This window comes from Halalkalibacter oceani, assembly GCF_040544555.1.
GTDB lineage: Bacteria > Bacillota > Bacilli > Bacillales > Bacillaceae_D > Halalkalibacter > Halalkalibacter oceani.
Window position 1 is genome coordinate 57,672 of sequence record NZ_JBEPKD010000011.1, and the last position, 53,424, is coordinate 111,095.

Annotated in this window: 56 protein-coding genes (1 of these 56 cut by a window edge); 32 read left to right on the plus strand and 24 right to left on the minus strand. The window is 45.4% G+C overall.

All coding sequences use genetic code 11. From position 1 onward, the window contains the following. Both desA and ABMB67_RS13320 read left to right on the plus strand, forming a co-directional pair. Positions 1–337, plus strand: the 3' end of a protein-coding gene (desA, locus tag ABMB67_RS13315; protein WP_251224098.1) for a Delta(5) desaturase DesA. It extends 686 nt beyond the left edge of the window; the window shows 337 of its 1,023 coding nt (coding positions 687–1,023); its start codon lies off the left edge, out of view; its stop codon occupies positions 335–337. Positions 338–450: 113 nt separating this feature from the next. Beyond that, positions 451–858: a hypothetical protein gene (locus tag ABMB67_RS13320; protein ID WP_251224099.1), complete on the plus strand. Its 408-nt coding sequence runs from the start codon at positions 451–453 to the stop codon at positions 856–858. A gap of 208 nt (positions 859–1,066) precedes the next feature. On the opposite strand, the gene ABMB67_RS13325 is transcribed toward ABMB67_RS13320, so the two are convergent. The 8 genes from ABMB67_RS13325 to ureA form a co-directional block, all read right to left on the minus strand. Beyond that, positions 1,067–1,870, minus strand: a complete 804-nt coding sequence (locus tag ABMB67_RS13325; protein WP_251224100.1) for an alpha/beta hydrolase family protein — start codon at positions 1,868–1,870, stop codon at positions 1,067–1,069. A 96-nt stretch (positions 1,871–1,966) separates the two neighbouring features. Next, a complete protein-coding gene (locus ABMB67_RS13330) occupies positions 1,967–2,767 on the minus strand; it encodes an urease accessory protein UreD (protein ID WP_354572376.1) in 801 nt (266 codons plus the stop codon). Further along, positions 2,764–3,393 (minus strand): urease accessory protein UreG, encoded by a 630-nt coding sequence (gene ureG / locus ABMB67_RS13335; protein ID WP_251224102.1) that lies wholly within the window; start codon positions 3,391–3,393, stop codon positions 2,764–2,766. Before ureG ends, ABMB67_RS13330 begins: the two co-directional genes overlap by 4 nt. A gap of 305 nt (positions 3,394–3,698) precedes the next feature. Next, positions 3,699–4,451, minus strand: coding sequence for an urease accessory protein UreF (locus tag ABMB67_RS13340; RefSeq protein ID WP_251224103.1), 753 nt, complete (start codon positions 4,449–4,451; stop codon positions 3,699–3,701). Next, positions 4,351–4,833, minus strand: coding sequence for an urease accessory protein UreE (locus ABMB67_RS13345; RefSeq protein WP_354572377.1), 483 nt, complete (start codon positions 4,831–4,833; stop codon positions 4,351–4,353). The genes ABMB67_RS13340 and ABMB67_RS13345 overlap by 101 nt, the downstream gene beginning before the upstream one ends. Positions 4,834–4,856: 23 nt before the next feature. Beyond that, positions 4,857–6,572: an urease subunit alpha gene (ureC, locus tag ABMB67_RS13350; protein ID WP_354572378.1), complete on the minus strand. Its 1,716-nt coding sequence runs from the start codon at positions 6,570–6,572 to the stop codon at positions 4,857–4,859. Then, positions 6,569–6,940 carry an urease subunit beta gene (locus ABMB67_RS13355; protein WP_251224106.1) on the minus strand — a complete coding sequence of 124 codons (372 nt, stop codon included), beginning with the start codon at positions 6,938–6,940 and terminating at the stop codon, positions 6,569–6,571. The genes ureC and ABMB67_RS13355 overlap by 4 nt, the downstream gene beginning before the upstream one ends. Positions 6,941–7,029: 89 nt before the next feature. After that, the gene (gene ureA / locus ABMB67_RS13360) at positions 7,030–7,332 is read right to left on the minus strand and encodes an urease subunit gamma (protein ID WP_251192649.1); all 303 of its coding nucleotides are present in this window, start codon (positions 7,330–7,332) and stop codon (positions 7,030–7,032) included. A gap of 272 nt (positions 7,333–7,604) precedes the next feature. Here ureA and urtA point away from each other — a divergent pair, with 272 nt between their 5' ends. The 5 genes from urtA (at position 7,605) to urtE (ending at position 12,494) form a co-directional block, all read left to right on the plus strand. Further along, on the plus strand, positions 7,605–8,888 hold the full coding sequence (gene urtA, locus ABMB67_RS13365; protein WP_251224107.1) for an urea ABC transporter substrate-binding protein: 1,284 nt from the start codon (positions 7,605–7,607) through the stop codon (positions 8,886–8,888). 105 nt (positions 8,889–8,993) lie between these two features. Next, the gene (urtB, locus tag ABMB67_RS13370; protein ID WP_354572379.1) at positions 8,994–9,896 is read left to right on the plus strand and encodes an urea ABC transporter permease subunit UrtB; all 903 of its coding nucleotides are present in this window, start codon (positions 8,994–8,996) and stop codon (positions 9,894–9,896) included. 85 nt (positions 9,897–9,981) lie between these two features. Continuing rightward, positions 9,982–11,073, plus strand: a complete 1,092-nt coding sequence (urtC, locus tag ABMB67_RS13375) for an urea ABC transporter permease subunit UrtC (RefSeq protein WP_251224109.1) — start codon at positions 9,982–9,984, stop codon at positions 11,071–11,073. After that, positions 11,018–11,824 carry an urea ABC transporter ATP-binding protein UrtD gene (urtD, locus tag ABMB67_RS13380; RefSeq protein WP_390188865.1) on the plus strand — a complete coding sequence of 269 codons (807 nt, stop codon included), beginning with the start codon at positions 11,018–11,020 and terminating at the stop codon, positions 11,822–11,824. The genes urtC and urtD overlap by 56 nt, the downstream gene beginning before the upstream one ends. Further along, complete coding sequence (gene urtE, locus ABMB67_RS13385) at positions 11,802–12,494, plus strand: urea ABC transporter ATP-binding subunit UrtE (protein WP_354572381.1); 693 nt, start codon at positions 11,802–11,804, stop codon at positions 12,492–12,494. The genes urtD and urtE overlap by 23 nt, the downstream gene beginning before the upstream one ends. A gap of 231 nt (positions 12,495–12,725) precedes the next feature. Here the strand turns inward: urtE and ABMB67_RS13390 are convergent, their stop codons facing one another. Both ABMB67_RS13390 and ABMB67_RS13395 read right to left on the minus strand, forming a co-directional pair. Further along, positions 12,726–13,745, minus strand: coding sequence for an LLM class flavin-dependent oxidoreductase (locus ABMB67_RS13390; protein WP_251224112.1), 1,020 nt, complete (start codon positions 13,743–13,745; stop codon positions 12,726–12,728). 336 nt (positions 13,746–14,081) lie between these two features. Beyond that, the gene (locus ABMB67_RS13395; protein ID WP_251224113.1) at positions 14,082–15,086 is read right to left on the minus strand and encodes a LacI family DNA-binding transcriptional regulator; all 1,005 of its coding nucleotides are present in this window, start codon (positions 15,084–15,086) and stop codon (positions 14,082–14,084) included. A gap of 374 nt (positions 15,087–15,460) precedes the next feature. On the opposite strand from ABMB67_RS13395, the gene ABMB67_RS13400 reads away from it, so the two are divergent. The 7 genes from ABMB67_RS13400 to ABMB67_RS13430 all read left to right on the plus strand — a co-directional run bounded on the left by ABMB67_RS13400 (position 15,461) and on the right by ABMB67_RS13430 (position 21,620). After that, positions 15,461–16,507, plus strand: a complete 1,047-nt coding sequence (locus ABMB67_RS13400; protein ID WP_251224114.1) for a TRAP transporter substrate-binding protein — start codon at positions 15,461–15,463, stop codon at positions 16,505–16,507. An 87-nt stretch (positions 16,508–16,594) separates the two neighbouring features. Further along, positions 16,595–17,128: a TRAP transporter small permease gene (locus ABMB67_RS13405; protein WP_251224115.1), complete on the plus strand. Its 534-nt coding sequence runs from the start codon at positions 16,595–16,597 to the stop codon at positions 17,126–17,128. Then, positions 17,125–18,399, plus strand: coding sequence for a TRAP transporter large permease (locus tag ABMB67_RS13410; RefSeq protein WP_354572382.1), 1,275 nt, complete (start codon positions 17,125–17,127; stop codon positions 18,397–18,399). Before ABMB67_RS13405 ends, ABMB67_RS13410 begins: the two co-directional genes overlap by 4 nt. Positions 18,400–18,493: 94 nt before the next feature. After that, the gene (locus ABMB67_RS13415; RefSeq protein ID WP_354572383.1) at positions 18,494–19,285 is read left to right on the plus strand and encodes a cyclase family protein; all 792 of its coding nucleotides are present in this window, start codon (positions 18,494–18,496) and stop codon (positions 19,283–19,285) included. Between the two features lie 24 nt (positions 19,286–19,309). Next, positions 19,310–19,978 (plus strand): cyclase family protein, encoded by a 669-nt coding sequence (locus tag ABMB67_RS13420; protein ID WP_251224118.1) that lies wholly within the window; start codon positions 19,310–19,312, stop codon positions 19,976–19,978. 33 nt (positions 19,979–20,011) lie between these two features. Further along, positions 20,012–20,800 carry an SDR family NAD(P)-dependent oxidoreductase gene (locus ABMB67_RS13425; protein WP_251224119.1) on the plus strand — a complete coding sequence of 263 codons (789 nt, stop codon included), beginning with the start codon at positions 20,012–20,014 and terminating at the stop codon, positions 20,798–20,800. A gap of 31 nt (positions 20,801–20,831) precedes the next feature. After that, positions 20,832–21,620 carry a cyclase family protein gene (locus ABMB67_RS13430; RefSeq protein ID WP_251224120.1) on the plus strand — a complete coding sequence of 263 codons (789 nt, stop codon included), beginning with the start codon at positions 20,832–20,834 and terminating at the stop codon, positions 21,618–21,620. A 174-nt stretch (positions 21,621–21,794) separates the two neighbouring features. Here ABMB67_RS13430 and ABMB67_RS13435 read toward each other — a convergent pair whose 3' ends face one another. The 9 genes from ABMB67_RS13435 to ABMB67_RS13475 all read right to left on the minus strand — a co-directional run bounded on the left by ABMB67_RS13435 (position 21,795) and on the right by ABMB67_RS13475 (position 29,836). After that, the gene (locus ABMB67_RS13435; RefSeq protein WP_354572384.1) at positions 21,795–22,571 is read right to left on the minus strand and encodes an isochorismatase family protein; all 777 of its coding nucleotides are present in this window, start codon (positions 22,569–22,571) and stop codon (positions 21,795–21,797) included. A gap of 115 nt (positions 22,572–22,686) precedes the next feature. Then, entirely contained in the window at positions 22,687–23,964 is a 1,278-nt protein-coding gene (locus ABMB67_RS13440; protein ID WP_251224122.1) for a TRAP transporter large permease, read from the minus strand. Between the two features lie 18 nt (positions 23,965–23,982). Further along, on the minus strand, positions 23,983–24,441 hold the full coding sequence (locus ABMB67_RS13445; protein ID WP_251224123.1) for a TRAP transporter small permease: 459 nt from the start codon (positions 24,439–24,441) through the stop codon (positions 23,983–23,985). A 72-nt stretch (positions 24,442–24,513) separates the two neighbouring features. Further along, positions 24,514–25,575 carry a TRAP transporter substrate-binding protein gene (locus ABMB67_RS13450; RefSeq protein ID WP_354572385.1) on the minus strand — a complete coding sequence of 354 codons (1,062 nt, stop codon included), beginning with the start codon at positions 25,573–25,575 and terminating at the stop codon, positions 24,514–24,516. Positions 25,576–25,598: 23 nt separating this feature from the next. Further along, entirely contained in the window at positions 25,599–26,789 is a 1,191-nt protein-coding gene (locus ABMB67_RS13455; protein WP_251224125.1) for an FAD-dependent oxidoreductase, read from the minus strand. Between the two features lie 383 nt (positions 26,790–27,172). Next, the gene (locus ABMB67_RS13460) at positions 27,173–27,988 is read right to left on the minus strand and encodes a DUF3891 family protein (RefSeq protein ID WP_251224126.1); all 816 of its coding nucleotides are present in this window, start codon (positions 27,986–27,988) and stop codon (positions 27,173–27,175) included. Positions 27,989–28,017: 29 nt separating this feature from the next. Next, on the minus strand, positions 28,018–28,380 hold the full coding sequence (locus ABMB67_RS13465) for a DsrE family protein (protein ID WP_251224127.1): 363 nt from the start codon (positions 28,378–28,380) through the stop codon (positions 28,018–28,020). Positions 28,381–28,390: 10 nt separating this feature from the next. Beyond that, positions 28,391–29,044 (minus strand): isochorismatase family protein, encoded by a 654-nt coding sequence (locus tag ABMB67_RS13470; RefSeq protein ID WP_251224128.1) that lies wholly within the window; start codon positions 29,042–29,044, stop codon positions 28,391–28,393. Between the two features lie 36 nt (positions 29,045–29,080). Then, positions 29,081–29,836, minus strand: a complete 756-nt coding sequence (locus tag ABMB67_RS13475) for a maleate cis-trans isomerase family protein (RefSeq protein ID WP_285890521.1) — start codon at positions 29,834–29,836, stop codon at positions 29,081–29,083. A 328-nt stretch (positions 29,837–30,164) separates the two neighbouring features. Between ABMB67_RS13475 and ABMB67_RS13480 the strand changes: the two genes are divergently transcribed. The 6 genes from ABMB67_RS13480 (at position 30,165) to ABMB67_RS13505 (ending at position 35,412) form a co-directional block, all read left to right on the plus strand. Beyond that, positions 30,165–30,722 carry an RNA polymerase sigma factor gene (locus ABMB67_RS13480; protein WP_354572386.1) on the plus strand — a complete coding sequence of 186 codons (558 nt, stop codon included), beginning with the start codon at positions 30,165–30,167 and terminating at the stop codon, positions 30,720–30,722. Continuing rightward, on the plus strand, positions 30,712–31,467 hold the full coding sequence (locus tag ABMB67_RS13485; RefSeq protein ID WP_354572387.1) for a hypothetical protein: 756 nt from the start codon (positions 30,712–30,714) through the stop codon (positions 31,465–31,467). The genes ABMB67_RS13480 and ABMB67_RS13485 overlap by 11 nt, the downstream gene beginning before the upstream one ends. 1 nt (position 31,468) lies before the next feature. Further along, positions 31,469–32,338, plus strand: coding sequence for an ABC transporter ATP-binding protein (locus tag ABMB67_RS13490; protein WP_354572388.1), 870 nt, complete (start codon positions 31,469–31,471; stop codon positions 32,336–32,338). Beyond that, on the plus strand, positions 32,335–33,546 hold the full coding sequence (locus ABMB67_RS13495; protein ID WP_354572389.1) for a hypothetical protein: 1,212 nt from the start codon (positions 32,335–32,337) through the stop codon (positions 33,544–33,546). The genes ABMB67_RS13490 and ABMB67_RS13495 overlap by 4 nt, the downstream gene beginning before the upstream one ends. 12 nt (positions 33,547–33,558) lie before the next feature. Then, positions 33,559–34,689 carry a hypothetical protein gene (locus ABMB67_RS13500; RefSeq protein WP_354572390.1) on the plus strand — a complete coding sequence of 377 codons (1,131 nt, stop codon included), beginning with the start codon at positions 33,559–33,561 and terminating at the stop codon, positions 34,687–34,689. Between the two features lie 99 nt (positions 34,690–34,788). Further along, the gene (locus ABMB67_RS13505; RefSeq protein WP_354572391.1) at positions 34,789–35,412 is read left to right on the plus strand and encodes a hypothetical protein; all 624 of its coding nucleotides are present in this window, start codon (positions 34,789–34,791) and stop codon (positions 35,410–35,412) included. Here ABMB67_RS13505 and ABMB67_RS13510 read toward each other — a convergent pair. Further along, positions 35,409–36,461 (minus strand): helix-turn-helix domain-containing protein, encoded by a 1,053-nt coding sequence (locus tag ABMB67_RS13510; RefSeq protein WP_354572392.1) that lies wholly within the window; start codon positions 36,459–36,461, stop codon positions 35,409–35,411. The two genes, ABMB67_RS13505 and ABMB67_RS13510, sit on opposite strands and share 4 nt — an antisense overlap. Before the next feature lie 166 nt (positions 36,462–36,627). Between ABMB67_RS13510 and ABMB67_RS13515 the strand changes: the two genes are divergently transcribed. The 9 genes from ABMB67_RS13515 (at position 36,628) to ABMB67_RS13555 (ending at position 44,549) form a co-directional block, all read left to right on the plus strand. Then, positions 36,628–37,329 carry a GntR family transcriptional regulator gene (locus tag ABMB67_RS13515; protein WP_251224136.1) on the plus strand — a complete coding sequence of 234 codons (702 nt, stop codon included), beginning with the start codon at positions 36,628–36,630 and terminating at the stop codon, positions 37,327–37,329. Positions 37,330–37,416: 87 nt separating this feature from the next. Next, positions 37,417–38,454: a C4-dicarboxylate TRAP transporter substrate-binding protein gene (locus ABMB67_RS13520; protein WP_251224137.1), complete on the plus strand. Its 1,038-nt coding sequence runs from the start codon at positions 37,417–37,419 to the stop codon at positions 38,452–38,454. A 56-nt stretch (positions 38,455–38,510) separates the two neighbouring features. Beyond that, entirely contained in the window at positions 38,511–39,002 is a 492-nt protein-coding gene (locus tag ABMB67_RS13525) for a TRAP transporter small permease (protein ID WP_251224138.1), read from the plus strand. Between the two features lie 3 nt (positions 39,003–39,005). Continuing rightward, a complete protein-coding gene (locus tag ABMB67_RS13530; protein ID WP_251224139.1) occupies positions 39,006–40,328 on the plus strand; it encodes a TRAP transporter large permease in 1,323 nt (440 codons plus the stop codon). An 18-nt stretch (positions 40,329–40,346) separates the two neighbouring features. Next, complete coding sequence (gene uxaC, locus ABMB67_RS13535; RefSeq protein WP_251224140.1) at positions 40,347–41,750, plus strand: glucuronate isomerase; 1,404 nt, start codon at positions 40,347–40,349, stop codon at positions 41,748–41,750. A gap of 18 nt (positions 41,751–41,768) precedes the next feature. After that, on the plus strand, positions 41,769–42,848 hold the full coding sequence (gene uxuA, locus ABMB67_RS13540) for a mannonate dehydratase (protein ID WP_251224141.1): 1,080 nt from the start codon (positions 41,769–41,771) through the stop codon (positions 42,846–42,848). Then, on the plus strand, positions 42,839–43,687 hold the full coding sequence (locus ABMB67_RS13545; RefSeq protein WP_251224142.1) for an SDR family oxidoreductase: 849 nt from the start codon (positions 42,839–42,841) through the stop codon (positions 43,685–43,687). The genes uxuA and ABMB67_RS13545 overlap by 10 nt, the downstream gene beginning before the upstream one ends. Before the next feature lie 140 nt (positions 43,688–43,827). Next, positions 43,828–44,355, plus strand: coding sequence for a DUF6773 family protein (locus tag ABMB67_RS13550; protein ID WP_354572394.1), 528 nt, complete (start codon positions 43,828–43,830; stop codon positions 44,353–44,355). Beyond that, positions 44,352–44,549, plus strand: a complete 198-nt coding sequence (locus ABMB67_RS13555; RefSeq protein WP_354572395.1) for a helix-turn-helix transcriptional regulator — start codon at positions 44,352–44,354, stop codon at positions 44,547–44,549. The genes ABMB67_RS13550 and ABMB67_RS13555 overlap by 4 nt, the downstream gene beginning before the upstream one ends. Before the next feature lie 140 nt (positions 44,550–44,689). Here ABMB67_RS13555 and ABMB67_RS13560 read toward each other — a convergent pair whose 3' ends face one another. The 3 genes from ABMB67_RS13560 to ABMB67_RS13570 form a co-directional block, all read right to left on the minus strand. Beyond that, positions 44,690–46,198, minus strand: a complete 1,509-nt coding sequence (locus tag ABMB67_RS13560; protein WP_354572397.1) for a tripartite tricarboxylate transporter permease — start codon at positions 46,196–46,198, stop codon at positions 44,690–44,692. 227 nt (positions 46,199–46,425) lie between these two features. After that, complete coding sequence (locus tag ABMB67_RS13565) at positions 46,426–46,866, minus strand: tripartite tricarboxylate transporter TctB family protein (RefSeq protein ID WP_354572398.1); 441 nt, start codon at positions 46,864–46,866, stop codon at positions 46,426–46,428. 106 nt (positions 46,867–46,972) lie between these two features. Continuing rightward, the gene (locus tag ABMB67_RS13570; protein WP_354572400.1) at positions 46,973–48,022 is read right to left on the minus strand and encodes a tripartite tricarboxylate transporter substrate binding protein; all 1,050 of its coding nucleotides are present in this window, start codon (positions 48,020–48,022) and stop codon (positions 46,973–46,975) included. Between the two features lie 488 nt (positions 48,023–48,510). Between ABMB67_RS13570 and ABMB67_RS13575 the strand changes: the two genes are divergently transcribed. Further along, positions 48,511–49,203 carry a response regulator transcription factor gene (locus tag ABMB67_RS13575; protein ID WP_251224148.1) on the plus strand — a complete coding sequence of 231 codons (693 nt, stop codon included), beginning with the start codon at positions 48,511–48,513 and terminating at the stop codon, positions 49,201–49,203. Continuing rightward, positions 49,181–51,406: a HAMP domain-containing sensor histidine kinase gene (locus ABMB67_RS13580; protein WP_354572401.1), complete on the plus strand. Its 2,226-nt coding sequence runs from the start codon at positions 49,181–49,183 to the stop codon at positions 51,404–51,406. The genes ABMB67_RS13575 and ABMB67_RS13580 overlap by 23 nt, the downstream gene beginning before the upstream one ends. Positions 51,407–51,613: 207 nt before the next feature. Here the strand turns inward: ABMB67_RS13580 and ABMB67_RS13585 are convergent, their stop codons facing one another. Further along, entirely contained in the window at positions 51,614–52,573 is a 960-nt protein-coding gene (locus tag ABMB67_RS13585) for a D-2-hydroxyacid dehydrogenase (protein WP_354572402.1), read from the minus strand. 129 nt (positions 52,574–52,702) lie between these two features. On the opposite strand from ABMB67_RS13585, the gene ABMB67_RS13590 reads away from it, so the two are divergent. After that, positions 52,703–53,290: a DNA-3-methyladenine glycosylase gene (locus tag ABMB67_RS13590; protein ID WP_354572404.1), complete on the plus strand. Its 588-nt coding sequence runs from the start codon at positions 52,703–52,705 to the stop codon at positions 53,288–53,290. The last annotated feature ends 134 nt before the right edge of the window (positions 53,291–53,424 follow it).

Consider the following 53,424-nt stretch of genomic DNA (forward strand, 5'->3'; position numbering starts at 1 on the left):
GCATCAGTTCGAGGACTCCTATTTTGAACGTAATGACAAATGGGATTATATTAGAGCGGCTGTACACGGGAGTTCGTTTTACGAACTGCCGCACGTCCTCCGCTGGATGACGGGCAATATTGGCTACCACCATGTGCATCATCTCAGCCCGAAGCTGCCGAACTATCATTTGCAAAAAGTGCATACGAACAATCCTGATTTGCAGAAGGTGACGACGATTAATTTGCTGACGAGTCTCAGATCGTTGCGGCACCGTTTGTGGGATGAAGAGAACCGAACATTTGTCAGCTTCGGCGAATTAAAAAGACGAGAACGGGCAAAGAAAAAAGCGAGCTGATTTGATTTTGTAAAGATGGAAGTCAAGGAGCCTGAGACAAAGGTTGGTGCCTTCGTTCTCAGGCTTTGTTTTCGCTTTTCGAGGGAAGCAATCTTGCCGGAGGAGGATGCCTTATGGAAGGGAAGCGATTATTTTTTGATTCTGTGCTCACATCCTTTGTCGTAAGTGTTATTGTTTCGATTTCGGTTAAGATCATTGTGGCTTATGAATTGAAGCGCAACCCAATAGGATTTGATTTTGAATGGCTGATGGTCTTTACCGCATTTGCGGTATGCTTTTTTGGCCTCTCAGTGTTTGCCGCACCTCTTTACTACTTTATTAGAAAATTACCGCTCCACCCTTTTTTAAAGATCGCCGTTTTTAATAGTGTTGGCATTCTGTTTGTTTCGGTCAGCTTTTTTAACGCCAAGATGACCGGGGACGTCATTTTCCTGCCTTTTTTAGCTGCGATCCCTTTGTTTACGCTGATGTCCGAATGGGTGGGGCGTTTTGCCGGAGTAAGCTGTTCCGGTCAGGCTTAATAAGGAGCATGAGAACAATTTCTTTGCTCCTTTTTTAAAAGACTTGGCTTCGCGCGTTACACGTCAGTTTGAAAGAACCCCACTTTTAGACTGACTCAAAAGGTTGTCAAAAAAGATGGCAGTAGCTTCGTTCTGCGCAAAGTTCATACCGAAGAAACCTGCTTCGAGCTTAAGAAAAAAGATAAAAGCAAACCTTTTTTCTCAAGCTCTATAAAACCCGTTTGAAGAATGCTTTTACCGGATCGAGCAGCTTGAATGGCTCGTGCCCTGCTCCGGGGACTTCGACATATTCGACTTCGATCGAGTGGGCTTCGTAGTTGTCACGCAGAGATTGCAGGCGTTCGATGCGGGTGTGGCCGATTTGGCTTGTATCAAGCGTCGCTGTCGGATCGGAGAGCGGTTTGGCGCTGCCGTGGTCTTCGCTGCCGATCACGAGCTGGACCGGTACTTGTTTTAATTGAGCGAAATTAATTGCCTGACCGAAGCGCGCTTCGAAATCCTGGATGCCGGCATACCACACTTTTGACTCGTCCAAGTACGTCAGGCGGCCGGGGGCGCCGATTGAGAGGCCGAGCAGCCTATCGGGATGGAGATAATAGAAACGGTGAACGAACTGACCGCCGCCTGAGAAGCCGTGGAGGAGAAATTTGTCCTTGGCGATCGAATATTTGGAAGCGATTTCATCGATCATCGCCAATAGGACGTGATCGAAGCGGATGTCATGAAAGGCGATGAATTTATAATTGTCGGTATCATCTGGTTCAATAATGCCAGATGGGAAGAGGGGTGCCAAAATAATGGTATCGGTTTCTTCGGCGAAGTCTTTAAAAGAGCCTCTGAATTTTTGCGCGGCGCGCTCATCGCCGTGAACGATAACAGCTAATGAATAGGTTGTGCCTTCCTCGCGTTTTGGGATATAGGCATAGTAGGAAAAACGCTGGTCGTATTGACAGGCAAAAAGACTAACAGAGCCATACTTGTTACTGTAGACAGGTGTCGTTTGTTTACTCATTGAAAAGTCCCCTTCACATTAGTGATTTTGAAAAGAATAAGTGCTTCACCACTTATTTTATCACTATACGCAAAGGGGATGGATGTCTTTTGTCGATTATGATGTGCTAATGTGCTGAAAAAAGCTTTTCATATGTGCTTTTAGTAAGCAAAGATCGCGGCTTAGCCAGCGGGCATGAAAGCCGACCGGATCAAGCGATGTCACCGCAAAGCGGCAATCTTGATCAATCGGACAGGCTTCCTGCAGCTCGGCTGCGGATTCACCAAAGTCCGGGGAAAAGAACCAGGCGCTCCCGTAATAATAGTCATCGAGCATGCCGAGCTGCGGCGTAGCGTCCGGTTGGAAGCGGAGCCGGTCGTAGGCGATTTGCCGGCCTTCGTACGCAACCGACAGCTTTAAATCGAGTGACTCATACTGGAAGCTTTCGGCATGCTCCAGCCGACCAGGTGATAAAATTTCGGCAAAATAGCAGGTAGAGCTGGAATCAAGCGCGATCTCGATCGTTTGCACGAAACGCGAGCCGGCAAACGGGATCGTCGTTTCTGGATGCCAGTAAAGGCTGCTCTCTTCGCTAATATCAAAGCTCAGACTTTGCTTGCTTACTTCTCCATCCAGCCGGGCCGGGTAAATCTTTGTGGATGACTGCTGGATCAGATGAACCTTGGCGGCGGCAGAGGCCGAGATCGTCATCCGGTTCTTGTCGCCGCTCGCGATCCCGCCCGATGTATCGACCAAATAAACAGTCGCAGCTCCATCATCATCCGGGTAAAGAGCGCGGCTCGCTTTCAGCGGCGGCAGCTGATAGCAGCTCATCATTCTCGTTTTGCCGCGATGATGGGCGAAGCTGAGGTCAAGCCGGCCTTGCAGTGTCTGGAAGGCGGCAGCGGCGTGGCTCATGTATTAGCCGGCTCCTCGGCAAAGTCCTCCAGCAGCAGTTGCGATTGTATCCATTTGATGATCTCATCAATGCCAATATCCTTTTTTTGATTGGCAAATACGAAAGGACGCTCGCCTCTTGCCCGGCTCGTATCTGATTTCATTAAGTCGAGGTCGACATCGACGTAAGGTGCCAGGTCGATTTTGTTAATGACAAGCAAGTCGGAACGAGTGACGCCAGGCCCGCCTTTGCGGGGAATATCCTGCCCTTCGGCGACGTCGATCACGTAAATAAAGCCGTCGACGAGCTCGGGACTGAATGTCGCTGAGAGATTATCGCCACCGCTCTCGACAAAAATGATATCGAGGCTGGAAAAGCGTTGCTTTAATTCATGGATCGCCTCAAAATTCATCGAAGCATCTTCTCTAATAGCGGTATGCGGGCAGCCACCGGTTTCAACACCGATAATGCGGTCGGCTTCAAGTACTCCATGTGTCGTTAAAAACTGGGCATCCTCTTTCGTATAAATATCATTTGTAATGACGGCCAGCTCGTATGTCTCATGCAGCTTGCGCGTCAATCGTTCGACCAACGATGTTTTCCCTGAGCCGACCGGACCGCCGATTCCAATTCGTACGGGCTTCATCCTATCATCTCCTTTTAATTTTTCAAGTTAAATTGGTGAAGGCACTGGCTCCGTCCGTTACGTTCTTCATGAAAAGAACCCCGCTTTCATGAAGAACAAAGACCGTTGTAAAAGCTCCGCACAGTGCTTCTATGAAAAGCCGCCTGTGGCGCTTTTTATGATCAAAATTTTCGGGTTACTCGTGGAAGGGCGTCGGCTTCGCTCGTTACACGTCTATCTGAAAGAACCCCACTTTCAGATAGACTTATAGAAATGGTAACGGCGCCGCCCGACGCTTCTAAGAAAAGTCGCCTGTGGCGCTTTTCTTAGGAAATAAATAAGCGTGAGAATAAAAATTCATGCTCCATTGAGGCGAGTTCAATTCCGATTGCCTGGTTGGAGACATCGTCAAGCGTGCGGGCCAATACTTGGGTCGTGACCTGTTCACAGTCGGGCAAAATTGCGTGGATCGCCTGAACGCCGGTTGTTTGCCCAAGTGGGACGGCACGGACAGCATTATGGATCAGGTTGGCGACCGAGGAATAAAGAAAGCTGCAAATCGTTACCGCTAACGGCATTCCTTCGGTATATGCATAGAGCGTATAAGAGAGCGCATGGTGCCCATGGGTTCGTTTTTCTTTGATGTCCTCTCTCCATTGTGGAAGCAGTGGAGAAGAGGAGAGGGGGCAGACCGTTTCAAGAAACTGACGCCCCATTTTGGTGCTGCCGATCCGTGATTCCTTTGCCAGCTTTTGTGCGTGACAGAACGAATCTAGCTCGTAAAGAGTCGTCAGACCTGGGACTGCGGCAAGGCTTTGCCAAGCTTCCTTCACAAAGATCGCGTCGCCTGTGCCGAGATTGCCGTGAAGGTAGCTGCGGCAATACGTGAGCAGCGTCTCTTTGTCGTGGATCTTTCCTTGCTGAATATAGGTTTCCATCCCAAAGGAATGGGTGTATGAACCGATCGGAAAAGCGGAATCATGAATGTGCATGAGCTGCAGAAGCTGATTCATCTGGATCGTGATGGTGGTGTCCTTTGTATTTGAAAGGCTCGTTAAATCGTTTCTCTGCTTCGACATAGGCAACCCCCGTTTCGCGAAAGATCACTTCAAGTGTCTGGTCGTAGCGGACGATAATCTCATCGTCTTCGATAATACAAGGGGTGTGGCGGTTGCCAAGCTCAAAGGCGACCTTTCCCATCTCGGCAATCGTGGCAGGCTTAATGACGTAAGCCGGCTCAAGCTTCGTCCGGATGGCGATCGTTGAAGTATCGTTATGGAAAAGCACGTCGCCATAGCGCAAGCCCTGCTCATCGAGGACGATCGCCACCTCGCGGCCAGTTGTTGTCGTTTTGCGCAGGATTCGCTTGTTCAGTTCCTCCCAATCGAGCTCAATCCATTCGACCTTCTCTTTGTCATGCTGCATATCTTCAAGGTTGCCAATCACTTTTGTCATTCGCATCGTTGCTCGCCTCCTCGATAAAATTAAAATAAGAAATAACGCTGAGCCATCGCCACTGTTTCAAACGGCTCGCATGTGACTAGTTTGCCATCAACCTTAACCTCATACGTTTCCGGATTGACCTCAATATCCGGCGTCGCGTCGTTCAGCTTCATGTCCGCTTTTGCCAGGTTACGGCAGCCATGGGCGACGGCAATCTTCTTTTGCAGCCCAAGCTGTTTATGGACACCTTGGTCGTAGGCCTCCTGTGAGAGGAATGTCAGGCTTGTGGCCTGGACGGCTTTGCCGAAGCTGGCGAACATCGGCCGCTGCATCACTGGCTGCGGCGTCGGAATCGAAGCGTTCGGATCTCCCATCTGGGCGTGGGCAATCATTCCGCCTTTAAGCGTCAGTTCAGGTTTGACCCCAAAGAAGCGCGGGTCCCACAGGACAAGGTCGGCGAGCTTTCCGACTTCAATAGAGCCAACCTCATGGGCAATGCCATGCGTAATCGCCGGATTGATCGTGTATTTCGCGATATAGCGCTTAATGCGGAAATTATCATGGTCATAAGGGGCATCCTCTTCAAGCGGCCCGAACTGTTTTTTCATCTTATCGGCCGTCTGCCATGTTCTCAGAACAACTTCGCCGACTCGGCCCATCGCCTGGGAGTCGGAGGAAATCATGCTAATAATCCCAAGATCGTGAAACACATCCTCGGCTGCGATCGTTTCCGGCCGAATCCGCGAATCGGCAAAAGCGACATCTTCTGGCACACGAGGATCAAGATGATGACAGACCATCAGCATATCGAGATGTTCATCGATCGTGTTGATCGTAAATGGCCGCGTTGGATTCGTTGAGGACGGCAGAATATTGGCCAGGCCGGCAATTTTAATAATATCGGGGGCATGTCCGCCACCGGCTCCTTCGGTATGATACGTATGAATTACCCGATCGCCGATTGCCGCCACGGTTTCCTCCAAGAAGCCGGCTTCATTTAATGTATCGGTATGGATGGCGACCTGTACGTCCATCTCATCAGCAACATCGAGACAGGTGCGGATCGTCGCCGGGGTCGTCCCCCAATCCTCATGAAGCTTCAGGCCGATTGCTCCGGCTGCAATCTGTTCGCGCAACGGAGCGTGGCTAGCGCTGTTGCCCTTGCCGAGAAAGCCGATGTTAACCGGGAAGGCTTCGGCAGCTTCTAGCATCCGGTGAATATTCCAGCTTCCGGGTGTGCAGGTCGTTGCCTTCGTGCCGGTAGCTGGACCTGTGCCGCCGCCGAGCATCGTTGTTACCCCGGAGGAAATCGCCGTCTCGATTTGCTGCGGGCTGATGAAATGGATATGAGCGTCAATTCCGCCAGCTGTGACGATCAAGCCTTCCGCGGCAATCGCTTCGGTGCTGGCGCCGACGATCATATTGTCAGCGACGCCATCCATCACAGTCGGGTTTCCGCCTTTGCCGATGCCGACGATCCGTCCATCTTTAATTCCGATATCCGCTTTAATAATTCCGGTATAGTCGACGATGGTCGCGTTTGTAATAATCAGATCAAGCACGCCGTCATCGCGAGAATGGATGCCGCTTTGCCCCATCCCATCGCGCAGCACTTTGCCGCCGCCGAATTTGCATTCATCGCCATAAACGGTAAAGTCCTGCTCGATTTCAAGCCAAAGCTCCGTATCGGCGAGCCTGACTTTGTCACCGGTCGTCGGGCCGTACAGGCTTGCATATTGTGGACGTGTCAGTTTCAAGTTGTTTCGCCTCCTTGCCGGGCAAATGCGTCAATCTTTTTCAAAAAAGCCGTTTCTTCTGTTGCGAGACTTCCTTCTGTTAATTGGTTTAAGCCATAAATTTCCTTTAAACCGCCGAACTCAACGAGCTCAATGATTTTTTCCTCGCCCGGCTCAAAGCGAACGGCCGTACCCGCGGCAATGTCAAGACGCATGCCATAAGCGGCTTTGCGATCAAAGACGAGCTCGCGATTAACCTCGGCAAAGTGATAGTGGGAGCCGATTTGAACGGGTCGGTCTCCACTATTGGCGACGCGTATCGAGATTGTTTTTCTTCCTTCATTTAATTCAATCGAACCTTTCGCAGTCCGAATTTCTCCTGGTATCAAGGCAATCCCTCCCATTGTATGAGCTTTAGACAAAAGGGTAGGCTTTTTCCCTTTGCTCTTCCTCTTAACGTCAACTTCTGTCCCAGCCGCTATTGTATAGGGTCATGAATCGTTACAAGCTTTGTTCCATCCGGGAAGGTAGCCTCGACCTGGATGTGATCCAGCATTTCCGGAATTCCTTCCATAACATCATCGGCGGTCAGCACATGCTTTCCTTCTTTCATTAACGTAGCAACCGATTTCCCTTCTCTTGCTCCTTCAAGAATAAAGCAGCTAAGGATAGCGGCAGCTTCGGGGTAGTTTAGCTTCAGTCCTTTTTCCTTGCGCTGTTTTGCCAGCTCACCTGCCATAAATAGAAACAGTTTTTCTTTTTCGATTGGGTTAAGAATCATGTATGTTTCACCTCACATCTCATGTAAGCTTTTGCTGCTGAATATTCCAAAAGTCATATATGAACTGTAACTTGTAAAAAAAGCGGCTGCAATAATGTTGTTAAATAATCTGACATGGAAGTTGGATAGTAAAAATGACATACAGTTGTTAGATATTCAGCCATTTTGTGAGAAAATGTTCTGTCAGCTTTCCTGACATAAATGCTGTACTTGAGTTAGAAACTTGGTATTATCGGAATTGTTCGAAAAAGATAATAACTGGGAGGTCAAACATGTTACGGAAAAAGAAGTGGTTAGCTGGAGTGGTAGGACTGACAATGCTTGCCTTAACGGCTTGTGGCGGAGGAAGTGATGAGCCGACGACAGGAACTGAGGGCGGCACGGCTTCGGAGGCAGAACCCGGAGAAGAGGTTGAAATTGATGAAAGTGAACAAATTGCTGTAGGAATCCTTCATTCTTTAAGCGGAACAATGGCGATGAGTGAAACGTCCGTAAGGGATGCCGAGCTGTTGGCCATCGAGGAAATTAACGAAGCTGGCGGCGTATTGGGAAAAGAAATCGTCCCGATCATTGAAGATGGTGCCTCAGAGCCTAATATTTTCTCTGAACGCGCGACGAAGCTGTTGCAGCAGGACGGGGTCGATGTCATCTTTGGCGGATGGACGTCAGCGAGCCGAAAAGCGATGCTGCCGGTAGTCGAGGACAACAACGGACTGCTTTTCTATCCGGTTCAATATGAAGGTATGGAAGCTTCTCCGAATATTTTTTATGCAGGAGCAGCACCGAATCAGCAAATTGTGCCGGCGGTTGACTGGCTGCTTGAGAATGAAGGGACAGAGTTCTTCCTATTAGGCTCTGACTATGTGTTCCCGCGTCTGGCGAACCAGATCATTAAAGCGCAGCTTGAAGAAAATGGTGCAACATTAGTTGACGAGCAGTACACGCCGCTCGGTCATACTGATTATAATACAATTATTTCCAGGATCCGTGAGTCTCAGCCGCAAGTTATCTTCAACACATTAAATGGCGACAGTAATGTAGCTTTCTTTAAACAGCTGTCAGATGCCGGAATTACAGCCGATGATGTGACGATTCTTTCTGTCAGTGTAGCCGAAGAAGAAATTCGCGGTATTGGAGCTGACGTTCTGGAAGGTCATTATGCAAGCTGGAATTATTATCAAACTACGGACACACCGGAAAATGAAACATTTGTTGCGAAGTATAAGGAAGCATACGGTGAGGATCGAGTGACGGGCGATCCGATCGAAGCAGGATATTTCATGGTTCATTTATGGGCCCAGGCTGTAGAAGCAGCAGGAACGACTGACGTTGACGCAGTTCGGGAAGCGGCAGCCGGCATTGAGTTTAATGCGCCTGGCGGACCTGTTGTTGTCGATGGCGATAATCAGCATGTTTATAAAACGGTGCGGATTGGTCAAATCGGAGCAGATGGTCAATTTACGGAAGTATGGAATTCCGGAGAGCCGGTTAAACCAGATCCTTATTTAGAAGGGTATGACTGGGCGAGTGAAATCAGCAGCACATTAGCTCAATAGCAAATACATCATGGAGGCAATGCGGCAGCTGCTGCCAGTTCAAAGGAGGCAGCAGCTGCCTGCATATGCTGATTCTGATTGAGGAAAAAAAGGATGTGATTCACGGTGGAAGCACTACTTATCCAGGCGTTTAATGGGATCAGTTTAGGATCGATTTTGTTGCTGATCGCCCTCGGTTTGGCAATAACATTTGGATTAATGAAAGTAATCAATATGGCACATGGGGAACTGATTATGATTGGCGCTTATACGACCTATGTGGTCCAGTCGATCTTTACGCAATACGTCCCTGCGCATTTATTCGATCTTTATTTAGTGTTGGCTATTCCCATCGCTTTTATTGTTGCAGCATTAATCGGAATGTTATTAGAATATACGATCATTCGTCATCTCTATGGCCGACCGCTTGACAGTTTACTGGCGACATTTGGTGTTGGTCTCATTCTTCAGCAAACAGCCCGTTCTATTTTTGGAGCGCCGAACGTCGGTGTCGAGGCGCCGTCGTTTCTTAGAGGCGGAGTGGAGATCATGTCTGTGACATTGCCAGTTTCACGACTTTTTATTATTGCGCTCGTTCTCGTCTGTTTTGCGATTCTATCGTTTTATCTTTATAAAATGAACAATGGTCGAAAGATACGGGCGGTCATGCAAAACCGGCAAATGGCGATGTGTGTCGGGATTTCGACGCGGCGCGTGGATGCGACGACCTTTGCGATCGGCGCCGGTATCGCCGGGATTGCCGGTGCGGCTTTAACGTTAATTGGGCCGATCGGGCCGACGATCGGTACGTACTATATTGTCGATGCCTTTATGGTCGTTGTCGTCGGCGGTGTCGGGATGCTGCTCGGAACGGTCGCCGGTGCAATGGGGATCGGCGTCTTCAATACAGTATTTGAATACTGGACCAATGCTTCAATGGGAAAGGTGCTTATTTTCGCCTTAATTGTCCTGTTCCTGCAATGGCGTCCATCGGGAATGTTTTCATTGCGCACCCGTTCCCTCGATTAAACAGGAGGATACGGGCCGGTGCCTGCTGAGGATATGGAGGCTTACGACCTATCAGCAGGATTGATAGAAGGGAGAACAACATATTATGAAGCTATCAATTGCCAATTATTTGATCAGCCGAAAGTGGCTGTTTCTGATCTTGACGATTATTTTAATCATACTGCCATTTTTTCTGTCAGACTTTCGTGTCAACCTGTTAGGCCGCTATTTGGCATTTGCGATTCTTGTCATTGGACTTGATTTATTATGGGGCTATATGGGGGTACTCAGTCTCGGACACGGGATTTTCTTCGGACTCGGAGCCTATATTATGGCGATCTATTTGACGATGGAATCATCAAACGGTGTACCTGACTTTATGATGTGGAACGGCATTACCGAGCTTCCCTGGTTCTGGGCAGTGCTGCAAAATCCGGCTGTCGCGATTCTCGCCGCTATTTTTGTTCCAATGATACTGGCGACAATCCTTGGATTCTTTACATTCCGCAATCGGATTCAGGACGTCTATTTTACCATTTTGACACAGGCTCTTGTGATGGTTACCGTGACGCTGATTATTAGTCAGCAGGATGTAACAGGCGGAACAAACGGGTTAACAGGTTTCTCGACGATATTTGGCTATTCACTGTCCAACCCGGCGACGCAAAAAGCGCTCTATTATATAACGCTTGCCTGCCTGGTTATCGTTTTTCTCATCTGCACCCGTCTCGTAAACAGCCGCTTTGGGAAGGCGTTAATCGCTATTCGCGACGGGGAGAATCGCCTGCGTTTCTCCGGTTATGATACGTCGATGTTCAAAGTGCTTGTGTTCTCCATCTCGGCTGGAATTGCCGGTTTGGCCGGCATGCTGTTTGTTACGCAAGTCGGCATCATTTCGCCGACGATGATCGGCATTATCCCGTCGATTGAAATGATTTTATGGGTGGCGATCGGTGGACGGGGCACGCTTGTCGGCCCGGTTATTGGAGCGGTTTTAACAAACAGTGCCAAGACGTTTTTCAGTGAGTCGTATCCCGATATTTGGCTTTATTTTCTTGGTGCCGTGTTTGTGATTGTCGTCATTTTCTTACCTGGAGGCCTGATGAGCCTGCTGGACAAATTAAAAAGGAGAGGAAATGCAAATGAAAAACGAACAGTCAACAAAGAAAGCAAAGAAGCGGACTATCCTGCAAGCTGAACATACATCGGTTGCCTTTGGTGGATTTTATGCGATTAACGATTTTTCGATTGAAATCATGGAAGGGGAGCTTCACTTCCTAATCGGGCCGAATGGCGCCGGTAAAACAACCTTTCTTGACGTCGTCTGTGGAAAAACAAAGCAAAGTCAGGGGACGCTGATGTTTAAAGAAAAGCATGACCTGACAAAGTTGAAGGAATTTGAAATTGTCCGCGAAGGGATCGGCCGCAAATTTCAAGCTCCCTCCGTGTTTCCGAATTTAACTGTCTGGGAAAATCTTGAGCTTTCGATGAAGCAGGATAAGCGGCTATTTAGCATTTTAAAGGCGAAGTCAACAAAGGAAGAGAGGGCGCAAATTACGGAAATGCTCGAGCTGATTGGGTTGCTTCCTCATAAAGACGAAATGGCGAGGCTGCTTTCCCACGGCCAGAAGCAATGGCTGGAAATCGGGATGGTGATGATGCAGAAGCCCGATCTTCTGATGCTCGATGAACCGATTGCCGGCATGACGGAGGAGGAGGAAGAGAAGACAGGCGAATTGCTGCTGAAATTAAAGGAGCAGTGCGCGATCATCGTCGTCGAGCATGATATGGAGTTTGTCCGCAAGTATTCAGAAAAGGTGACGGTGATGCATGAAGGGCAGCTGCTTTGCGACGGGCCGATGGAAATCGTCCAGGCAAATGAGCGCGTAATGGAAGTATATCTTGGACGTAAGGGTGAGGCGAAGGATGTTGCAACTACAACAGCTTGAAGTAGCTTATGATGATAGTATCGTCATTCGTGATGTATCGCTTGAAATCAAACAGGGCCAGGTCGTTTGTCTGATGGGACGAAACGGCGTTGGCAAAACGACGATTATCAAAACGATTATGGGCGTTTTGGCGAATCGAAAAGGAACGATCACGTATAAAGGGGAGGATGTTACGAGTAAAAATCCGACCTATCGGGCGAAAAAAGGCTTCGGCTTTGTTCCGCAGGGCAGAGAAATTTTCTCCAATCTGACGGTTTATGAAAACATGCTATTAGGGCTTGAGGCGAGAAGCGACAAGAAGCGGACGATTGATGAAACGATCTATCAGTATTTTCCTGTATTAAAGGAAATGAAGGACCGCCCCGGCGGTGACCTGAGCGGCGGGCAGCAGCAGCAGCTTGCGTTTGCCAGAGCGCTTGTGTCCGAGCCTGAACTGCTGTTGCTTGATGAGCCGACCGAAGGAATCCAGCCGAATATCGTCGAGGATATTCAAAACGTTATCAAGGACATTAAGGAAAACCAAAAGGAAACATCAATCTTGCTCGTTGAGCAAAGCTTCGATTTCGCCAAAAGTGTCGCCGATTACTTCTATATCGTCGACAAAGGAAGAATCGTCTATGAAGGCGAGGAGCTAATTGAAGAAGAGGTCAGCCGGCTGCTCAGTGTATAAGAAAAAAAGCAGGGAGAGCCTGACAGGGGATTGTTCATCACCTGTCGGGTTCACCTGCTTTTTCTTATATAAAAAATCGGAAAATCGTTTACAGGGTGATTCGAAGTGTAGAGCTCGAGACGGACCTATTGGCAATGGATTCACACGCCACAAGCCTGTTTTGAGACCCCCCTCACAACGAAACCTCTGAAAAAGCTGCTGAAAAAGTGAAAATCGTACTTTTTCAGCCCCTTATACTTCAAGCAGCTCTGCGACAATTTCATAGGAGCGCAAACGGTCCTGCTGATCATAGATTTGTGAATTAATGATCATCTCATCAGCTTCGGTTTCAGCAAGGAATTGCTCAAGCTTCTTCTTGACGGTTTCCTTCGTACCGACAAGGGTCGTACGGGAATCGAGCGATTGCGATAAGCTGGCAAGCTCATAGCTGCTGACGACTTCCTCCAAGTTCTCGACCGGAGGCTTCAATGGTGTCGGAGCACCGCGACGCAGGCTCAGGAACTGCTGTTGCTGAGAGGTGGCAAGAAACTGGGCCTTCTCCTCTGTATCGGCGGCAATTACATTAACGCCGACCATCGCATAAGGCTTCTTTAAAATTTCCGAAGGCTTAAAGTTATCGCGATAAAGCCGGAGTGCCGGCAACGTATACTCCGCAGCAAAATGGCTGGCAAAGGCGAACGGCAAGCCTTTATGAGCGGCGAGCTGAGCGCTGAAGCCACTGGAGCCCAGCAGCCAAATCGGAATATCAGCTCCCTCGCCTGGAAACGCGCGCACGCGGGCCGACTCGCCACCGGCAAAATAGCCTTCCAACTCCTCGACAAGCTCAGGAAAATCTTCTCCCCGGCTCTGCAAAGTGCGACGAAGCGCATAAGCTGTCGCCTGATCACTTCCCGGCGCCCGTCCGAGCCCGAGATCAATCCGACCCGGATACATCGCTTCAAGCGTGCCGAACTGCTCGGCGATCATTAGCGGCGCGTGGTTTGGCAGCATAATACCGCCTGAGCCGACGCGAATATGCTTCGTTGCTCCGGCAATATGGCCAATCACGACCGAAGTAGCTGAACTGGCAATACCGGGCATATTATGATGCTCCGCCAGCCAATAGCGGTGAAAGCCCCATTCCTCTGTATGCTGGGCCAGTTCAACGCTGTTTTTAAACGACTGACTCGCGTCGCTGCCTTCCGTAATTGGAGCAAGATCCAAAACGGATAATGGTATATTATGAAAATGTTTAGGGGTAAATGAGGTCAAGGTCTTTTCCTCCTTAGAAATACATCCTTCCTAAAAATGATACGGCTTTTTTTCTGCATCGTCCAATTAAACGGCTTGAGGCAGATGATTCTTTTGTAGCTTGCCCTGTATAAGGAGAATTTAGCGGATATCGGCGAAGAGTGATTTTAGTTTTTGTCATAGGAGGGGGGAATTGGGAGGAACTCGCATGAATGAGATGGGAAAAGCTACCGTTAAGAAAAAGAAAGGGGGTATGATTGGTTTCCCCCGAAAAGATTAGAAAGAAAATAAATGCTTTATGGATCTATTTCTAATATGGGGCGGGATCCTCGGTTATTAATAAAGTGTTCGAATATATTAATGAGAACCGCAGGATTTCCGCACAATTAATGAGGTCGGAAGTTGAATGTGGCGGTTGTACTGAGGATTGCTCATTTTATTTAGTAAGGCATCAAAGGCGGTTTTTCCAATCGTGTCCGGTGGCAAATTGACATTTGTAATCGGCGGCTCAATAATTTCGGAAGCCTCAAAGTCACCAAATCCAATTAATGAAATGTCATCAGGCCATTTCAATGATAAATTCTTTAAGGCGGAAATCGCCCCAATTGTCATCAGGTCACTCTGGATGAATAAAGCAGTTACCTCGGGCTTGCTCTTTAATAGTCGTTCAGTTGCTCTCATTCCACCTTCAACAGTTCCGAAGCCTTGGGCAAAGTAATCCTCCCTATATGGGATACCGGCTAACTGCAGAGCTTCTTTGTAACCGTTGAGGCGGTCAATTGTCGTGGTAACATTCGGAAAGTTATAAACGACCCCTATATGCTTATGTCCGTGAGAGAGCAGATGATTAGTTGCATCAAAGCCGGCCTGGTAGTCATCGGCTGTAACACGGGGGATAGTCTCCAATTTAGGGTCGTAACGGTTGACTAAAACAATCGGAAACTGTTTGTCAATTAATGGTTGGAGGTAATCAATATTATTTGACGTTGGTGATAAAATTAATCCGTCCACCATTTGTGAAGAAGTTAGAAGCTGAATAGACTCCTGCTCATAATCAGCCTGCTCGTTTGTATCGATAAAAAGTAATCTATATCCATACTCTCGTGCTCGCTGACCAACAGCCTTCGTGATGTTCGTGATATAAGAATCTGGAAAACTTGAAACGATTAAAGCGGCTGTTTTTGTATTTTTCTGGCGCAGATTTTGAGCAGAAGAATTAGGCACGTAATTATATTTTTTAATCACATCCATGATTTTTTTGTAAGTTTCCTCTGAGGTAGGTTTTGTTCCATTAATGACTCGAGAGACTGTAGCTACTGAAACATTTGCTTCCTTTGCAATATCTTTCATTGTGACCTTCATTTTTTTGACTCCTTATGGGTAATCGTTTTCATAAAATGCTGGAAGATATCCTAATTAGTGCAATAAACTAATTCTAGTATATATGTATATTCTAACATAACTTTTAATAAAAGTGGTAAATTCAGTGCGAAATCAAGCGAATTTTGAAAAAAATAATTATCTAAAAATTCTTGACTTTATGAAAATAGCAGATTATGATTGTTCCTGAGGAAAACGATTTCCTGAAAAGTGTGTTCTTATAACATCTGCGATTGGGAATGAATTAATTTGATTAAGGAGGCTTGGTTTATTGATCAGCTATTTTTATTTCACTTAATTTAAGCGCTTTCATCATCTGGTTCTTAAAAACAAAATCAAAGAAGGAGTGAATAAGGGTGAAGAAAATTTTTTTCCTGTTGTTGCTTAGCCTTAGTATGATGCTCGTAGGTTGCGGTTCTTCCGAAACAAGTGATGACGCAGAAAGCGCTGCGGAGCAATCTGGTCGAGAAGGAGACTCAAAGGATGTGGGAGGTGAAAGTATTGAATTTGGATTTGGTCATGCGATGGCTCCTGATCACCCAGAGCATTTAGCTGCCATTCGGATGGGAGAAATACTGGATGAGGAAACTGATGGACGGATCAAAGTAAATGTATATCCATCTGCTCAACTGGGTGGATCGCGTGAATTAATGACTGGAGTGCAAAATGGCAGTGTAGAAATGGTAGCAACGTCGACCTTTGGGACGGTAGATCAGCAACAGTTAGTTGTAAATCTTCCTTATTTGTTTGAAGATTTCGATCATATTAACCGCTTTGTTAATAGTGATATTTCCAAGGATTTGCTTGCGAGATTGCAGGATCATAATGTTTATGGTTTAGGTTTTTGGACAGTCGGATTTCGTAATATCGGGAATCGACATCAACCGCTTGAAACTCCAGCAGATTTAGATGGCTTGCTCATTCGTGCGTTTGAGGATGAAATGCTGAAGGACACACTTGAAGCTCTCGGTGCTGATGTAACTGTAATGCCGATTACAGAAGTCTATACTGCTTTGCAAACGGGCGCGATTGATGGAGAAGAAAATCCATACGTTATTACGGCCACTCAGAAGTTTCAAGAGGGTTACGACTACAAAACAGAAACAAGACACTTGAACAACTTTGAAATTGTGGCTGCCAATCTCGATTGGTGGAATGGTTTAGCAGAAGAAGATCAGGAAGTGATTCTCACTGCTTACAGCCAGGCGACGGAGTATTACAATCAGTTGCAACAAGAGGCAGATGAAACGTATAAGCAAGAGCTGATTGATGAAGGATTACAAATAAATGAAATTGAAGATTACCAGCCATGGATTGATGCGGTGCAGCCTGTGTATGAAAAGTGGGAAGGTACTTTTGGTCCTGATTTGATCAACTCTATTAGAGAACTGGGATGGGAGTAAAAATCGTTATACGCGCTGGGACCAGTTGTTCCAAAGGTTAGCAACTTTCTTGGAACATTCCCAGTCAGATTTTAGGGAGGTTTCCAAATGTGGATTAGGTATCTGAGCGGTAAGCTTGATAGCCTTACAAGGATTATCACAATGATTCTACTAGTGATTATGTTTATAAATGTATTTAGTACGGCTGCCTTGCGGTATGTGCTTGGAATTAGCTTTGTCGGTTCCTATGATTTTGCTCGTATCTTTTTTCTGTGGTGCACCTTTTTTGGAGCCTGCATTGTTTTTAAACAAAAGGAGCATTCACGTTTTGAGTTTTTTTACATTAAGACAAACAGAATGATCAGAAGAGCAATCGATCTGCTCTCTAATTTATTGTATGTAGGCTTTTTTTGCATGATTCTAGTTGTCGGGACACGACTGACGGTGTCCATATCCACCCAAGTGCTTCCAGCTTCAGGGGTTTCGGCTATTTGGCTTTATTTGCCGATTGTACTCTCAGCTTTTGTTATGCTAGTTCACGTTTTGAATTTTCTATATGACGATTTTTTCGGACCGAGAAATGAAGAAGAGGACGAAGATGAAGAGGACATGAATCGTCTAAGTAAGGGGATGAAGGCATGACACTCATTTTGGTGATTGTTTTATTTGCTGGTCTATCATTCGTTGGTATGCCACTGGCGTTTTCGCTTGGTATTGCCACTACGATCTCTGTGTTTTTTACAATGGATGTGCCGCTTCATATCATTGTTGAAAGAATGCTGCTTGGGGTGGACTCCTTCCTCTTTCTGGCTGTCCCTTTGTTTATTATGGCCGCAGGCATTATGAATCGGGCAGGAATTACGACAAGAATCTTTTCATTTGCAAGAGCGTTAGTTGGTCAGGTGCCTGGGGCTTTAGGTCATTCAAATGTTTTAGCGAGTATTATTTTTGCTGGGATTTCCGGCTCGGCTGTGGCTGACAGTGCATCATTAGGTAAGGTAGAAATTAAAGCAATGGAGGAACAAGGTTATCCTAAACCGTTTTCTGCAGCTGTAACTTGTGCCTCTTCTACAATTGGGCCTATTTTCCCACCAAGTATTCCGATGGTTATTTTCGGTGGAATTGCCGGTGTCTCTGTTGGTGAGCTTTTCTTGGGTGGTGTTATCCCTGGACTATTGATTGCAGTCTGTCTAATGGTGCTTATATACGTTATATCGGTGAGGGAAAACTATCCGCGCGATGAAAAATTTTCATTTGGACGTGCTGGAAGAACATTTATGTCGGCCTTTTTTCCATTAATGACGCCGGTGCTCATTGTTGGCGGAATTGTAACAGGAGTATTTACTCCTACTGAAGCGGCTGCTTTTACAGTGGTCTATGCGTTTATTTTAGGCTTCTTTATTTATCGTGAGCTGAAGCTATCAATGCTGCCTGAAATTTTTATGGAAACAATTATTACTTCAGCTGTTGTAATGCTCATTATTTCGGTTGCTTCTGCATTCTCTTGGGTACTTACAATGGAACAGCTCGGAAACCTCCTAGCGCAATGGGCTTCTGCTGTTGATAATCCATTACTATTTCTAGTTATTATCAATATTTTCTTGTTGCTGCTTGGAATGGTTATGGAAACGACCGCTGTTTTAATTATCATGACACCATTTTTTGTTCCATTAGCTCAGACGCTAGGTATCGATATGGTTCACTTTGGAGTGATGATGGTCCTCAATTTGATGATTGGCTTGTCAACTCCGCCGTTCGGGTTGGGACTTTTTACAACAAGTAAGATAGCTGATCTTTCCTTAGAGGCAGTAATCAAGTCGATATTACCTTTTATCCCGATTTTGTTAGTGGCATTGATTTTAGTCATCCTATTTCCGACACTTACAACCTGGCTGCCGTCTCTGTTGATGTAAGTGTTCAGAAATAGTCGAAGGGGGTGAGCGAGGAAAGGATTAGATAGCGTATTGAAAAACAAATCAACGATATGGAAGAAAGGAGATAGAAAGAATGTCAAAAACAATTAACCTTACTTTACCGCTTTATCCAGGGATGCCTGTCGGAAATGTTTGGGCTTGGGATGCTCCGTTTCGTCAAGAACCAATTGTAACTTTGGAGAACAATGGCGTCCGGATTGATGCTTTGTCCTTTCACTCCGAAACAGGTACAAGATTAATGATGGCAGCAACGATTGATGATGATGCACCGACAATTGGTGAGATTGAGCTTGATAAATTTGTCAATCGGGAAGCCGTGGTAATCGATATTCCGAAAGGTGCTGAGGAAGAAATCGTGCCGGAGGATATTGACAGGCATGTTGCCAATAACCCTAATTATCGTGTGGGTGATATTGTTCTTATTCGAACGGGTTGGGGAAATAATAAACGGTATGAGAAGTTAGGCGATGATTATGCCATTCAAACGCCTCATTTCAGTGAGGCCGGGTCCATTCGGCTTGCTGAGGTAATGAAGGAGAAGGAAAGTGATACGGTCGCCATTGATGTTGCTTATGTTGGGTCATGTGGTTGGAAGCATATGAAAAAGGAGTGGGTCGACCTCCCCCAATGGCTTCGGCCGCCGTTCCCATCAGAAACAGCAAAGATCTATCTGAGAAATTATACGAAGGATAAGGCCTGGCCTGACTGGGCCGCTTCATGGCCACTTCACGCCCATGGCTATATCATCGCTGCTTTATGCAATCTGGATCAAATTACAAGCAAACGAATTAAACTGACAGCGCTGCCATTAATGGCAAGAGATTGTATAGGGGCACCTGTGACGGTTGTGGCCATTGAGGATTAAAGCTGGATAAAGGAGGGCTTTATCATGATGAAGATGGTTGACTTATCAATGACAGTAACAGACCATTGGCGCTGGAACATTAACCATGAGGTAATAGGTGATTTTAAGGATGGAGATGACTTTAGATCCTCTCGCTTACAAACAAGTGCGCATGCTTTTACTCATGTCGATACACCGTTGCACTGTAAAGAAAATGAGGCAACGATTGAGGAGCTTAGTGTAGATGCTTACAGTGGTGAAGCTGTAATTATCGATTTATCAGCGAAACAAGCGGATGAAGCAATTACTGTGGCTGACTTAGAAAATAGTAGTAGCTTTCAGGATAATGAAAAAATTATTCTATTAAAAACATGCTGGGATGAAAAATATAGTCCTTACAGTCGAGAATATTGGTCAAAAGCGCCATATGTCACAGAGGAAGCAGCCGAGTGGCTAAAAGAGCGTAGCCCAAAGGTAGTTGGCTTCGATTTTCCTCAAGATTACCCAATGAAGTTGATTGATGGTACTGGAAAATTTGGATTAAAGGACATGCCGACTCATCAGCTTCTATTGAACGAGGGAATTCTACTTGTTGAGTATTTATGCGGGCTTTCCCAAATCACAAGTTCCCGCGTGCAGTTTATTTGTTTACCAATCAAACTAAAGGGTTTTGAAGGAGCTCCAGCAAGGGCTATTGTGATCGAGAATAACTAAGAAACTAGGAAAGAAGTGGCTAGGAGGTAGTTTATGAGTTTTGCTGGGAAGACAGCAATTGTAACTGGTGGTGCAAGCGGGATTGGGCTTGAGACAGTGCAACTGTTTGCTGAACAGGGAGCATCTGTCGCGTTAATCGATAGTAACGAAGAAGCGATTAATGAAGCGGTGGAAGCAACGGTTGCTAAGACAGGTAACAAGAATATTATTGCGGTGCAAACGGACGTAGCTAATAGTATGCAAGTTGCGGTGATGGCAGAGCAAGTTCACGCAGCATTTGGACGAATTGATTGCTTAGTAAACTCGGCGGCAATAAGAGCTTCAGGGAATGCGATGACGTTAGAGGAACATATTTGGGATCAAGTGATCAATGTCAATTTGAAGGGCATGTTTTTAACAGCAAAATACTGCTTACCTAAAATGATTGAGGGTGGAGGTGGGGCAATTGTTCATATTTCATCCGTTCAAGCCTTTGCCTCGCAAAAAAATGTCGTTGCTTATACGACCTCAAAAGGGGGCATCAATGCCCTAACAAGAGCGATGGCCATCGATCATGCCGAGGCAGGTGTACGGGTCAACGCGGTATGTCCAGGAACAATTTATACTCCTGCGCTAGTGAAGTCAGCAAGTCGTTTCGACGGAGATGAAACGTTAAAAGCCTGGGGAGAGGATCATCCGATTGGAAGGCTTGGAGAAAGCAGGGAAATTGCTGAATTCGCTGTCTTTCTATGTAGTGAAAAGGCGAGCTTTGCTACAGGAGGCGTTCATACCGTAGATGGCGGTCTGCTTGCTAAGCTGCCTTGCGAATTACCTGAAAAATAAAAGAAAGTCAACATTTAAGGAGGAAGAAAAAATGGGAAAATGGATTGATTTAACTTTACCTTTGTATGATTATATGCCGGTAGGAAACGTGTGGGCGTGGGATGTGCCATTCCAGTCTACTCCGATTACGTCTGATTCATTTAACGGTTATGAACTAACGATGATTACAATGTTTTCTGAGACGGGAACGAGGCTGATGATCCGGGCAATGCAGGATCCAAATGCCCCAAAAGTCCATGAACTGCCTTTGGAAACTCTCATGATGAAAGATGCGGTTGTCGTGGAATTGCCATGTCAAGCCGATGATGAGCTTTTTGCGGCAGATGTTGAGGAAGCGTTCGCCAATGTTACCTTGGAAAAAGGCGATGCGATTATCTTACGTACTGGATGGGGAGATAATGAAAACTGGGTCAAGCTAGGTGATGATTATGCCCGGACAGCGCCACATTTTTCGAAGGAGGCTGCAGAAAAATTGGTAGAGATTATGAAGACAAATGAATCGGAGCTTGTCGGCACGGATATTCCATATTGGGGAGGAGGTAGAAAGTATCAGTTGCCGCAGTGGGCTTCAAAGCCGGCTTGGGAACGCAATCCGTTCCCGTCAGTCGAAGCAAAACGCTTTCTTGCCAATTATTCTCTTGAAAAAGCATATGAGGACTTTCCATCTCCACATATTCTAAATTCAGCCGATGTGATGTATATTGGAGCGATGTGTAATCTCGGGGAAATCAAGCAAACTCGAGTAAAGCTGTCAGTGCTCCCGTTGAAGGTGCAGGGAGCTCGTGGAGCAACATGCAATGTCGTAGCATTTGAAGAATAAGAAGAGAAAACGCAAAAATAAAGAGGATCAAAAAATGAAGAGTCTATCTCATTTAAGATCCTCTTTTTGCTTATACTAATGGTTGAGTATTGTTTTTCAATGGTGAATATATAGAAGTGAGACGACCTAGGACTTCTTCTTTTAGATTAAAAAAACAGGTAAGAAGCTAAACGGCTACTTATCTGTTTCTTTTAGATAGTGAAATACTTTGTCTACACTTACTACGTCTGCATATCGAGCATTTAAATCCATTAAAGTCACGTTTTGGATAGCATTTGAACGATCTGCGACAGCTTCTCTCGGGATAACCACGTTATAACCGTACTGGAGAGCATCTACTGCTGTTGCACGAATACTTCCACTTGTCGTTGTACCAGCTATGATAAGGGTATCTATTTCTTGAGCCTTCAGGAAATCACGAAACAATTCTGAATGGAAATCGCTAATATAGACTAACTTGTTTACAAAGTCATATTTTTTTTGGCTCAAGTCTTGATGAATTTGCACCCAATTACTGTTGGAGTCTAGCAATTGGATATTTGGAAACTTTTTACCCCACAATTCTGAGGCTTTTATTTGCGGATCGTACACGGTAATGCTGAAAATGACAGGGACTCTGAGTTGAGTTGCCAGGTCAATTAGCTTAGAGACAACTTCAATTTGATTATCGAGCTGACACACCAATTGTGAATAGGGCATTGTAAAAGCATTTGTAAGATCACGTATTAAAAGGGCTGGCTTGCTCCCGACCCCCAATTCCCCTGAAAACCCATTATTCGTATAAAGCTTTTGTACTTCATCAAGAGCGTATCGTCTTTGTCCCCCAGGTGTGTAAATGACTCTTAATCCATAACCTTCAACATAACCGTCTTTTTCAAGTCTTCTTAAAGTACTTGGAGAAAGCCCGAGCATTTTTGCTGCTTCAGAAATATTTAATAAATCATCGTACATATGCATCCTCCCATAATGAAGCAGGCTAGCCTCATCATCATTAGAACAGCTTAGTTTAATCATAACACTAGAATTTTAAGATGTATAACTCATTACATTATAGTAGATAAATCGGCTAATTAAAAATCATGTTTGGCAGAAACAGAGATAAGGTTGGTAAATAAGTTATAAGGAGCAACCCTGCAAGAGCCACGATTAAAAACCTCATTATACCAGGTATCATCTCATGTACTTCCAGCCCCATTACACTCTTTCCTACAAATATGTTCAATCCAAAGGGAGGAGTAAAGGTTCCGATTGCTAAATTTAAAACCATGACAATTCCAAGGTGAATCGGATCTATCCCTAACGAAATGGCAGTTGGTAGTACGAGAGGGGCGATAACGATTAAGGCTATTGAAGCATCCAGGAACATTCCAAGTATCAACAAAACAATATTCAAAAATAACAGGAACATTAAGGATGAATTAAAATTGGAATTTAAAAACTCAGCTAATAATTGAGGCCCTTGTCCAACTGTCAACAGCCAACCAAACGCGGAAGCGGCTCCGATTAAAATCATGATTTGCGCTGACATAATTGCTGAGGATTTACAGATTAAGAATAATTTTTTGAGAGTAATTTCGCGATAAACAGCCATTCCGATAAAGATAGCATAGAGAGCTGATACGCCAGCTGCTTCAGTCGGAGTAAAGATACCCATTGAAATACCGACTATAATAATGATAGGGATCCCTAAGGACCATGCTGCATTTTTTGTACTCTGCCACAATACAGGAATATTAAATGGTTCACCTTTAGGAATTTTTTTGATTTTGGATACTGCGTAAATATAGATTAAAATGATTAAACCGAAAATAATTCCTGCTGATAACCCGGCCATAAATAATGAACCGACGGAAGTATTTGTAGCACTAGCATACAAAATAAGCGTGATACTAGGTGGAATAATCAAAGATATAGAGCCTGATTCTAATATTAGTCCGGTCGAAAAGGATTTCGGATATTTCTGCTTTAGCATTTCCGGATACATGATTTTCCCAATGGCAGCTACAGTAGCCGGACTTGAACCGGATAAAGCACCAAAAAACATTGCCGCTGTTTGTACCGTCATGGCCAAGCCGCCATGTAAATAACCTACTAAAGCCTGGGCCCAACGTAAAATCCTTTTTGATAATCCACCTACATCCATTGCATTAGCTGCAAGGATATAAAAAGGTAACGACATTAATACAAACTTATCAATCCCGCCAAATGTCCGTTGAATTAGCACCATTGGGTCTGTGCTGGTGAATAATAACATTGTGATCATCGAAGATAATAATAATGAAATATAAATAGGCGCTCCAACAATTAACAATATAAAAGTAAGTGCGATCAGTAAAGTAATCATTCCAAGCTCCTCCTCAGTTTAGTTTCTTACGACGTCTAAAAATAGCTGTTGACTATAGCGGAAAAACATCAGTAAGCCGGAAAGAGGCAATACAATAAAGATGTAGCTAATTGGAATATTAAGAGAAGGTGATCTCTGGTTGCTTTGAAACGAATGAAGGAAGAACTTAAAGGCAAAGTACGTAAAAAGCAGAGAAAATAAAATTGCAATAAGGGAGAGACAAATTGTTAAAGTCTTTTTAACCCAGCTATTAGTGAGGATATGCATAATGAAATCTACGCTAATGTGCATACCTTGTCTAATGCATACACTGGATCCGACAAACGTGAGCCAGACTATTAAATAGCGCACAAGTTCCTCTGTCCAAGAGATGCCGTATCCAAACATACGTAGAACGACATTGCATAAAATCAAAATAGCGGCTACCAGCATACAAATAGAAATTAAGCCATCTTCAACCCAATTAAGCCATTTCATACATAACCCCTCCTTTTAAATGGATAATAGAAAGCCTTAAGGGCGGGAGTAATAGCCCTTAAGGCTGTTTGTTTATTCCAGTTCTGCGAGTGCCTCCTGAATACTTGTTAGAATGGTTTCTTTTTGTTCAGTATCAATAGCACGTTCATATAATGGTAAAGACTTAGTCTGGAATTCTTGAATACCCTCATCATCTAATGTATTGACTTCCATGCCGCTATCAATTAATTCTTGTAAATTTGATTCATTTAGATCCTGATTCATTTGAGTTGAAAATTCTCGTGCTTCTTTTTCAGCTTCCAATATAAGCTCCTGGATATCGCTATCAAGATTCGTAAACCACTGGTCATTGGCCATCATGACATGAAATTGATAGGCGTGATTGGTAAGTGTTAAATAGTTCTGAACCTCATAATATTTCTGTTTTAAAATGGTGATTAAAGGGTTTTCCTGTGCATCAACAACCCCTTGTTGGAGTGATGTATAAAGCTCTGCAAAATCAATCGGAGTCGGATTGGCTTCCCATGCCTCGTATTGAGCAATCAAGGAGTCTGATGGTATAACACGTATATTTAAATTTTTCAAATTCTCAGGTGATTTGATTGGTTCAATATTACTTGTCATTTGTTTAAATCCACCTGCCCAAAGCCCGAGTCCTTTTAAGTCTGCTGAGGCCATAGTATCCAAAAGTTGCTGACCAGGTTCATTATTCAATACATCCCACATCGTGTCTTCCTCGGTAAATAAGAAAGGTAATTCAAGGATTTGCAGCTCCTCGACAAAACTACCGACTGTTGAAACAGGAGCAATGGACATTTGAATGGACCCCATTTGTGTCATTTCCGTTTGTTCTCTCATTGAACCCAGTTGCTGATTGGGGAAGACCTCAACTGTAATAGTACCCTCGGACTTTTCTTCTAGGAGTTCTTTGAATTTATATGCTCCTTCGGTAACGGTGTGGCCGTCAGGCTCAACGGTAGCTAGTTGAATAACCATTTCCCCGGAGGAATCCTGACTGGGGGGAGTTTCCCCCTCTGTGGTGACTTCTTCGTTATTAGTACCGCAGGCAGAAAGAATCAAAAATAGAAGAGTGAATAGAGAGATATATCTAAATTTTCTATATTTTTTGGACATAATTGTGCCTCCTAATATTTTAATTATCTATTGAAGTTCATATCTTCAAACATCATATTAAAACCTTCAATCATTGAAGTCCTGAGCAAGTGCTTTTTAGCCAGTGCCTCATTATCAGCAAGTTGGCGAAGTTGTTTTTCATGTGTGTCTATATCTTTAATCAACTGCGTGTTCTTGATCGTGTCTCGTTGTACGACCTCTTTGTTAATTTTCATTCGCCTTTCAGCAAATTGTTTAAAATGTTGCTCTGCGTCGCCACCTTGTTTTATTCTTTCAAACTTATCAACAAGTAAATAAGCGTCGTGTATTCCACTATTCATCCCCATTCCACCAAATTCGATATTGACATGGGCAGCATCACCGATTAAAACAACCCGTCCGTCATTCATTCTGTCCGCGACTAATTGATGTGTTTTATAAATTGTTTTGTAATAAATATCAAATCCATCCTTGACGATCCCAATTTCAGTCATTTTATTTCGGATAAACTCATTCGTTATTTCTTCCGTACGGTCATGGGAAATCGGAATAATAACTTTCAGCATATCGGGGTTTGTAATCATGTCGACCCACTCGTCATTATCTAAAAACATAGCTACACCGGCCAAATTGGGGAATCTATTGCTAATTTCATATTCTTTTAACCCCATTAACAAGTGGTAGGCAGGATTAGTATGACCTGTAAAGGATATACCCAGCTTTTCGCGAACAGAGCTCGAAATGCCGTCTGCGGCAACGAGGTAATCAAAGGATTGTTGAGTGATTTTCCCGTCAGTTTCCTTTGTGGTCAGCGTAACGGAATGTGAATCATGGTGAACATCGACTACTTCTGTTTCAAACTTTACCGTAGCCAAAGGAGACTTTTGCAAAGCCTCTAAAAATATTTGGGACAGGAATTGCTGATCAAAATGAAGACGATATGGAAACTTAGTGTAATCTCTAAGAAGATTTAACTGTAACTCTACAATTAGTTCCTCCGTTTTTCGGTTCCAATATTGAATTCGATCAACAACTCTTCCAATTTTTTTAGCTTTTTCAAATAAACCCCATTCATCCAAAATTTCTAAAGTTGGGGGATGGATGGTCGAGGCTTTAGGAAAAGTCGAAATAGAGGATCTTTTTTCTAGTAGTTCTACCTTCAGCCCCTTTCTTACTAATCCAACGCCAAGTGCTAATCCTATAGGGCCTCCCCCTACAATTGCTATTGTGTTCATGAAATTTCCTCCTAAAGGTAATTGTTTTCATAAATATCAGGATGAGAAAGCTGATATTTACGTTGGTTCAAATGATTTGATTAAATCTTATAAATCATTTATAAAGATTACATAAGTTTATAAAAGCTTCCAAACTTAACTATTTCTATTTAGGATTATAGTTTACGATATTTTATTAGTCAATATAATTTGTCAGATAACTTCACATCACTTTCCTTTCAACCGTTCTTTAATCTTCACTAATAGTCATAATGAACAACGATATTTTCAGGAAGAAGAGAAACTAGATAAAAAGGCTTTAGCCCGAAGGCAGTATCAGGCTAAGGCCATTTATAGGATTAATTGTGCCTTATAATCTTAAAATTCTAACAATTTAATTGATTTTAATTACGCTTTCTGACTAACTTAGCTTTAAGGATTTCTATTGGTGTACTGATGAACGATTCTCTGTAATGTTTCTCAGAAGAATAATTGACATCTGGAATTCGACGCAAAGGAACGGAAACTTCAAATTCCCGGTCGAATGGAAAGGGATCGACACTTATCTCACCATTGCCATTGGATTCTACAGATAAAAAGTGGTAATCCCCGTCTTTTGTAAACCGGACAGGACCAAGCTCTACTTTGCTTTTTGCATTTAGATCATTCAAGCAAATAAACAAAGACAACCGATCCATAATTTGAAACAGTTCATAATGTAACCAAATGTTATCTTCGAATTCGCGTCTTGACTGGTTAAAATTCCAAATTTCCTGTTTTATATCAACCCATTTTTTTTCTTGCTCTGAAATGGTTTGATGCATAAAGGGCTTTAATTCGGCCGGTGCTTTGTAAGTAAAAGTAGGATCGTAACCAAAACGACTAGTGTATAATCCAATCCAATGCATTCCTAACAATAAACCAGCATACTTATTCTGTTCTACGATTTGCTGATATCCTTTTCCATAGAAATCCACATGTTGTTTCAGGTCGACATCAAGAAAGTTAACCGGCCGGCTTTTCTCATGATCAAATGGGAGCAGGTCGTCAATTTCTGTCCATCCAACGTCATGATTTCCAATGGCCATCACTACAGCGTCATTCGGATCTGGTTTAGCGACGAAGTCATTTCCCCATCTTTGTGTTATTTCCCCAGCATGAATCATATGCTCATCCTGCCGGACTAAAACTAACTTACCGTTTTGCTTTGAAATTATCATGATCTTTCAACTCCTTCTTTTAAATATGTTTATCCATAAGTAATCATGGAGTCACTTTCGATAGAGAGTTGCACAAGTTTGTTCGGAGGCGACAACTCCACTTCTTTTCCGTCCAAATCGGCCGATGTAATACCACGCGAGTCACAAGAGATTTGAGATAAATAAATTTTGCCGCCACCAGATATAATAGCGTTATAGTAGCTTCGTAATTCCGGACCGAAGCCAAGTATGGTATCTAAGTGCTCATCCTTCAACAAATTAACAGCGGCACCGGCTAAAAACATAGACACTTGATGCCCTTCTTCGATAGCCGTTCTGGCAATCAAGAAGGCACGGTCTGCTTGAGTTGGCGCCTCAATTCCATGGGTTAAATGAATGCATACTTTGCTCATATTCTCCTCCTTACGAATTTTTTGCCGGGGAATTTACTGAATCGATTAATGTCCCAATAATTTCACTTGTTGTCATGACATCTGCATATTTTTGCTCAATATCAAACAGGCTCTGGGTATGGGAAGCTTTTGAACGATCCCCAACAGCATCTTTAACAACTATCGGGCAAAAGCCATGCTGAACAGCATCAACTACTGTCGATTTCACACAACCACTTGTCGTGCAGCCGGTGATCAGAAGTGTATCAACCTTTGCGTTATTAAGTAAGGAGACTAAATCTGTTCCAAAAAAGGATGAGGCGTACTTTTTAACTAATAAATCGTCCTGGGGCTGATAATCCAGCCTTTCATCGACTAAGACAGCTCTTGTGCCTTCTTGGAGTGTATTTAATCCTTCCATTTTGTTTCTCCAGATGTTTCTACTGTCTAAATAACTATTCGAATAAGAAATTGTCGTAAAAATAACAGGTATACTCTGTAATCTGGCAACCTTTATCAGCTCATTAGTATTCTTGATTTCTTTATCTAAATTTGAGCCCATAGGCATGTTTTCATCGGTAAATCCATTAATAAAATCAACAACAATAAGACATAAGCATGTCCCAAATCCTAACTTCTTTCCAAATCCTCTGTTCTCGAAAAATTCCAAATCCTTCTCTGACAATTGATTTCCCTCCCTGTATGCACCCCGCTGTGCTCTTTATTTAATAGTACCGGAAAGTAAGGAACCGGCATTTGGAACAATAGGCGCTACATTTAAATTTGATAATATCTCATAAACAGTCGCGGTTGCTGCTGATAAGACCGGTATTCCTAAAAGATCTTCAGCTTTTTGAACAGAGGGTAAGGATGGCATTTGTACGCAAGCTGAAAGAACGACAGCACCTGCCCCCTTACAATTTAACCGGGCAGCATGATCAATTAAATGAACGGGATCAAGCCTCCCTACTTCCAGATTGTCAGCGACTTCGAGACTAATGGAATCAATAACTTCAATTTCACTTGCTTCTAAATAATCAATAACTTGATTTGTCAAAGGTTTCATGTAGGGGGTAATGATGGATACCTTTTTTGCTTTTAATCTTTTAATTCCAGTAATTAATGCACCCGCACTGCTAACAATCGGAGCTCTCTCAGCATTTTCTTCTACTACCTTTGCCAATCGCTTTTCAGAGATTTGGTGATATCCGGGACCTTGACACATTATGGCGACAAGGCAGGCATAAGCAAGCACATCGCACCGGGCATCGGATAATTCTAGGGCACAACGATCACTATCTATGTCCATTTTTTTTAATTCTTCGGCGTTAACATGTTTCATTCTCATTCGTGCAGAATGAAAGGTAAAAGTCTCTGGGTGCTCCTTCATTCGGTTATGAAGCATGGCAGGTATTTCTGTTTCCATTGTCGTGTTAGAACTGGGCACAATTAAACCGACTCTGAAATTATTACTCATAAATAACATTCCTCCTTAATTAATTAAACTTACCAAACTTATTCAAAGATAAATTTAATTACATTTTATTATCAAAATTTATTATTGTCAATTAATTCTGTCAAAAATGAATATTATCTCTCAAACAATTTTGTTTTTGATAAGGTCAAACGGTTTTCTATAGTGGAAAATGAGGAGATAACTTGTGTCAAAAGATCAATAAAGGTATGCTTAGCAGAACTTTTGAGAGAAGTATTCAGGGAATTTATTTAGAAAGTCAAAACTATTTATTATTCCTTTACGAATATATCCATGAGGAGCAAAAACGAAGCAGAAGCGAGTGGACAGGATGAAGAAAGAAGCAGCTTTAATTAAAAAAATTAAGCGGAAACAGGATAAAGAGGCGGCGAATGAATTAATTTCTTCCTATTATAAAGAAATGTACCGCTTCCTTTATAAGCAGACGTTGCAGAAAGAGCTGGCGATGGATTTGACGCAGGAGGTTTTTATTAGTGTCCTTCAATCGATTCAAACCTTCGATCAACGCAAAGCTTCCTTTCGCACGTGGCTGTACAGGCTGGCCACGAATCGCATTATTGATTACTACCGCTCCAAATATTATAAATACCATCAGCTGATCGTCCCAATTGAGGAGGAGAGCCTCAATGATGAAGAGGATTTCACGATAAGGCTCGAGCAGAAGCAGGATCTGGAAAAGGTGGTGGCGGTCGTTAATCAGCTTGATGCTGGTTCGCAGGAAATCTTTCGGCTGAAGCTGTTTGCCGAGTATACGTTTCGCAATATAGCGGAGATGCTTGATTTGCCTGAATCAACGGTGAAGACGAAATTTTACACGGCGCAAAAGTATGTCAAACAGGCTTGGAAGGAGGGAGCGCATGAAGGATAACAAATTTGAAATTGATTATCCGGCTGAGCAGGAGATAAAGGAAGAGATTCAAGCAATTGTTGCGACGGGACTAGAGGAAAAGGATTCCTTTTACCGGCATTTGATTAAGCTTTATCAGCAGGTTGGCTTCAGCCATTTGTTTTATAATCGAACAGAGCTGTTTTTCTTATTTTTCACCGCGATCACCTTGCTTGTCTTTATTGGAATCAGCGGGCAAAGCTCGATTTTGCGGACAGATGCTCATCTTTATTCATTTCTCTTTATTACCTCGCCGCTTTTGTATATTTTGAGCTGTCTTCTTTCCTTTTTAAAGGTGTACGAGCATCAGACGTATGAGGTAGAAATGGTATGCAAGTGGAGCTTCTACGATTTGACCGCGTTTAAAATGCTGATGTTCAGCTTTGTTTCTTTATTTGGAAATGCCGTTATTATTGCCATCGTGGCGCCATTTTCGGGAATTAATCCACTCTTTGCGCTGCTTATTTCGACGGTTGCTTTGTTCCTGTTTTCAAGCTTTTCGCTTTATGTTGTTTATTTTTTACGTTCGCGTTTGACGAAATACGGGTTCGCTGCCGGCTGGGTGGTCATGAATCTGTTGCTGGCGGGGTACAGTGCTGAGTTTTATCAGTTGTTTCTCAGCCGGATTCCCGTTGTTATTTATTTGCTTCTTTTTGTTGCGAGCGCGGGAATGTATGTTGCTTCATTAAAGAAAATGATTGGACGAAAACGAGAGGGCGTGATGTAACATGTTGGCTGTTCGCCAGGTTGAGAAAAGCTTCAGTGACATGAAAGTGCTGGAAAATATTAATCTTGAATTCACCAACGGGGTGTACGGACTGCTTGCCCCAAACGGAGCCGGCAAGACGACATTGATCAAAATGCTCGTCACGCTGCTGTTTCCGGATCGTGGCGAAATCCGCTATAAAGGCGAAAATATAAGGAAGCTTGATGAAAAATATCGCGCGGTGCTCGGTTATTTGCCGCAGCAGTTCGGCTATTACAAAAACTATACGCCAAAGCAGTATTTACGCTATTTGGCAGCCTTGAAAGGAGTAGAGGCGAGACAGGCCGATGAGCGAATTGCGGAGCTTCTGGAGCTGGTCGCGCTTAAAGACGTCGCCAATAAAAGGCTGAAAAAATTTTCAGGCGGGATGCTGCAACGCGTCGGGATCGCCCAGGCGATGCTCAATGACCCGGAAATCCTGATTCTCGATGAGCCGACCGCCGGGCTTGATCCGAAAGAGCGGGCGCGCTTCCGTAACCTGATGTCGGAGCTTGCCCGTGACCGGATTGTGATCCTGTCGACTCATATTGTTTCCGATGTTGAATCGATCGCCAATGAAATTATTATGATCAAGGACAAGCGGGTGCTCTATAAAGCGCCGATCGCTGAGATTTGTCACGTTGTCGCCGGAAAAGTATATGAAACCACGATTGAATTTGCCCAGGCACCGGCCTTCCGCCAGCAGTATATTTCACTCGCTGAAAAGCAGGAGGAAGGGCAGATGAAGGTTCGCTTTATTTGCGAGGATCAGCCGCGCCCTGAATGGAAGGCAGCTGCGCCGACGCTGGAGGACGTCTTTCTTTACATTTACCGCGATGAGGTCGAACAATGAGGATTTGGCTGCTGGAATGGAAGAAGATTGTCAGCGCCCCGGTCGTTCTTGTACTTATGCTGCTCTTTATCGCCTTCAATTTATATTTGATTTTGACGATGCCCCAGGATCGGGATGAACTGGCTTTGCTAAATACGCTCGTTGATCAATACGGCTATCAAATTGATGAGACGATGCTCGCTCAGTGGAAAGCAGATCTTGATGAAGAACAGCTCCTGTTGGAGGAGGAAACGGGTCATTCGTTGGCCGAGCTGGAGCTGGCGGGGGAAGCGGTGCGAGAGCGCTGGTTTGAGTGGATCGTCCAAGACGCGTATTACCAGGCGGCGGTTGAGCTTGAGCAAGGCGCTGAATCCATTGCGATGGACGAAATTGCCGAAGGGGAGATTATGAAGTACGGTCTTAGCGGTACAGCGGCGGAGACGATCAGGCAGCAGTACGGGGCATTGGCGGAACGGGAAAGAGAGGCGGGCGAGGCCGGGGAACAGAATACGCTGTTTTTTTACGGAGAAGTGTATGAAATGCACGCCGCTTTATTTCAAACCATTTTCCGCTCTCTGCTTAATGAATCGCTGATTCTCATTGTCCTGATGACGGGCTTTTTGCTCACGTATGAATTTGAAAACCGCACCGCCTTTGTGACCTATACGACGAAAAGGGGCAGACGGCTGCAGCTGGACAAGCTGCTCGTGTCGCTCGGAGCAAGTCTCCTTGTCACCACCATCCTCATCGGCTCGACCTTGGCGGCGTATTTTCTCAGGTTTGATTACAGCGGGCTTTGGCATGTGCCGATCAGCAGCCAGTTCAACAGTGAATCAGGAATGACCTATCTTTCATGGTGGAGCCTGTCATTTGCGGAATATTTATTGGCTTCCATAGTGCTTGTTTATCTTTGCCAGCTGCTGTTTACTGCTTTTACGGCTGTGCTCGCTCTTTTTATTCGCAACAGCTATCTCGTCTTTATTACATTTGCGATTATCTTTGGCGCGGCGGTGCTTTTGCCCGGCATTGTCCCGACATCGTCAAATCTGTTGTTTGTCACGATGTTTACTCCCTTTACGCTCATTCTTAATCCGCATATTTGGTGGACGGGCATTGGAACATTAACGATCTTTTCCTATTATGAACAGGCAACGATTCTCAGCTGGACGATTATAGTAGCTCTTGCTTCAATCTTTGCACTGAAACGCTTTGGCAAATCCAATCTATAAAAGGAGAAACTGATGAGGATTTTTTTACATGAACTTAAGAAGTTGTTTACCTGGAAAATCATGCTGCTCCTTTTCATTGTCGCCTCCTTGTTTTATCAGCTGTTTATCAGCTTTTATTTCGACCACTTTCCAAATGGCCGACCGAACGGCGACAGTCATCTTGTTTTAATCGAGATGAGGGAGGATTATGGCCGGTTTTTCGATGAAGAGGAGTTCGTTCATTTCCAGGAAAAATATGAAGAACGGGTCGCTGAGGCCGACCAATTTTTGCAGGCGCGCCCCGAATACGTTGAAGCCGGAATGGGGACCTATGCCGATTTTAGAAACCGTTCCGGTGAGGGGGAATATGAGCTTAGCAGCCGGCTTTTGTTTGACGAGGGGGTGGATCTTTTCTGGGAGCTGCAGGCACGTGAATATATGATCGAACGCTATAGCAGGATTGGTACGCTGTCAAATGATTACAATGAAGCCCATCAGGCGCGGGAGCAGCAATTAATTGACAGCGGGCAGATAACGGCGATTTTCTCGGGTGAAATTTTTTCTAATTACAATTCGTTGATCACTTATACGGCGGTGTTGATCCTGCTTAGTTTAATGGTGTTGCTGACGCCGGTCTATTTGCGGGATCGCCGCACTCGTCTCGTCGAGCTGCAATATACATTCAAGAAAGGGCGGCCGCTGCTGATTACAAAGCTTTTTGCCTCTCTGACCGCCAGCTTTTTGCTAATTACAGTTTATTTGGCGGCGCTCTTCCTGCTTTATCGCGGGAATAACACCGCCATGTTTTTAGATGCGCCGATCAATTCATTCTTTAATTATGAGATGATTTCCTGGTTTGATCTGACGTTCAGTGATTATATCGCGCTGACGGTCGGCGCTGTTTATTTACTCGGCTTTCTTTTCACGCTGCTTATTTTCTTTATTTCAAGTGTCGTCCCGAATTATATTAGCGCGGTCGGCGTTCAGGTGCCGCTTGCTTTTGTCAGCTTTTCGATTGGGCTTGACTACTTGCTTGAGCACTTGACCACTTTCTGGCTGCCGGTCTACATGCAGCCGCTCTTATATGGCTGCCTGATTACCGGCGCCATAATCCTGATCGTCGTGAGATGGCGGCGGGAAAGACAGGCTGATGTGCTTTACTAACAAACGGAAAAGCTAGTAGCAGCCCGGACGCTGATCAAGGTCCTGGCTGCGATTTTTTTGATATACTAGTAGAAATACCGTTTTTTGGAGGACAATGGAATGAAGAAAACGCTTTTCGTTTTGTCTGTCATACTCTTGCTGTTGATGATCAGCACACTCTATTTCTACAATGAAAAAAAGTCAGCAGAACAGGAACTGCTTCTTTATAAAGAAAGAGTGAGTCAGATGTATTCCTATACGCTCTATCATCAAGTTGACTATTTAGATAGAATTGTTGATGAAATTGGCGAGCTTGAGAATGCGGCCAATGCCGAGGAGGAACATCTTCATCTACATTCTATCCATCAACTCGTTGATAGTATGACGTTGCACAGATCGAATCTTTTGGACGCTTTGTTCCTTCTTAATGATCATTCAAATCTCGTTTATGACTTTGAAAGTTATTTGACGAGCTTTCAGACAGAATTAAAGAAGGTGGCAGAGAGACAACATAAAGCTCAGCTTAGTCAAATCGCTGCTAACATTGAAAGTGATGTCCAGTACCTCCGTCGCGTTTTGGAGGATACTCTTGCAACTAGCCGCTATCAAGATGAACCATTACATAAATTTTACGAAGCTTACCGAAGCATGTGGGAGAAAGTAAGCGAAATAAACGCCGGCAGTGGTTCCGCCCTGCGCCAAGTCCGTACCGAGGAAATCCCGGTACGGACTTTTTTTGCTTAGTCACTTTCCTCAAATGACAGATTGACCGGCTGATCGGGTAAGGATTCCGCAAAATCAAGATTCGTCGTCGGAACCTGGCTGGACACCACGTCAAACTTCAGGCTGTCTACCCAAATGCAGCCTTTTCCTTCTAAGAGGACACCGAATGAAATGACGGCGCTTGTGTCGGGAATATCAAGTACAATCGCATAATGGTTCCAGTTCTGACTGTCTTTCAGCGGACGGTTGCTCATATTATCAAATTGGAGGATGTCTGAAGAGGCATCATCGACTCTCATCCACAGTCCGGAAAACCGTTCAACATTTTCTGTTTTCAAAAATCCTGACAGCTTGAGGCGTTTACCCCGATAAGCATCTGCTCTGAACTCCTGCATCATCGTAGCGAAACCGCTAACCTCTTGCCTAGCCAAGGACTTCAAGTAACCCGCCGAGCGCCCATGATGGTAGACTTTGTGATCGATCCCCATTTCATAGCTGTACGGTGTGCTGCCGCTAAGGAACCAGCCCTTTATCGGTTCTTGTTTAGCCTGAGTCATCGTTGTTTCCTCCTTTTGCCGCAAAAGCGGGGTCATGAGTTTTCGATATTTTCCAGGTGGAAGCCGGTACACTTTTTTGAAGGCTCGCGTAAAAGCTTCCTGTGATTCAAACTGAAAATCAAAGGCGAGCTCAAGAATTTTCCTGTCGCTCTGAATCAGCAGACTAGCGGCCTGGGCGAGTCTCCTGAAGCGAATATAGTCGCTGATTGTGTAGCCGAGTGCCTGCTGAAAAATCCGGTGAAAATGAGAAAGCTGCTGAAAAAGTACGATTTTTACCTTTTCAGCAGCTTTTTCGTAATGGGCGTAGCCGTTGCCTGGGTTTGAAAGTCTTGCTATGAGTGGGTTTCTCGAAGCAAGGCGCGCAACGCGCGGAGCCATTACTCTTCTTCGAGATACAAAAAAGGAAGTTTTGCATTGGCCTCCATGAGTGGCGACCTCGTTTAATGTCAATGGCCAATCAAGGTTGGTTTCAATGTAGTAAATCGCTTTATTCACCGTACTGTCATGTTTCATATCCACCCTCCTTCATTTGTAGAATACCAAAATGCACGCAAGTAAACTTGATCGAAATTGCGAAAATGTTTTGACATCTGGAATACATGTATTGTAGTATACAAGTATGCAAATAGATTAATTGCTAATCATCTGTTATTTTGGAACTAAAAAAGGTGGAGTTGTCATGATTCATAACGAGAATACGAATACCGTGCAAACAAACGTGTACAACATTATCAAAAACGAGATTGTGAAGTTCAATTTAGTTCCAGGACAAAAAATTACAGAGAACAAAATTGCAGAAAAGCTTAATGTCAGTCGGACTCCGGTCAGGGAAGCGTTTTTGCGGCTTAAGCAGGAAGGGCTGATCGTAGTCTATCCGCAGCGCGGCTCGTTTATTTCGTTGATTGATCCAGAGCATGTGGAAGAGGCGAGGTACATGCGGGCAACATTAGAGATTGCCACTGTTGAATTGGCATTTGACCATGTTTCCGAAGAGATGCTGGTCAAGCTTGAGGAGAATCTGCAAATGCAAAAGAACAGCATCGCCGAAAAGCGGTATGAGGATTTCTTCGAGTACGATCAGGATTTTCATAAAACGATTTTTGAAGCATGTAACAAGCTGCGTGTCTGGGATTATATGCAGGGAATGATGTTCAACCTGAATCGTATCCGGATGCTTAGCCTTGCTTCGAACTATCATTGGGAAACACTTTTATTACAGCATGAGCAAATTATCGACAGCATGAGAAAGAATAAACGTGATCAAGCGCGTCAAGTTATGACGGATCATATGGGGCTTCAATCAATTGATTTTGCCAAGTTCATGCAGGAGTACCCGCAATATTTTTACAAGGCTACGGCCGAGAAAAGTGTTTTATGGTAGACAAGCTTGAATGCGATTATATGAAAGCGGTGACATGGATGGAATTTCCTTTGTCATAGACAAAACCAAGCATAAGGGGGAAATAGGATGATGAAGAAAGCGTTTTTTCTAGGAAGCTTGATTCTTTTACTTCTTTTGGCTGCCTGCGGCGGCAATCAAGAAAGCTCAGGAGGGGATGCGACAGGGGATTCAGGAGGATCTGAAGGCTCCGAAGAGGGAAGCTATGCATTAAACATTGGTATTGTTGTGACAGAAAATGATCCAATCTATGAAGGGCTGGTTGAATTTAAAAACAATGTGGAAGCGCGTACAAACGGAGACTTAACGGTCGAGATTTATCCAAACTCGCAATTAGGTGATACGGCGGAAATTCAAGAGCAGGCGATGGCCGGTGCAAACGTCGGAACGGTGGCCGATGCCGGCATCATGGCCGATTTTAATCATGAGATGGGAATTTTGCAAGGGCCTTATTTGCTGGAAGATTACGAGGAAATCAAGACGGTGACCACATCCGACTTGTTTCAGGGCTGGGCGGATGATTTGGCGGCTGAACACAATTTGAAAATTTTGTCGATGAACTGGTACCAGGGTGCCCGTCATATGGTGACGAATAAGCCGATCCATGAGCCTGCCGATTTGAATGGATTAAGCATTCGGACGATTGGCGCCGACGTCTTTCTAAAATCAATTGAGGCGATGGGAGCCAACCCAACCGGACTGGCCTGGGCTGAGGTTTATTCAGGAATTCAGCAGGGCGTTATTGATGGCGCCGAGGCGCAGCATCCTGCCACTCACGGAGCAAGTTTGTATGAAGTGGCTGATTACTTATCGAAAACCGCTCATTTTCAGTTGGTAACAGGGCTCGTGATTGGCGATACATGGTTTAACAGTTTACCAGAGGAATATCAAACGATTGTGCTGGAGGAAGCTGTGGCCGGCGGGGAGTTTGCCTCGCAGCGTGTGATGGATCAACTCGATGAGTATGAAGCAATGATGGCTGAGGCAGGAATGGAAATTATCGAAGTAGATACCGCTCCTTTCAGAGAAGCGACAGATACAGTGTATGAGCAGTTCGAAGGCTATGCCGAGCTGCGCGAGCAAATCAATGAGCTGTTAGGGCATTAAAACGGCAGAAGGCCGGGCGAAAACGAGTAAGGATGAGAAATGGGAAGGTGACCTTCATGTTAAAAGTGCAAAAATATATCATTTTAATAGAAGAAAAGCTGACGAAGCTTTTATTAATCGCCGTTGTCGGATTAGTATTTTTTGCAGCTGTATTTAGATGGGGGGGCTTTCCTGTTGCCTGGTCAGTCGAAATGGCCCAGCTTCTCTTTATTTGGATTATTTTTCTCGGGGCAAATCAGGCATTGCGGAACAACCGGCATATTGGCGTTAATATTCTGACGGAAAAACTGCCGGAGAAGGTGAGAATCGCCGTAGCGGTTCTGATGGATCTCCTCGTGGGAGCGTTTCTGATTTTCATGATTTATTATGGCTTTCAGCATAGTCTGCATCACTCATTGCGATCGATTCAAAACTTGCCGTTGAGCTATTCCTATATTACAACGGCGATTCCGGTTGGCTGTTCTTTGATGCTGCTGACACTTATTTTTAAATGGAGCCGGGCGCTGTCTGCGCAGCGGAATCGTAAAGTAGGTAGAGATGATGAATAAGAGATGTCATTTGAATGCAGAGGCTTGCTGCAGGGAGGTGCCGGGATGCTGATCGTCGTGATAGTCTTTGTGGTTTTATTGTTACTGAATATGCCGATCGCTTTTACGATTGGGATTTCCGGTTTGCTCTTTTTTATTCTTGAACCAAATTTGCCTATTAACCTAGCAATACAGCGCTTTGTGTCGGGAACACAGTCCTTCCCGCTTCTGGCCGTTCCATTCTTTGTTCTCGCAGGGAATTTGCTTAATGCGACCGGGATTACGAAGCGTCTGATCCGGTTTGCCAACGCGCTCACCGGCCATTTGGTTGGCGGCCTGGCACACGTCTCAATCGTTCTTAGTGCGCTAATGGGCGGGATTTCCGGTTCGGCCAATGCCGATGCGGCGATGCAAAGTCGAATTTTGGCGCCGCAAATGATGCAAAAAGGCTACTCCGGTGGTTACTCGGTTGCTGTCATTGCCGTCAGTGCTTTAATTACGGCGACGATTCCACCGAGCATTGGGCTTATTCTCTATGGGTTTGTCGGTCAGGTTTCGATTGGACAGCTGTTTATTGCCGGGATCGTTCCGGGGATTTTGATGACATTGCTCTTAATGATCGCCGCCTTCGTGATCGCCAAGAAAAATGATTACGACCTTGATCGGCCGCGGCGGGCGACATTTAAGGAAGTCGCGGTCGCCTTTAAAGAAAGCTTTTGGGGCTTGCTCTTTCCGGTTATTTTAATTGTCGGAATCCGTTTTGGCGTGTTTACTCCTTCTGAAGCGGGCGCCTTTGCTGTCGTCTATGCTTTCATTATCGGGAAGTTCGTCTATCGCGAGCTTGATCAGAAAAGCATGCGCACGGTGCTGAAGGATACGGTCGAAGATAACGGGGTCATCATGCTGATAATTGCTGCGGCTTCGATTTTAGGCTATGCGATTACGTTTGCCAGAATTCCGCAGACGACGGTCAATACCCTTTTAGGCATTACGGAAAATCCGGTGATCATCATGTTGATTGTTCTGCTGTTTTTATTGCTTGCCGGCATGGTGATGGAAAGCACGGTGAATACGATTCTTCTGACTCCGATTCTGCTGCCGGTCGTGACTAGTATCGGCGTCGACCCGGTTCATTTCGGCGTCATCATGATGACGATTGTGACGATGGGAGGGATGACTCCGCCGGTAGGGGTGACGATGTATACGGTATGTTCGTTAACCGGGGTTTCAGTTGCGGATTATATAAAATCGGCTACTCCTTTTTTACTGGCGGTGATTGTGCTGATTGCGTTAATGACGATTTTCCCGCAGATTGTCATGTTTTTGCCGGAATTGTTAATGAGATAAATGAAGTGGGGTGAGCAAATGAAAACCTTTATGGACGAGGAATTCCTGTTAGAAACGGAGACCGCGAAACGGCTCTATCATGATGTTGCGAAGGAGATGCCGATCTTTGATTATCACTGTCATTTATCGGCACAAGACATTGCGGAAAACAAACAGTTCCAAACGATAACGGAAGCGTGGCTAAGTGATGACCATTATAAATGGCGGGCGATGCGCGCCCGTGGTATTGAAGAAGCGTATATTACCGGAGAGAAGGATGAAAGGGAAAAGTTTCAGAAATGGGCTGAAACCGTCCCCCATTTAATAGGGAACCCGCTTTATCACTGGACTCATTTAGAGCTGCGGCGCTGTTTTGGTATTGAGGAGATTTTAACCCCCGCCAATGCGGAATTGATTTGGCAGACATGCAACGAGCTTTTGCAGAAGCCATCCTTTTCCGCGCGGGAATTGATTCAAAAATTCAACGTCAAAGCATTATGCACGACGGATAATCCGGTTGATTCGCTGGAATATCATAAGCAGTTGAAAGAGGATCAATCCTTTGAGGTCAGTGTATTACCTACTTTCAGGCCGGATGAGGCGCTGCAAATTGAATTGGCCGGCTTTGACGACTGGCTGCACAAGCTTGAAGCGGTCACTGACATGCAGATTACAACGTACCGCGATTTTATTGCTGCCTTGGAGCTGCGGGTCGCCTATTTTCATGATGCAGGCTGCCGCTTGTCAGATCACGGCCTTGATCAGCCTTTCTATCAGCAAGCAACGGAGCAGGAAATCGAGCAGCTGTTTCAAAAGCGGATTGTGAGCCGGCAGCTGACTGCCGAAGAAGCATTGAAGCTGCGTACAGCGACTCTTTTGGCGCTCGGAAAAATGTATGCGGAAAAAGGATGGGCGATGCAGTTTCATATTGGCGCTTTGCGGAGAACGAATACGAAAATGCAGCGGATGGTAGGGGCGCATGCCGGGTTTGATTCAATTGCCGATTTTACGTATGCTGAAGACCTCGCCCGGCTGCTTGATACACTTGATCAGACGGATGAGCTTCCGAAAACGATTCTCTATAACCTGAACCCACGTGATCATTATATGGTCGCGTCAATGGCCGGCAATTTTCAAGGCGGCAGGCCGGGGAAGATTCAATTTGGCACGGCCTGGTGGTTTAACGACCAGCGGGACGGAATGGAAGAGCAAATGAAAATTCTCGCTAATGTCGGCGTCTTCTCCAGCTTTGTTGGTATGCTGACGGATTCCAGGAGCTTCCTGTCTTACACAAGGCATGAATATTTCAGACGGATTCTCTGCAACCTGATTGGTCATTGGGTCGAAAATGGAGAATACCCTGATGATTACGCTTTTTTAGGAGAGCTTGTTGAAAATATTTGCTTTCACAATATTCATTCCTATTTACTGGAAGCTCACTAGAACGGAGGTTCACATCAGATGAAAATGGTATTCCGCTGGTTTGGTGAGGGAAACGATACGGTTCCGCTGAACCATATAAGGCAAATTCCAGGGGTGGAAGGAGTCGCTTGGGCTCTTCATGATATCCCGGCCGGAGAAGCGTGGCCGCTTGAACGGATGCTGAAGATCAAGCAGGAGGCTGAAAAGTACAACTTACATATTGACGTCGTTGAGAGCGTGAATATTCATGAGGATATTAAGCTGGGGGCAGCGACACGGGATACGTATATCGAAAATTATAAGATCACGATTGAACGTCTCGCTCAAGTCGGAGTTAAGGTGATTTGCTATAATTTTATGCCAGTGTTTGATTGGGTGCGCACGAACCTTTTTGAACCGCATCCGGATGGGTCGACCGGCCTTTTTTATGAAAGGGCGAAGCTGGACGATATGGACCCATTGGAGTTGGTAAAGCAAATAACGAAGCATGAAGATTTTACGATGCCCGGCTGGGAGCCTGAACGGTTGAAATATTTGACGGAGCTGTTTGCGCGTTATCAGGGGGTTACCGAGGCGGATTTATGGGAAAATCTGCGTTACTTCTTAGAGGAAGTCGTTCCCGTCGCGGCGAAATATGGTATAACGATGGCAATTCATCCTGATGACCCGCCATGGTCTGTATTCGGCCTGCCGCGGATCGTCACCAATCAGAAAAATATCCGCAAAATATTGCAGCTGGTCGATAGCCCGGCCAATGGGGTCACCTTATGCAGCGGCTCGCTCGGCGCGAACGGCGAGAATGATCTGGTAAAGATGATTAAGGAGTTTGGTGACCGAATTGCTTTCGCCCATATTCGCAATGTGAAACTGTTTGAAAATGGGGACTTTATTGAAACGTCTCACCGGACAAAGGATGGCACCGTTGATATTACGAGTATCGTTAAAGCGTATCATGACATGAATTTCAAAGGCTACGCGCGCCCCGACCACGGCCGTCATATTTGGGATGAGCAGTGCCGCCCGGGCTACGGCCTTTATGACCGGGCGCTAGGGATTATGTATGTATGGGGAATCTGGGATACGCTGAGTCAGCTTAAGGGGGAGCAGTCATGCGAATGAAAAATGAAAATTTAGCTGGAAAAGTGGCAGTGATTACAGGGGGCAGCGGGGTGCTTTGTGGAGCGATGGCAAGAGAGCTCGGCCGTCAGGGAGTTAAGGTCGCGGTTTTAAATCGCAGTGCAGAAAAAGGAAAGCTCGTTGTCGATGATATTGTGGCGGCAGGGGGGACGGCGCTGGCCGTTTCTTGTGATGTGACGGATGTCAAAAGCGTTCAGGCCGCTGAGGCTGCTGTCTATGAAGCATTCGGACCGTGTGATATTTTAATCAACGGAGCAGGTGGCAATCATCCGCAGGGGACGACGACGAAGGAAACATTGCAGCCTGAGGATATCGGGAATGAGGATGTAACGAGCTTTTTTGATTTAACGGGAGATGGATTTGAGTTCGTCTTTAACGTAAACATTATCGGCACGGTTATCCCGAGCCAGGTGTTCGGCAAACGGATGATCAACCGTCCGGGCGCGGTAATGATCAACATTTCATCGATGAGCGCACCTTCCCCGATGACGAAGGTCCCGGCTTACAGCGCCGCGAAGGCGGCGGTGGAAAATTACACGAAATGGCTCGCCGTTCATCTTGCACCGGCTGGCGTGCGTGTCAATGCGATCGCGCCTGGCTTCTTCCTCACCGAGCAAAACCGCCGGCTGTTAACGAATGAGGATGGTTCATTAACAGAGCGCTCGGAGAAAATTATTACTCACACTCCGATGAAACGTTTCGGCAAGCCCGAGGATTTGCTCGGTACATTGCTCTGGTTGGTCGACGAGCATATGTCCGGGTTTGTTACAGGGATTACAGTCCCGGTTGACGGCGGATTTCTCGCCTATTCCGGTGTTTAAATAAGAACGTACAAAGTCATCAGTCGATTATGGTAAATCGGCTGATGACTATTTTATGATACAAAATGACATATATATATTGCAAAAAGATGAATATATTATATAATATGAGTATCTTAAAGGAAATGAGGGTGAGCGGGATGAACCTGTTTAAAGGAAGCGCCAGCGTCGATGAAAGGATCGTTCATTTACAAAATAAAATTTACCGTGAGATTTACATGCTAGTCTTGCTTATTTGTATCGGCTCCATCGTCGTAAAAACGATTATCCATGGTGTTCAGTTAGGACTGGTCGTAACTGAACTGGTTATCTTATTTAGTCAGGGTGTTTATTATGCAGTGAGGTCGGCTAATCTTGGTGTCTTTTCTGCCGAAGTAGAGCTTCATGACCGGGAAAGCAGGCTGTCGATGAATAAGAAGAATATCATCATAGGGTTAGCGGTTGGCGTGGTGATCGCGCTGTTTTTTGGCATTCGCAGCGCGATTGTTTATGGAGAAGGAGCCGCTCAAAGCTTCTCTTATTTTGGGATCGTCTTTTTAGCGTCCTTGATTATGTATGTTCCAGTCCTTGTTCTCATTTTAGTTATCTCCCATCAGGCTGCGTTAAAAAGAAGTGAGCGGGCGATAGAGCGGGAGCTTGAGGAAGATGAAGAGAGTGATCAACCGTGAAGAATATCAAATTGAAAATGGCGCGCGTCGAAAAGGATTTATCACAGGAGCAGCTTGCCAAAATCGTTGGCGTTTCACGACAAACGATCGGGCTGATTGAACTCGGGAAGTATAATCCGAGCCTCAGCCTTTGTCTTGCTATTTGCAAAGCGCTTTCCCGCACATTGGATGAACTGTTTTGGGAGGATGACTAGGGAGGGATGAAAGCACAAAGTGGGCAGGAGGTCTGGTTTGTTCTCCTGCTCACGAGTAACCGCTCATGCAAAATGCCATGTTGGACGGGCGGTTGGAAGCCGTCACGGTCCGCTCATGGTGAAGCGGAACCGCCATTTCCTTACAGGTCAAGTGATTGCTTATTGTCGATCCGTCTGTTTTGATACCAGCTTTTGATCAATGGAGTTAGCAGCGTGAACAGCCCAAGAATAATCAGAGTGACTGAAATCGGCCGGCTGAAAAAGACGCTGTAGCTGCCTTCGGACATGACGAGCGCTCTCCGGAAATTCGCCTCCATCATCGGTCCAAGGATCAGGGCAAGGATCACCGGGGAAGCAGGGAAGCCATAGCGCAGCATAATATAACCGATTATTCCTGACACAAGCATGACCCAAACATCAAAGTAGCTGTTGTTTAAGGAATAGGAACCGATGACGCATAGCACGAGAATAATCGGCGCGAGAAATGCTTTTGGAACGAGCAGCACCTTTGTAAATAAGCGTATACCAAGCATTCCATACAGCAGAATGATTAAATTGGCTGCAAGCATCCCGACAAAGAGGGTGTAGACGAGCTCGGCATTCGTATCAAACAGCAACGGTCCCGGCTGTAAGCCTTGTACCATTAGAGCGCCGAGCATGACGGCGGTGACAGCGTCGCCGGGGATTCCTAATGTTAATAACGGAATCATCGCTCCTCCCGTCGAGCCATTATTGGCCGCTTCAGGTGCGGCAATTCCTTTTATTTCGCCTTCTCCGAATTGGTCGGTTTTTTTCGCGAACCGTTTTGCTTCATTATAAGCAACAAAGGCAGCGATATCGCCGCCGGCTCCCGGGATCATCCCGATGCCGGTACCGATCGCCGAGGATCGCAAAATCGTAACCGTGAGAGAGCGGAACTCCACCCATTTTAATTTGGCTTTTTTCAGCGTATCGCTCACTTTCTTCGTTGAAGCGGAAAAGAGATCTTCCAGCGATTCCAGGGCGGTCGCCGCGGCGAACAGGCCAATCATTACAGGAATGAAGTTTACCCCGTTCATTAAATTAAGACTGTCAAACGTAAAGCGCGGAAAGCCTCCCATCGGGTCAAGGCCGATCGTGGCAATGAGTAAGCCGACAAAGCCGGAAATTAATCCTTTCACAAGGGAGTTTCCGGAGATGCTTGAAATAATCGATAATCCAAAAAATGCCAGCGCGAAAGATTCCGGCGCGCTGAATTGCAAAGCAAAACTGGCTAGCTTCGGCGCAATTAAGATTAGCACAAGAACGCTGAGGATGCCGCCTGTGACAGAGGATAAAGTCGCAACCGTCAGCGCTTTTTGGGCATAGCCTTTTTGGGAAAGCGCATAGCCTTCAATTGCCGTTGCCGCAGACGCAGGGGTACCCGGCGTCCGCAAAAGGATCGCTGTGATCGAGCCGCCGTAAATCGCGCCAAAATAAACGCCGACCAGTAATAGAATACCGGTGACGGCCTCCATTCCAAATGTAATCGGTAAAATCAAGGCTACGCCCATTGTCGCTGTCAGCCCCGGCAGTGAACCGATTGATATTCCAACAGCCGATCCAAGCAGGAGGATAGCGAGTACCTGAATCGTAAAAATGTTGCTCAAGCCTTGAATAAATAAGTCCATGTGATCCCTCCTTAACATAATGGGGCTGTCTCAGCAGCCTGTTCCAAGCCGAAAATGAAGCAGTGAGCCCGTTCTGCAAGTGAGCTTGAGACAAAAACTAGCTTTGACCTATTGGCAAATGGCGACAGTTGCCACAAGTCCGTGACGGGCGAGAGAGCGGGAGCCGGAATTAAGGTGGAGAACCATTCCATGCAAAGTTCCGACGAGAACTTGCCTTCTCTCACTGCTTAAAATAACGTCCCTGCCGGAATCGGAACATTGAGAAGCTGTTTGAAAAAGAAAAAGATAAGAACAGTTGTGAGAAGTGGGATGGCGAGCAACGGGATAAGCCGGCGTTCACGGACCATCCACAGGAAAACAAATAAGAAGATTGGTGTCATAATATGGAAACCAATAATCGGGACAAAAAAAATATAAATAAAAAGCCAACCAATCGTCATTAAGACGAGTTTTGTTCCTTTTTTCCCGGTCTGCTGGCCGCCTTTTAACCCTTTGAAAAATAACAATAGTCCAAGGATCATAATCATGATGGCGTAGGCTCTCGGCATGAAGGCCGGACCCATATCCTGCGGGTTGCCGGTCGGAAATTGGAAAGTAAGATAAAAGAAAAAGACAGCAAATCCCATTACAAAAATGCTGATTAGTACATCATGATTGGCTTTTGTCATATGATCACCTCATATAGAAAAGAAATAGCCGGCGGCCCGGAAGGACGATATAGGTCCGGGGCCGCCTGAACAACGGAATGTCATTTCCGCGTCTGTTTATTGCTGGTTATTCGTCTAAGCCAAGGTCTGGAATCAGCTCTCCATAGAAATCATGGGATTCCTGCATCATCGCTTCAAATTCAGGACCGTCCAGAATCACAATCCCTAAGCCGTTATTGTCCATAAACTCGATAAACTCTTCTTCCTGTGCACCTTTACTAAATGCCTCTGTCAACACTTCAATGACTTCTGGCGGTGTATCCTTCGGCACGGTAAGTCCACGCCAAGGACCAACAGCGACAGCATCAATTCCGAGTTCGGTAAAAGTAGGCACATCAGGCATGGCAGGTGAGCGCTCATTTGACATCACGGCAAGCGTTTTTAATGTGCCAGCCTCGACATGAGTCAATACTTCCGCCGGGCTGACCGGGACGACATCAATATGTCCGCCAAGCAATGCTGTGACAGCAGGCGCTGCTCCATCAAATGGCACATGGTTGAATTCCGTACCTGTCGCTTGTTCGATCGAAGCGCCGGCAAGATGCCAGATCGAGCCAGTTCCGGAGTTCCCCATTTGCAGTCCAGGGTTTTCCTTCGCATATTCAATAAATTCTTCCAATGTATCATAAGGGGCATCAGCCGGAACAGTTACCGCCGCCGGGTCAAAGTTTATTTGGCCGATTCCCGCAAAGTTTTCATGTGTGATCGGAGCAAGTCCTAAGTGAGGCAGGGTTGCCAGCTCGACCGTTACCATCGTCACCGTGTATCCGTCGGGTGAGGCATTGGCTCCCTCAGACATTCCAACCGCACCGCCGCCGCCGCTACGATTGACGACGCCGATCGAAGCACCGAGATGCTTTTCGGCGGCAGAGGCGAGGGCTCTTGCCGTCGCATCGGTTCCTCCTCCGGCATCAAAAGGAACAATTAATGTAATGTTTTGTTCAGGGAATGATGTCTCCGATTCGCTTTCCGTTGTTGTGTCTTCTCCATTTTCAGCTGGTTCTTCCGTGTCAGCCGGCTCTCCGGCTCCGTCATCGGAAGTTGATTCTGTACCCCCACAGGCAGCCAAAAGCAGCATGAAGCATACAAAGAATAAACTAGCAACAAATTTTTTCATAGTAGTCCCCCTTTATCAAAATAGAAAACGCTTTCTAAAAACTCGCTTATATTTAAGATCAATTACGGAAATTGAGTTAAAAAAAGGAGTATAAAGAAAGCGTTTACAAAACTGAGTTTATTATTTAATTAAATAAAAGTCAATATTTTTAATTTTATAAATTTATTTAATGATGAAAAATTTTTTAGTAAAACCAATAACTGTAAAACATTTTGTCGCCTGTCACACGCCCCTCTATTAGATAAGAAGAATAAAAATTTGGGGGTAATTCAAGGAATGGCGTTTCGCGGATGTCTAAAAGAATCTCGTTTTTAGCCACCTTTGAAAAGTTGTAACGGTTACGTACGCCGCTTCTTTCTGCCAGCTTGTAATGTTAAGAAATTCTTAAGAAATTCAGTAAGGAGATGTTAAGATTTCCTGTTTATACTGAGTGAGCGGGAAATGAGAGACATGCTATACTACGTTAGACAGGAAAGGGGAGAACGGAAATGGAGCCGTACACGGTATTAGTCGTTGATGATGAAACAGAGATTCGCGATGCCATCGAGATCTATTTGCGCAACGAGGGAATGAGAGTCATTCAGGCGAAGGACGGGATTGAAGCGATTGATGTTCTGAATGAGCAGACCGTGCATTTGATCATTCTTGATATGATGATGCCCCGGCTCGATGGGATAGCGACAACGTTTAAGATTCGTGAAAAGCAAAACATCCCAATTATTATTCTTAGTGCGAAAAGTGAGGACATTGATAAAATTCTCGGACTGCAGGTCGGCGCCGATGACTATGTGACAAAGCCGTTTAATCCGCTGGAGCTGATTGCCCGGGTGAAGTCGCAGCTTAGACGCTACGTCACGCTTGGCACGTATGAAGGTGGAGCGAGAGTTATTGATTTGCACGGGCTGACGCTTGATCCGGCGGCGAAGGAGGTTGCCGTTCATGGAGAGGCGGTCAAATTGACACCGATTGAATATAAAATTGTCGAGCTCTTAATGAGAAATGCCGGCAGGGTCTTTTCGATTCAGGAAATTTATGAGCGGGTTTGGAACGAGCCTTGCTACAATGCGGAAAATACGGTTGCCGTTCATATCCGTAAAATACGGGAAAAGATTGAGATTGATCCGAAGAATCCAAGATATGTAAAGGTGGTATGGGGAGTTGGATATAAAATGGAAAAATAGAGTGAGAGTGGGAATTTGGCTTTTGCTGATTGCCTTTGGGGTCAGTGGAATGATGGCCGGTCTTGTTTTCAGCAGTGAATATACGAAAAAAAGTTATTTTGAAACAGACGAGTTTGACTATGAGCTTGCGCAATTTATCAGCTATTTGCATTTATTTGAGCTGAACGACCTATCCAGGGAAGAAGCGAAGGAACGGATCACTGTCTCGCAGGAAGAAATTGAAGAGCATCGCTATCGCTATGGCGATTTAACAGAACAGATATCATCGATTAACGCGCAGTATGAAGCTGATATTCAATTCGCGCAAAGTGAAGGGAATGAAGAACTCGCCTCAGCCTACCGGGAGGAACGCGATGCGAAGATAGAGGATATTACGCTTAATTTTAATAGCGATGAGCATATTGAAGCGAAGATTCGCAATATGAAAGCAAGGCAGGTCGATCAATACTATCAGGAGCTGGAGAGAGAACGTGCGGCTTTTTTAACGTATAAAAGCATTTTTACGTATTATTTAGAGGATACGGGTAGGGGTAATATTTATACGAATACGACCTTGAATATTGCCGATTTCGACCAAGTATTTTCCACGGATAAGATGATATTTATGAAGCGCTATTCAGGTGAAAACGGTGAGTATTTGCCGATGGATGGCCAGTTGGTACACGCGGACGACGGCTTTCCGCTTTTCTCCTATGCGGATATGGGCAATATCGAAGGCGTTATTGCCATTCCAAAGGATCGGACAAATAATTTCATTATGGAATCGTACGATCATTATCAACAGACGCAGTGGCTATTAGCAGGATATTTTTCATTGGGGCTTCTTTTAACCTGCGCGATGATCTTTAGAAGAAAAAGAATTCCTTTTAAAGAGGTTCTTCCTTATCAAAAAGGGTTGGAGCTTTATAAGCGGATGCCGCAGGACGCCGGGGTGATCCTGTTTATCATTCTAGTCTTTCTCGCCCTGGATTTCGTTGATTCATTGGCAAGAAAGCCGCTCGGCTACAGTCTGTCTTACAATCTTTATTATATGCTGGAGGGCTTTATCATCAACTGGCTGCTCGCGGCAGTTCTGATCGGTCTCTGTCTAGTTCAAGGCAGCTACTTACTGACCGTTGCCAAAGAAAAAGATGAGTGGGGACTTTATTGGGAGAGAACCCTGCTCTGCAGGATCATTCGGGCAATTACGGAAACATTTTCGAATCGGAAGGTCGGTACGCAAATGACCGTTCTTCTTGGAATGATTTACTTGATGGGCTTTGGCGCGATTTTTATCGGTGTTGAGCCAACTCTCGTTATTCCATATGCCATAGTCTTGTTCCTTGTTGGAGGACCGCTTATGCTCTGGCTGTTGAAGCAAGTCGGGTATTTCAACAAAATTGTCAGCCATGCGGCGACTGTGGCGACAGGAGCGGTGACGGCTGACTTGCCGGTGAAAGGAAAGTCGGCGCTAAGCGAGCTGGCTGATGCGATGAATAAAATGAAGGATGGCGTGCAGGCATCACAGCTGGAGCAGGCGAAAAGTGAACGGTTAAAATCAGAATTGATCACCAATGTCAGTCACGATTTACGGACGCCGCTCACATCGATTATTACCTATACCGAATTGCTCAAGGCGCCGGATACGACAAGCGAGGATCGGCAGGCGTATATTGAAATCATCGATCGGAAGTCAAAGCGGCTGAAAGTGTTAATTGATGATTTATTCGAAGCCTCGAAAATGGCCAGTGGAAACATTGAATTGGTTAGAGAGCGGGCTGATATCGTCCAGCTGCTGCAGCAGACGCTCGCTGAGCATAATGAAACGATTCAGGCTTCAACATTACAGTTCCGCGTCACCCATGAACAGACGCATGTCTTTGCATTCGTTGATGGGCAAAAGCTTTGGCGGGTATTCGATAACGTAATCGCCAACATTTTACACTATTCGCTTGAGCATACGAGGGTCTATATTTCAAGCAAGCGTGAGAACGGCCAGGTTATCATCACCTTCAAAAATGTAACGAAATACGAGCTTGGCGACAATAGTGAAGAGTTATTCGAACGGTTCAAGCGCGGTGATGCTTCCCGTCATACTGAAGGCTCCGGTCTCGGTCTGGCGATCGCCAAGTCGATTATCGACCTCCACGGCGGCAGCCTGACCATTGAGGTTGACGGTGACTTATTCAAGGTAATTGTTGTTCTGGACGCGCTGGACAGGTAGAAATTGGCGAAGGCAGTGGCTTCGTTCTGCGCACATACAACCGCCCCGGGGAAGAGCTTGGGACAAAACCAATTAGCATAGAGCAGCAATGGCTTCACTCGCCACAAGCGTGTTGTGAGAAACCCGCTCACAACACGCGTTCAAAGAACGTGGCGGTTACGCTCATTGCTTTGGGGCTGGACCAAACAGCCTTTTGGTCCAGTCTCTTTAATATCCCGCCTCGTAGTCTATGACATTTAGAGAGGGCTGGTTGCCGGCTAAATAGCTTTTGAGGTTTGGCAGAAAGATGTCCTCGATTAACCGCCGGGCATAATGTTCGGTGGCTCCGGCTGTGTGCGGCGTAATGATTACCTGTTCCATTTCCCAGAGAGGACTGTCCGCCGGAAGCGGCTCGGTTGAGACAACATCGAGTCCGGCGCCGGCAAGCTGCTCCTGCTGCAAGGCTGTAATCAGGCTTTCTTCGTCGACAATATCACCGCGGCCAATATTGATGAAAAACGCCGAGCGCTTCATCTTGGCAAACTGTTCTTGACCAAAGAGGTGATGCGTTTCTTTTGTGAGCGGGAGGGTAACAACAACATAATCACATTTTGGCAGGATCGAGTTTAATTCATCAATCGGATACATCTCATCAACATAATCCGTTGGCTTCGCCGACCGTCTGACACCAAGCACGGTCATTCCAAATGCTTTGGCGATTTTCGCTGTTTCTTTTCCAATCGCCCCTACGCCGATAATGCCGATGGTTTTTTGATGAAGCTCAAGACGGATGGAGCCGTCGTGCCACACTTTCTTTTGCTGGTTTCTGACATACGTATGGATGTTGCGGGTAAGAGCAAGCATGAGGGCAAATACTGTTTCAGAAATAGGATAGGCGTGAACACCATTCCCGCCGGTGACGAGGATATCGCGCTCTTTGAGCTTGGATAATGGCAGGTTATTGACGCCAGCCGTCCATGATTGGAGCCAGCGAAGCTCTGCCGGCTGCTCCAGACAGGCCGAGGCCATTTCTTTCTTCCAGCCGACAATAATTTCGGCCTGGTTCAATTTGTCATGCCAAACTTCCTTGTTTCTTCCACTGATTATATTCCAATCCGGGAGAGTGTCTTTGACTTTGTTCAGCAGTCCTTTCTCGATGTCCTGGGTAATAATAAGTGTTCGGGTCATTGGGAATCTCCTTTCGTTATTGATACTGGGACATATTTGCTATAATTTATTATACCGTTTTATCGCTTTCTTTTGAAAGAAAGACAAATCGTGGAACCGGCGCTCAGCTGGAAGGAAGGAGAGAGAACGATGAAGGTTCAGCCATTACCGCAATCGTTTTTTGAGCAGCCTACTCTTGAGCTGGCGAAAGGGCTGCTTGGGAAACTGCTCGTGAAAGAGAGCGCTTCAGGTACGGCCTCCGGCTGGATTGTGGAAACGGAAGCGTATATAGGACCGGGTGATCGCGCGGCGCACAGCTTTGGCAACCGGCGCACGCCGCGAACGGAAATCATGTTTGCCGCCCCGGGTTATGTGTATACATATGTGATGCACACCCATTGTCTCGTCAATGTCGTTTCCGGCAAAGTTGATCAACCGGAGGCGGTGCTGATTCGCGCGGTTGAGCCGTATCAGGGACTGGAGCTAATGTATGAGAGACGCGGAGAGAAGAAAAAAGAACAGGAGTTGACGAACGGACCAGGTAAGCTGACGAAGGCGCTCGGCATCGACCGCAACGATTATGGGCGGCGGTTTGTTGAGCCTCCTTTGTATATTGCCGAAGGCCGACAGCCCGGAATCATTAGGAGCGGTCCGCGGATCGGGATTGATAATAGCGGTGAAGCAAGGGAATATCCGTGGCGGTTTTGGGTGAAAGGGAACCGGTTTGTTTCACGATAAAGATGAGCAGGAGAGCGTTTCTTTCCTGCTCATTTTTCTTTGGTGTGCCCGGCATGTGCATGGGCTATAGGGTTCAAGTCCCGAGCAGTGAAGGTCACTGTAACTGTTAGCCAACGACAAGGGTGTCTAGGGTG

Bases quoted from the DNA above. Each gene is read 5' to 3' on its own strand.
- ureG (WP_251224102.1), bottom strand. From the start codon at position 3,393: ATGAAGCCCGTACGAATTGGAATCGGCGGTCCGGTCGGCTCAGGGAAA.
- ABMB67_RS13495 (WP_354572389.1), top strand. From the start codon at position 32,335: ATGAGGATTTGGCTGCTGGAATGGAAGAAGATTGTCAGCGCCCCGGTC.
- ABMB67_RS13430 (WP_251224120.1), top strand. From the start codon at position 20,832: ATGGGAAAATGGATTGATTTAACTTTACCTTTGTATGATTATATGCCG.
- urtD (WP_390188865.1), top strand. From the start codon at position 11,018: ATGAAAAACGAACAGTCAACAAAGAAAGCAAAGAAGCGGACTATCCTG.
- ABMB67_RS13510 (WP_354572392.1), bottom strand. From the start codon at position 36,461: ATGAAACATGACAGTACGGTGAATAAAGCGATTTACTACATTGAAACC.
- ABMB67_RS13345 (WP_354572377.1), bottom strand. From the start codon at position 4,833: ATGCGAATGACAAAAGTGATTGGCAACCTTGAAGATATGCAGCATGAC.
- ABMB67_RS13500 (WP_354572390.1), top strand. From the start codon at position 33,559: ATGAGGATTTTTTTACATGAACTTAAGAAGTTGTTTACCTGGAAAATC.
- urtA (WP_251224107.1), top strand. From the start codon at position 7,605: ATGTTACGGAAAAAGAAGTGGTTAGCTGGAGTGGTAGGACTGACAATG.
- ABMB67_RS13455 (WP_251224125.1), bottom strand. From the start codon at position 26,789: ATGAACACAATAGCAATTGTAGGGGGAGGCCCTATAGGATTAGCACTT.
- ABMB67_RS13405 (WP_251224115.1), top strand. From the start codon at position 16,595: ATGTGGATTAGGTATCTGAGCGGTAAGCTTGATAGCCTTACAAGGATT.
- ABMB67_RS13330 (WP_354572376.1), bottom strand. From the start codon at position 2,767: ATGAGCCACGCCGCTGCCGCCTTCCAGACACTGCAAGGCCGGCTTGAC.
- ABMB67_RS13570 (WP_354572400.1), bottom strand. From the start codon at position 48,022: ATGAAAAAATTTGTTGCTAGTTTATTCTTTGTATGCTTCATGCTGCTT.
- ABMB67_RS13465 (WP_251224127.1), bottom strand. From the start codon at position 28,380: ATGAGCAAAGTATGCATTCATTTAACCCATGGAATTGAGGCGCCAACT.
- ABMB67_RS13560 (WP_354572397.1), bottom strand. From the start codon at position 46,198: ATGGACTTATTTATTCAAGGCTTGAGCAACATTTTTACGATTCAGGTA.
- ABMB67_RS13590 (WP_354572404.1), top strand. From the start codon at position 52,703: ATGAAGGTTCAGCCATTACCGCAATCGTTTTTTGAGCAGCCTACTCTT.
- ABMB67_RS13460 (WP_251224126.1), bottom strand. From the start codon at position 27,988: ATGATAATTTCAAAGCAAAACGGTAAGTTAGTTTTAGTCCGGCAGGAT.
- ABMB67_RS13435 (WP_354572384.1), bottom strand. From the start codon at position 22,571: ATGTACGATGATTTATTAAATATTTCTGAAGCAGCAAAAATGCTCGGG.
- ABMB67_RS13420 (WP_251224118.1), top strand. From the start codon at position 19,310: ATGATGAAGATGGTTGACTTATCAATGACAGTAACAGACCATTGGCGC.
- ureA (WP_251192649.1), bottom strand. From the start codon at position 7,332: ATGATTCTTAACCCAATCGAAAAAGAAAAACTGTTTCTATTTATGGCA.
- ABMB67_RS13415 (WP_354572383.1), top strand. From the start codon at position 18,494: ATGTCAAAAACAATTAACCTTACTTTACCGCTTTATCCAGGGATGCCT.
- ABMB67_RS13575 (WP_251224148.1), top strand. From the start codon at position 48,511: ATGGAGCCGTACACGGTATTAGTCGTTGATGATGAAACAGAGATTCGC.
- ABMB67_RS13565 (WP_354572398.1), bottom strand. From the start codon at position 46,866: ATGACAAAAGCCAATCATGATGTACTAATCAGCATTTTTGTAATGGGA.
- ABMB67_RS13520 (WP_251224137.1), top strand. From the start codon at position 37,417: ATGATGAAGAAAGCGTTTTTTCTAGGAAGCTTGATTCTTTTACTTCTT.
- ABMB67_RS13340 (WP_251224103.1), bottom strand. From the start codon at position 4,451: ATGTCGAAGCAGAGAAACGATTTAACGAGCCTTTCAAATACAAAGGAC.
- ABMB67_RS13530 (WP_251224139.1), top strand. From the start codon at position 39,006: ATGTCATTTGAATGCAGAGGCTTGCTGCAGGGAGGTGCCGGGATGCTG.
- ABMB67_RS13490 (WP_354572388.1), top strand. From the start codon at position 31,469: ATGTTGGCTGTTCGCCAGGTTGAGAAAAGCTTCAGTGACATGAAAGTG.
- uxaC (WP_251224140.1), top strand. From the start codon at position 40,347: ATGAAAACCTTTATGGACGAGGAATTCCTGTTAGAAACGGAGACCGCG.
- ABMB67_RS13515 (WP_251224136.1), top strand. From the start codon at position 36,628: ATGATTCATAACGAGAATACGAATACCGTGCAAACAAACGTGTACAAC.
- ABMB67_RS13480 (WP_354572386.1), top strand. From the start codon at position 30,165: ATGAAGAAAGAAGCAGCTTTAATTAAAAAAATTAAGCGGAAACAGGAT.
- ABMB67_RS13425 (WP_251224119.1), top strand. From the start codon at position 20,012: ATGAGTTTTGCTGGGAAGACAGCAATTGTAACTGGTGGTGCAAGCGGG.
- ABMB67_RS13545 (WP_251224142.1), top strand. From the start codon at position 42,839: ATGCGAATGAAAAATGAAAATTTAGCTGGAAAAGTGGCAGTGATTACA.
- ABMB67_RS13410 (WP_354572382.1), top strand. From the start codon at position 17,125: ATGACACTCATTTTGGTGATTGTTTTATTTGCTGGTCTATCATTCGTT.
- ABMB67_RS13475 (WP_285890521.1), bottom strand. From the start codon at position 29,836: ATGAGTAATAATTTCAGAGTCGGTTTAATTGTGCCCAGTTCTAACACG.
- ABMB67_RS13485 (WP_354572387.1), top strand. From the start codon at position 30,712: ATGAAGGATAACAAATTTGAAATTGATTATCCGGCTGAGCAGGAGATA.
- ABMB67_RS13325 (WP_251224100.1), bottom strand. From the start codon at position 1,870: ATGAGTAAACAAACGACACCTGTCTACAGTAACAAGTATGGCTCTGTT.
- ABMB67_RS13505 (WP_354572391.1), top strand. From the start codon at position 34,789: ATGAAGAAAACGCTTTTCGTTTTGTCTGTCATACTCTTGCTGTTGATG.
- ABMB67_RS13525 (WP_251224138.1), top strand. From the start codon at position 38,511: ATGTTAAAAGTGCAAAAATATATCATTTTAATAGAAGAAAAGCTGACG.
- ABMB67_RS13550 (WP_354572394.1), top strand. From the start codon at position 43,828: ATGAACCTGTTTAAAGGAAGCGCCAGCGTCGATGAAAGGATCGTTCAT.
- uxuA (WP_251224141.1), top strand. From the start codon at position 41,769: ATGAAAATGGTATTCCGCTGGTTTGGTGAGGGAAACGATACGGTTCCG.
- ABMB67_RS13445 (WP_251224123.1), bottom strand. From the start codon at position 24,441: ATGAAATGGCTTAATTGGGTTGAAGATGGCTTAATTTCTATTTGTATG.
- ABMB67_RS13320 (WP_251224099.1), top strand. From the start codon at position 451: ATGGAAGGGAAGCGATTATTTTTTGATTCTGTGCTCACATCCTTTGTC.
- ABMB67_RS13440 (WP_251224122.1), bottom strand. From the start codon at position 23,964: ATGATTACTTTACTGATCGCACTTACTTTTATATTGTTAATTGTTGGA.
- ABMB67_RS13585 (WP_354572402.1), bottom strand. From the start codon at position 52,573: ATGACCCGAACACTTATTATTACCCAGGACATCGAGAAAGGACTGCTG.
- urtC (WP_251224109.1), top strand. From the start codon at position 9,982: ATGAAGCTATCAATTGCCAATTATTTGATCAGCCGAAAGTGGCTGTTT.
- ABMB67_RS13450 (WP_354572385.1), bottom strand. From the start codon at position 25,575: ATGTCCAAAAAATATAGAAAATTTAGATATATCTCTCTATTCACTCTT.
- urtE (WP_354572381.1), top strand. From the start codon at position 11,802: ATGTTGCAACTACAACAGCTTGAAGTAGCTTATGATGATAGTATCGTC.
- ABMB67_RS13395 (WP_251224113.1), bottom strand. From the start codon at position 15,086: ATGAAGGTCACAATGAAAGATATTGCAAAGGAAGCAAATGTTTCAGTA.